Origin of the sequence: uncultured Jatrophihabitans sp. (genome assembly GCF_964251945.1) — a bacterium.
In the GTDB taxonomy this organism is placed as follows: domain Bacteria; phylum Actinomycetota; class Actinomycetes; order Mycobacteriales; family Jatrophihabitantaceae; genus Jatrophihabitans.
Window position 1 is genome coordinate 936,448 of record NZ_CAXULP010000001.1, and the last position, 55,893, is coordinate 992,340.

A 55,893-nucleotide genomic window follows, 5' to 3' on the forward strand; every position below is an offset into this window, starting at 1 on the left:
GGGCAGCCTTCGAAGTGGCCTTCGTCCGGGTGGCGCCCCCGCGGCCGCGTAGCGCGACACCGGATTCGGAGAGGACGCGGTGCACGAAGCCGTAGGAGCGCCCGTGCGTGTCGGCCAACTCGCGGATGCTCTTGCCCTTGTCGTAGGCCTTCTTCAGCTCGCCGGCGAGCTTCGAGCGATCCGGGCCGGTGATCCGGGCGCCCTTCTTGAGCGTTGCCATGGTTCCCCCTCGTGATGCCGCCGTGGTCGCTGGGCGGCGGTTCTCCCGTCAGCGGTCGCCGGGGCTTGTTGCCCTGCGATATCGATGTTGATATCAGCCCGCCGAGCGCGGTCGCAAGATCGACTCATCGAGCCGCTGGCACGGATTGACCTGATCGGGCCGGGCGCGGTCGGCCGCGGGCTCGGGTCAGGCGAGGGTGATCAGGTCGGCGAGGTCGGCGCTCCAGGTGTCCTCGATGCCGTCGGGCAAGAGGATCACCTTCTCCGGCTGCAGCGCGTCCACGGCGCCCTCGTCGTGGGTGACGAGCACGATCGCGCCCTCGAAGGTGCGCAGCGCGTCGAGCACCTGCCCGCGGCTGACCGGGTCGAGGTTGTTGGTCGGCTCGTCCAGCAGCAACACGTTCGCCGCGCTCGTGACGAGCATGGCGAGCGCGAGGCGGGTCTTCTCCCCGCCCGACAGCACGCCGGCGGGCTTGGCGACGTCGTCGCCGGAAAACAGGAACGCGCCGAGGATCTTGCGCAGCTCGGTGTCGGTCAGATCGGACCGGCCGACGCTGGACGCGGACGTCCGCATGTTCTCGAGAATCGTCCGGTCGTGGTCGAGCGTCTCGTGCTCCTGGGCGTAGTAGCCCAACCGCAGGCCGTGACCCGGCACGACCTCGCCGGTGTCCGGCGGCTCCATCCCGGACAGCAACCGCAGCAGCGTGGTCTTGCCGGCGCCGTTCAAGCCGAGCACGACGACCCGCGAGCCGCGGTCCACCGCGAGGTCGACGCCGGCGAACACCTCAAGCGAGCCGTAGCTCTTGGACAGGCCGGCCGCGGTGAGCGGGGTCTTGCCGCATGGCGCCGGCGCCGGGAAGCGCAGCCTGGCCACCTTGTCCGACACGCGAACCTCGGCCAGGCCGGCGGCGAGGGCGGCCGCCCGCCGGTCCATCTGGTGCGCCGCGCGGGCCTTCGTCGCTTTCGCGCGCATCTTGTCCGCCTGGGTCTTCAACGACTCGATCTTCCGCTCGGCATTCGCGCGCTCGCGCACCCGCCGCTTCTCATCCGCCTCGCGCTGCTTGAGGTAGGTCTGCCAGCCGACGTTGTAGACGTCGACGGCCGCGCGGTTGGCGTCGAGGTACCAGACCTTGTTGACGACGGCGTCGAGCAGCCCGACGTCGTGGCTGATCAGCACCAGGCCGCCGGTGTGCTGGCGCAAGAAGTCCCGCAGCCAGGTGATCGAGTCGGCGTCGAGGTGGTTGGTCGGTTCGTCCAGCAGCAGCGTCGTGGGCTCGGCGCCGGAATCGGCGAACAGGATCCGAGCCAGCTCGATCCGTCGCCGCTGGCCGCCGGACAACGTCTCGAGCGCCTGGCCGAGCACCCGATCGGGCAGCCCGAGGTTCGCGCAGATCCGAGCCGCGTCGCTCTCGGCGGCGTATCCGCCGAGTGCTGCGAACCGCTCCTCGAGGTTGCCGTAGCGCCGCAGCAGGCCGTCGTCGTCCGGACGTTCGGCGAGCTGCACCTGCACCTTTGCGATGTCGGTGAGCAGCACGTCCAACCCGCGGGCCGACAGCACCCGGTCGCGCGCGAGCACGGCGAGGTCGCCGGTTCGCGGGTCCTGCGGCAGGTAGCCGACCGGGCCGGTCCGGTCGATCCGGCCACCGTGCGGCAGAGTCTCGCCGGCGAAGGTGCGCAAGCTGGTGGTCTTGCCGGCGCCGTTGCGGCCCACCAGGCCGATCCGGTCGCCCGGCTGAACCCGCAGCGTCACGGGCTCGAGCAGGATCCGCGCGCCCGCGCGCAGCTCGAGGTCGTGGGCGGTGATCATGGAAAGCTCCTGCGAGTAGGCGGGCCGGTGGTGTCGTGACTGGCCGGCTCACGAATCGGCGCGGATCGCTCCCACATCGCCCAGGGTACCGGGCGATGGCCGCTGAGGTGGCCGACCGCCCCGGCCCGCACTTCTGAGACTGTCTTGAGGCAATCGCTCAAGCCGGGGCCTGCGCCGCCGATAGCTCGGGGTAGCCCCAGCATCCGGGCGGCCGCGATCGAGGGGGTTCACGATGATTCTGCACCGCAGGGTGTGGTTCGTCGGCTCGTTGGCCGCGGCGCTGGTCGCGCTTGTCGTAGCCGCGTCGGTGATCATCGTCAACCGAGTGAGCGAGCGCGCCGACCTGCTGAGCGCGCACACCGCGGCCACGACCTACCTCACCCGTTCTGAGCTCTATTTCTCCCAGGCCGAGCATCAAGTCGCGGTAGCCCGCGCCAGCCAAAACACCGCCGCGTCATCTGGCGCGGTGCTCAACGCGTTCGCCTCGCAGACTCGCGCGGTCCGGATGTGGACTCGCTACAAGCAGGCAACGGCGAAGCTGGGCCCGCTGCCGGCCGGCGCCGGCGCCCTCGACAAGGCGCTCACGGCGGTCACCAAAGCGAGCGAGCGAAGCTCCGCCGACAGCGTGGCCTCCCCGACGCGGGCGACCTCAACGACCCTCACGACGTTCCTCGCCATGAGCGCGCTCGTCCAGCAAGCGCAGGTGGACTTCGCCGTGGTGCGGACGGCCGACGACTCCTGGTGGGCCGGGCAGTTCGCCGCCCTGCAGCACTCCATCTCTGGCGACATCACCACGCTGATCGTGCTCGCCGTGCTGGCGTTGTTGATCGCCATCGGCAGCCATGCGCTGCTCGGGCGTGTCGCACGGCGACGTGACGTCGAGCTCGCCGAACGCGACAACGACCTGGCCGGCGTGGCGCGCGCGAATGAGTTCGAGGCTCGGCTGCAGCGCGCGCTCGAGCTGTCGCCGAGTGAGGAACGGGTGTTCGCCGTCGTCGAACAGGCCCTCGGGGAGACCGTGCCGGAGCTGAGCGTCGAGATGTTGCTCGCCGACTCCAGCCGGGCGCACTTCCAGCAGACGGTGACCACTGGCGACGCAAAGCAGACCGGCTGCTCGGTCGAGTCGCCCGGGCACTGCCCGGCGGCGCAGCGCGGAGAGGTGCTGGTGTTCGAGTCGAGCCGCGCGCTCGACGCCTGCCCGTATTTGAAGGATGCGCCGACCCCCTGCTCGGCGGTGTGCGTCCCGGTGAGCGTCAGCGGGACGACGGTCGGGGTCGTGCATGCCGCCGGCCCGGTCGACGCTCCGCCGCCCGTCGAGGGACGCACGGCGCTGGAGTTGGTGTCGCGGCGTGCCTCGGATCGAATCGGCATGATGCGCGCGTTCACCCGCTCCGAAATCGCGGCCAGCACCGACGCGCTCACCGGCCTGCCGAACCGGCGCTCACTGGAGAATTCGGTCCGCGAGCTGGTCTCCGAACGCAGGGCCTATGCGGTCGCGTTCGCCGACCTCGACCACTTCAAGATCGTCAACGACAAGTACGGGCACGGCGCGGGCGACCAGGCGCTGCGCGTCTTCGCCCGGGTGCTGCGCGAATGCCTGCGTCCGGACGACCTGTGCGGGCGTTACGGCGGCGAGGAGTTCGTGGTGGTGCTGCCGGACTGCGACCAGCGCGAAGCGGTGCGCATCCTGGAGCGGATCCGCGAGCGCCTGGCGCTGACGCTGGTGACCGCGGACTGCCCGACGTACACGTCCAGCTTCGGGCTGGCGATGGCCGAGGCCGGACAGCCGCTCGCCGATGTCGTCGGCTCCGCCGACGCCGCGCTGCTGGAGGCGAAACGGCAGGGCCGCAACCGCGTGGTGATCGCGGAGGACGCGCTCCCCGAGGTCTCCCCCGCCGAAAGCGCGACACGCCAGGACCACAGCGTCGGCGCGCTTACGTGAACGCGCCCAGGCCGGTGATCGACCGGCCGACGATCAGCGAGTTGATCTCGCGGGTGCCCTCGAAGGAGTACAGCGCCTCCGCGTCGTTGAAGTACTTCGCGACGCCGTAGTCCAGCAGGATTCCGTTGCCGCCGAGCAGCTCGCGCGCCCAGCCGACGGTCTCCCGCAGCCGGCTCGTGCAATAGGACTTCGCCAGGGCGCCCTGCTCGTCGCGGAAGATGCCGTCGTCCTGCAACTGGGCCACCCGCACCGCCAACCCGAGCGAGGCGGTGATGTTGGCGAGCATCCGGGCGAGCAGGTCCTGCACCAGCTGGAAGCCGCCGATCGGCCGGCCGAACTGGACGCGGTCCGTCGCGTATTGCACCGCGACCTCGTAGACGGCGATCATCGCCCCGACCGAGCTCCACGCCACCCCGCCGCGGGTGTGCCGCAGCACCGTGTTGGTGTCCTTGAAGCTGTTCGCCCGCTGCAAGCGGTTGGCGTCAGGCACCCGCACGCCGTCGAGCACGAGATCGGCGTTCTGCGTGCTGCGCAACGCCAGCTTGCCCTCCATCTTCGTGGCCGTGAAGCCCGGCGTGCCCTTCTCGACCACGAAGCCCAACACCCTGTCATCGGCGACGTCGCGGGCCCAGATGACGATCAGGTCGGCGAAGGTCGCGTTGCCGATCCAGCGCTTCGCGCCGTCAAGCACCCATCCGTCGCCGTTCCTGGTCGCCGTGGTCTCCAGCCCGCCGGCGACGTCCGAGCCGCCGTGCGGTTCGGTCAGGCCGAACGCGCCGATCTTGGCCAAGCTCCGCATCTCCGGCAGCCAGCGCTCGCGCTGCTCGTCGGAGCCGCAGTAGTAGATCGAGCCCATCGCCAGGCCGCTGTGCACGCCGTAGAACGAGGCAAAGGACGAGTCGACGCGGGAGATCTCCAGGCTGACGAAGCCGGCCAGCAGCCGGCCCTCGGTCGGCGTGCCGGGCAGGTCGTAGGGCAGGCCGACGACGTTGAGTTCAGCGAAGCCGGGCAGCAGCTGGTGCGGGAATTCCGCGCGGGCCCAGTGGTCGTCGGCGACCGGCGCGAGGTTGTCCAGCAGCCACGCCCGCAAGCGGTCGAGCAGCGCGCGTTCGTGGTCGTCGAGCAGCCCGCGGTAGTCGAACACGTCGGCGTCGACGTCCGCGCGCGCCCCAGGAACCGGCGCCCCAGGAACCGGCGCCCCAGGAACCGGCGCAGTCACGCCGGCTCGTCGCCGGACTCGATCGCCGGCCGGGCACCTGCGTCGTCGCGGCCGTGCTTGTCGGCGCCGACGTTCGAGCGCAGCGAGTCGAAGATCGCCAGACCCTGTCCGACGAGTCCGGACACCACCTCGGACAGCCCGTCCGAGCCGTTGAGCAGCGTGACGTTGGCATTGGCCAGGCCGCCCGCCGCCTTCTCGACGATCAGCGGCAGCTGCTCGATCAACAGCTGGTCGAGCGCGACCCGGTTGCTCGAGGCCGCGGCGGCCGCCTGGATCTGGGTGCGCTCCGCGTCGGCCTTCGCGAGGATGCGGACGCGCTCGGCCTCCGCCTCAGCGGGCCTGATCACCTCGGAGACGAGCTGCTGCTGGCGTAGCTCGGCCTGACGTTGGGCCAGCCGGGTCTGCTCGTCGATGACCTCTTGCTGGGCCTGCGCCTGGGCGAGCGGCCCGGCCTGGCTGGCCCGCTGCTGCGCGGCCTGGGTCTCGGCGGCGTAGCCGGCCCGGGTCACCGCGGTCTCGCGCTCGTACTCGGCCTGCTTGCGCAACGACTGCTGCTGCGCCTCGGCGGACGCCTGGTCGGCGGCCGCCTGGGCGATCTGCGCCGCCTGCTGGATACGGGCGTTGTGCGGCGCCGCCATGGCCTTGATGTAGCCGAGCCCGCCGTCGTCGATCGACTGGATCTGCAGCGCGTCGACGATCAGCCCGATCTTCGCCATCTCGTCCTTGGAGCCGTCGAGCACCTCGGTGGCGAGCTTCTGCCGCTCGGTGATGATCTCCTCGACGGTCATCGAGCCGATGATCGAGCGCAGGTGGCCGGAGAAGATGCGGCCGGTGAGCGTCGCCATCTGGTCCTGGTCGGACAGGAACCGCTGCGCGGCGTTGACGATCGACTCCTGGTCGTTGCCGATCTTGGCCGCGATCACCGCCTTGACGGTCAACGCGATGCCCTGGCGGGTCACGCACGGCTCGTCGACCTCGGCTTCGAACATGGCAAGCGTCAAGAACTGGTACTTGCGCACGAACGGCAGGACGAACGCGCCGTGCCCGGTGACGACCCGGAACGGCGTGCCGCCTTCGGACCTGCCGCCGGAGACGAGCATCGCCTGGTCTGGCGCCGGCACGTGGTAACCGAACACGGGCGGTCACCTCCTTGATTCGACGCTACTCAAAGCTCGAGAAGAGACTCCACCGGGTCGGCCCATGGCAGCACGATCACGGTCCGCGGCCCGAGGGTCTGGGCGATGATCACCGCCTGGTTCTTGGCGAGCGGCTCGGCCGAGCGGGCGATGAACGTCTCCGTGCCGCCGCGAATGCGCACCTCGACCTCGCCGGGGCCGTCCGCGCCGCGGGTGGCCGTGGTGATGCGGCCCGCCAAGCCGATCGGCGAGCTGTCCGGGCCGCTGCTGTTGGGTGTCGTCACCGCTGGTCCGCCTGCGTGCAGTGCGCCGGGTCAGACGTTGAAGCCGAGGGCGCGCAGCTGCTCGCGGCCGTCGTCGGTGATCTTGTCCGGGCCCCACGGCGGCAGCCAGACCCAATTGATCTTGATGTCGGTCGCGAGCGGCGTCGGCCCGCCGGTCAACGCCGAGTGCGCCTGGTCCTCGATGACGTCGGTCAGCGGACAGGCCGCCGAGGTGAGCGTCATGTCGATGGTGATGACCCGACCGCCCTCGGCGTCCTCGACGCTGACGTCGTAGACGAGGCCGAGGTCGACCACGTTGATCCCGAGTTCGGGGTCGACGACATCGCGCATCGCCTCGTCGATCTCGTCGCGGGACGGCAGTGTTGCCGAGCTCATGAGCTCTCCTTTTTCGGGTCGTGGCCGCTCGTGCCCCAGCCGGCTTCGGCCACGGCGCTCTTCATCGCCATCCAGCCCAGCAGCGCGCACTTGACGCGCGCCGGGTACTTCGACACGCCCTCGAACGCGACGGCGTCCTCGAGCTCGTCCTCGTCGGCCTCGGTCAGCTCGGCGGCGCCGCGCGACTGCATGAGCTCGAGGAACTTCTGCTGCAGCGCCATCGCTTCGTCGACCTGCTTGCCGACGACCAGCTCGCTCATCACCGACGTGGACGCCTGGCTGATCGAACAGCCCTCGCCCTCCCAGCCGAGGTCGGCGACCGCGCCGTCGGCGAGCCGCACCCGCAGGGTGACCTCGTCGCCGCAGGTCGGGTTCACGTGGTGCACCTCGGCGTCGAACGGGTCGGGCAGTCCGCGGTGCTGCGGGTTCTTGTAGTGGTCCAGGATGATCTGCTGATACATCGAGTCCATGGAGACGCTCACCGCGCAAACACCTCCTGGACCCGCCGGACGCCGGCGACGAGAGCGTCGATCTCGGCAGTGGTCGTGTAAATGCCGAACGAGGCACGGGTGGTGGCCGGCACGCCGTAGCGCACGCACACCGGGCGCGCGCAATGGTGTCCGGCGCGCACTGCGATGCCATCCTCGTCCAGTAGCTGGGCGACGTCGTGCGGGTGCACGCCCTTGATCGCGAACGAGATCGTCGCGCCGCGATCGACCGGCGTCGACGGGCCGATGATCGACAGGTCCGGCACCGTCTGCAGCGCGTCCAGGGCGTAAGCGGTGAGCGCCTGCTCGTGCTCGCGGATGTCGTGCATGCCGAGGCCGGTGACGTAGTCGACGGCGGCGCCGAGCGCGACCGCCTGGGCGATCATCGGCGTGCCCGCCTCGAAGCGGTGCGGCGGCTCGGCGTAGGTGGTGCCCTGCATGGACACCGTCTCGATCATCTCGCCGCCGCCGAGGAACGGCGGCATGGCGGCGAGCAGCTCGTAGCGGCCCCACAGCACGCCGACGCCGCTCGGGCCGTACAGCTTGTGGCCGGTGAACGCGACGAAGTCGGCGCCGAGCGCCTGCACGTCGAGCGGCAGGTGCGGCGCCGCCTGCGCCGCGTCGACGATCGTGTACGCGCCGACTGCCTTCGCCCGGGCGATGATCCGCTCGACCGGGTTGATCGTGCCGAGCGCGTTGGACTGGTAGACAAAGGAGACGATCTTGGTGCGCTCGGTGATCACCTCGTCGATGGCGGACTCGACCAACCGACCGCTGTTCGGACCGTCGCCGTGGATCGGGATCCAGCGGAACGTCGCGCCGGTGCGCTGGCACAGCAGCTGCCACGGCACGAGGTTGCTGTGGTGCTCCATCTCGGTGACGACGACCTCGTCGCCCGGGCCCAGCCGGAACTGATCGGCGCCGGGGAAGGTGCTCGCGTTCGAGAACGAGTAGGCGAGCAGGTTCAGCGCTGCGGTGATGTTGGCGGTAAAGATGATCTCGTCGCGGGATGGCGCGTTCAGGAAGGCCGCCACCTTGTCCCGGGCGCCCTCGAACGCGTTGGTCGCCTCGCTGCCGAGGGTGTGCACGGCGCGCGCGACGTTGGCGTAGTGCTGGGCGTAGAAGTCGGCCTCGGCGTCGATGACCGCCTGCGGCTTCTGCGCGCTGTTGGCCGAGTCGAGGTACACGAGCGGCTTGCCGTGCACCTCGCGGCTGAGGATCGGGAAGTCCTTGCGGACCGCCTCGACGTCGAGAGTCATGTCACGCGCTCGCGATCTCCGGCACCCCGAACCGCGCGTAGCCCTCGTTCTCGAGGACGTCGGCGAGTTCCGGGCCGCCCGACTCGACGATGCGCCCGCCGAAGAAGACGTGCACGAAGTCCGGGGCGATGTAGTTGAGGATGCGCGTGTAGTGCGTGATCAGCAGGGTGCCGATGCCGTCCTGGCGGACGCGGTTCACGCCCTCGCTGACCACCCGCAGCGCGTCGACGTCGAGGCCGGAGTCGGTCTCGTCCAGGATCGCGATCTTGGGCTTGAGCAGCTCGAGCTGCAGGATCTCGTGCCGCTTCTTCTCTCCGCCGGAGAAGCCTTCGTTGACGCTGCGCTCGGCGAACGCCTTGTCGATCTCCAGCGCGGTCATCGCGGAGTTGACCTCTTTGACCCAGGTGCGCAGCTTGGGCGCCTCGCCGCGGACCGCGGTCGCCGCGCTGCGCAGGAAGTTCGACACCGACACGCCCGGCACCTCGACCGGGTACTGCATGGCGAGGAACAGCCCTGCGCGGGCGCGCTCGTCGACGGTCATCGCGAGGACGTCCGCGCCGTCGAGGGTCACCGAGCCGCCGGTGACCGTGTACTTCGGATGGCCGGCGATCGAGTAGGCGAGAGTGGACTTGCCCGAGCCGTTCGGGCCCATGATCGCGTGCGTCTGGCCGGAGGAGACGGTCAGGTCGACGCCCTTGAGGATCTCGGTGGTGTCGTCGCCGGCGCCGACCGTGACGTGCAGGTCGCGTATTTCCAGGGTGCTCATTCGGTCTCCAGGTCGGTGTCTTCGGCCGCGAAACCGAGGCGGGCCTCGATCGCGGTCATGATGCGCGCCTCAAGCTCCGGCAGCCCGATTCGCTCGACGACGTCGGCGAAGAAGCCGCGGACCACCAGCCGGCGCGCCTCGTCCTCGGGAATGCCGCGCGACTGCAGGTAGAACAGCTGCAGATCGTCGAATCGTCCCGTCGCGCTGGCGTGCCCGGCGCCGGCGATGTCGCCGGTCTCGATCTCGAGGTTCGGGACCGAGTCGGCGCGCGCGCCGTCCGAGAGCAGCAGGTTGCGGTTGAGTTCGTAGGTGCGGGTGCCGACGGCGGACGGCCGGATGCGCACGTCGCCGACCCACACCGTGCGGGCCGATTCGCCGCGCAGCGCGTTCTTGTACAGGACGTCGGAGGTGCACTGCGGCGCGCTGTGGTCGATGTACAGCCGGGACTCGAAGTGCTGATGCTCGCCGGCGAAGGCGACGCCGAGCAGCTCGGCACGGCCGCCGGGGCCGGTGAACGCGACGGTCGGCGAGGTGCGGACGACGCCGCCGCCCAAGGAGATGGAGGTGTAGCGGTAGGCCGCGTCGCGGCCCACCCGGGCGCCGACGTGGTCGGTGTGCAGGGTGTCGTCTGCCCACTCGTGCACCTGCACGAGGGACAGCCGGGCGCCGTCGCGCACGAGCACCGACGTCTCGGCCGCGTAATGGGCGCTGCCCTCGTAGGCGAGCACGACGGTGGCCTGCGCGTGATCGCCGATGTCGACGACGACGTGGGACCAGACGGCGTCCGACGTTCCGGTGCCGCGCAGCCGAACGATGACCGGTTCGTCGAGCTCGGCGCCCTTCGCGATCCGCAGCGCCAGCGCGCCGCCGGAGCGGGCGAGCGCGAGCGCGCTGAGCCGGTCTACCGGCGCGGGCAACTCGCCGAACGACGGGTCGTCACTGGCCAGCTCGACCAGCTCGACGCCGGCCGGCAGCTCGACGTTCCATTCGAGGCAAGCTCCGCTTGGCGCGCCCTCGATCAGCGGGCGAAGCCGGGCCAGCGGGCTGAAGCGCCAGGCCTCATCGCGACCGCTGACCGCGGGAAACGCGTCGGGGTCGAGCGAGGTGAAGCGTTCAGCCGGCGATCCGGTCGGTGTTTTGAGCAGGGCCGTCATCTAGCCAACGGCTCCTTCCATCTGCAGTTCGATCAGCCGGTTGAGCTCGAGGGCGTACTCCATCGGCAGCTCGCGGGCAATCGGCTCGACGAAGCCGCGCACGACCATCGCCATCGCCTCGTCCTCGGACAGGCCGCGGCTCATCAGGTAGAAGAGCTGGTCCTCGCTGACCTTCGACACGGTCGCCTCGTGGCCCATCGACACGTCGTCCTCGCGGACGTCGACGTAGGGATAGGTGTCCGAGCGGCTGATGTCGTCGACGAGCAGCGCGTCGCACTTCACCGTCGAGGCGCTGCCGTAGGCGCCCTTGTTCACCTGGACGAGCCCGCGGTAGGACGTCCGGCCGCCGCCGCGCGCCACCGACTTGCTGACGATGGTCGAGGACGTGTGCGGCGCGAGGTGCAGCATCTTGGCGCCGGCGTCCTGGTGCTGGCCCTCGCCGGCGAACGCGATGGACAGGACCTCGCCCTTGGCGTGCTCGCCGGTCAGCCATACCGCGGGGTACTTCATGGTGACCTTGGAGCCGATGTTGCCGTCGATCCACTCCATGGTCGCGCCGGCCTCGGCCTTCGCCCGCTTGGTGACCAGGTTGTAGACGTTGTTCGACCAGTTCTGGATCGTCGTGTAGCGGCAGCGGCCGCCCTTCTTGACGATGATCTCGACCACGGCCGAGTGCAGCGAGTCCGAGCTGTAGATGGGCGCGGTGCACCCTTCGACGTAGTGCACGTAGGCGTCCTCGTCGACGATGATCAGCGTGCGCTCGAACTGGCCCATGTTCTCGGTGTTGATCCGGAAGTAGGCCTGCAGCGGGATCTCGACGTGCACGCCCTTCGGCACGTAGATGAACGACCCGCCGGACCACACCGCGGTGTTGAGCGCGGAGAACTTGTTGTCCCCGGACGGGATGACCGAGCCGAAGTACTCCTCGAACAGTTCCGGGTGCTCCTTGAGCGCGGTGTCGGTGTCCAGGAAGATCACGCCCTGGCGCTCGAGCTCCTCATTAATCTTGTGATAGACGACCTCAGACTCGTACTGGGCTGCGACGCCGGAGATCAGCCGTTGCTTCTCCGCCTCGGGGATGCCGAGCTTGTCGTAGGTGTTCTTGATGTCGGCGGGCAGGTCGTCCCAGCTCGCCGCTTGCTTCTCCGTCGACCGAACGAAGTACTTGATGTTGTCGAAGTCGATGCCGGACAGGTCGGAGCCCCACGTCGGCATCGGCTTCTTGTCGAAGATCGACAACGCCTTCAGCCGGCGGTCCAGCATCCACTGCGGCTCGCGCTTCTTGTCCGAGATGTCGCGCACGACGAGGTCGGACAGGCCGCGCTGCGCGGCCGCTCCGGCGACGTCGGAGTCGGCCCAGCCGAAGCCGTACCGCCCCAGCGCGTCGATCTGCTCGTCCTGGGTGAGGCGTTCGGGCGTGGTGGTCATATCTGGTTCCTCCCGGAGTGGGCGGGTTGGTCGACGGACAGCGGCACGTGCGTCGTGCACACGCCGTCGCCGTGCGCGATCGTGGCGAGCCGTTGGACGTAGGTGCCGAGAACCTGCTCGAAGGCGCGGGTCTCGGCTTCGCACAGCTCGGGGAACTCGGCCGCGACGTGCGCGACCGGGCAGTGGTGCTGGCACAGCTGAACGCCGACGCCGGCGCGCTGCGTCGTCGAAGCGTAGCCGCCGCGCGACAGCGCCCCGGCCATCGCCTCGGTGCGCTCGGCCAGCGGCGACGCGGCGTCGATGTTCGCCGCGACCTGCTGCATGAGCGTGGCGGCGCGGTGCTCGGCGAAGGCGACGACGGCTTCGGGTCCGCCCGTCGCGCGCAGGTAGCGCAATGCGGTGTTCGCGAGGTCGTCGTAGGCGTGCGGGAATGCGCCGCGGCCGGCGTCGGTCAGCGCGTAAAGGCGAGCGGGGCGGCCACGGCCACGGGAGGCGGACGGACGCGGCTCACGCTCCACCAGCGTGCCGTCTGCCACGAGCGCGTCCAGATGACGGCGGATCCCGGCGGCGGACAGGCCGAGCCGGTCGGCGAGGTCGGCGGCGCTCTGCGGGCCGTTCTCGAGGACCGCGCGACCCACCGCGTCCCGGGTCCGGTCGCCAGCGGTGGCTGCCGCTGCGGCACGTCCGGGGATTTTCACAACACCAGTATGACGTATTTCCCCGAGCAGGTTCGGACCTGGGGCGTGTGATCTTTCGGCGTCCGCGTCATGGGTTCGTTTCCGCGGCGCTCCGCTAGGTTCGAGGCGTGCTGTATAGGGCCATGGAGCTGACGGTGGGGACGGCACTGCGCGCGGTCTTCCGCCCAAAGGTCGTCGGCGCCGACAACGTGCCGGCCAGCGGTCCGGTGATCCTCGCGGCGAATCACGTCTCGTTCTGCGACGAGGTTTTCAGCGCGATCACCTCGGGTCGTCAGGTCTTCTTCTTCGCCAAGGCCGAGTATTTCAACGCGCCGGGGCTCAAGGGCGCGGCGATGGCCGCGTTGTGCCGCGGCCTCGGGCAGGTTCCGGTCGAGCGGAAGGACACCCGCTCGGCGGCGGCGTCCATCGACGTCGGCGTGGACCTGCTCGCCGAAGGTCGAGTGCTCGGCATCTTCCCAGAGGGCACCCGCTCGCCGGACGGCCGGTTGCACAAGTTCCGCACCGGCGTGGCGCGGCTCGCGTTACGCAGCGAGGCGCCGGTCGTCCCGGTCGGCCTGATCGGCACCCGCGAGGTGCAGCCACCGGGCACCCGCGGTTGGCACCGGGCGCCCCTCGAGGTGCACTTCGGCACGCCGCTGGTGTTTGCCGGCATGCAGGAGCGCGAACGCAGCGCACGGGTGCTGCGCGAGATCACCGAGACGGTCCGCGCCGATGTGCAGCGGCTGTCGCGGCAGGATTACGTGGACGACTTCGCCGTGAGCGCGAAGCTCGCAGGCTGAGCGCAGCGCGGCGGCTGAGCGCAGCGGGTCACTTCACTGAGCGCAGCGCGGCGGCTGGTCTCGCGGATTCCTAGACTGGCGGCGTGCCCGCCGAGCCCGCTGCCGTCGAGGTCGCCGATCTCGTCAAGGCCTACGGCGCCTTGCGTGCCGTCGACGGCGTCTCGCTGACCGCCCCGCGCGGCGCCGTCCTCGCGCTGCTCGGGCCGAACGGCGCCGGCAAGACGACCACCGTCGAGATCTGCGAAGGCTTCCGCCGGGCCGACGCCGGATCGGTGCGGGTGCTCGGGCTCGACCCGATCCGCGACGCCGTGGCGCTGCGTCCGCGCGTCGGCGTCATGCTGCAGGACGGCGTCGGCGGCTACACCGGCGCCACGGCGCTCGAGCTGCTGCGGCTGTTCGCCTCGTATGCCGCGCACCCGCAGGATCCCGGCGCGTTGCTGGAAGTCGTCGGCTTGTCGGCGGTGTCCGGCACCGCAGTGAAGCGGCTGTCCGGCGGCCAGCAGCAGCGGCTGTCGTTGGCGCTCGCCTTGGTCGCGCGGCCTGAGCTCGTGTTCCTCGACGAGCCGACGTCGGGCATGGACCCGCAGGCGCGCCGCGGCACGTGGGACCTGCTGCGCTCGCTGCGCTCCGACGGCGTGAGCGTCGTGCTCACCACCCATTTTCTCGACGAGGCGGAGCAGCTGGCCGACACCGTCGTGGTCGTCGACGCAGGCCGGGTCGTCGCACAGGGCAGTCCGGCGGAGCTCACGCGGGCCGGCGCCGAGGGTCAAATCCGCTTCCGCGCCGTCCCGAAGCTGCGCCTTGACACGCTGCTGACCGCGTTGCCGAGCGGCTCGCAGGCTGCCGAGACGGAGCCTGGCCGCTATCTCGTGACCGGCGATGTCACGCCCCAGCTGCTCGCGACTTTGACGGCTTGGTGCGCCTCGCAGCATGTGCTCGCCGAGGATCTCGCGGTCGAGCGGCGCACGCTCGAGGACGTCTTTCTCGACCTCACCGGCCGGGGGCTGCGGGCGTGAGCAGCACCCCACGAAATCGCTCCGCACAGAACGCTTCACGATTCCGCGGGGACCCCGCATGAGCACCCCCATGAGCTTTTCGCCTGAGACTGGTCCGCTGTCTTTCGCGCCGGCGCCGGCGCCGGCGTCGCGCGGCCGGATGCTCGCCGCGCAGACCCGGATGGAGTTCCGGCTGCTGTTGCGCAACGGCGAGCAGGTCGGGCTCACGCTGCTGATCCCGCTGTTGTTGTTGTTCTTCTTCAACCTGCCGCTTCTCTACTCCCTCGACACGCCCCGGCGGATCGACTTCGTCGTGCCGAGCATCATCGCGCTGGCCGTCATGTCCGCGGCGTTCACCGGGCTCGCGATCGGCACCGGCTTCGAGCGCAAGTACGCGGTGCTGAAACGGCTCGGCGCCACCGCCCTGCCGCGCTCGGTGCTGATCCTCGGCAAGACGCTTGCCGTGCTGCTGCTCGAGTTGCTGCAGCTGGTGCTGGTGTGCGGATTCGGGTTCGCGCTCGCCTGGCATCCGCACGGCGATCCGCTCGCGGCGTTGCTGCTCGTGGTGTTGGGGACGGCGGCGTTCGGCGGTCTCGGACTGCTCGTCGCCGGCACGCTGCGCGCGGAGGTGACGCTAGCCGCGGCGAACCTGGTGTGGCTGATCCTGCTGTTCGCCGGCGGCATCGCGATTCCGCTGGACCGATTCGGCGGCGCCGCGCGAGACGTACTGCAGTACCTGCCGTCGGCCGCCCTGTCCGACGGGCTGCATTCAGTGCTGCAGCACGGCGCCGGGTTGCCGGGCCGCGACACGGTGACATTGCTCGTGTGGGCGGCCATCGCTGTCCCCGCCGCCGCCCGCTGGTTCCGCTGGGAGTGAGGGCACCGCGTCGCCGCCCGGCGTGGCCGTCAGCCACTCGCTGACGCCGCGTTCGAGTCCATCGATTGACCGACGGATCGGTCGTCAGCCACTCGCCGAGACGGGTCGCTGAGACCGCCCGCGCTAGGCATAATCTGCGGTGTGATGGCTGTCAGGGACTTCAATCGGAGATCGGCCGCGTGGTTCGTCCGGCACCCGTGGGCCTATCTGGTCTTGATTCCTGGCTCGATGCTCCTCGGCGGTTTCGTCGGTGCCACCGCCGCGTACGCCACTTCGGATTCTCATGCGTTCCCCTGGCTCCCTTTTGTCTGGATCGCGCCCTTGGCTGGGTTGCCTGCCGCAATCGTGCGCTTTCGCAAGGCTCGCCGCTCTCTCGTGAGCTGACGCAGGACGGCTACTGGGCCCTCGGCCTCGCCGCAGTCGCTTGCCGAGCTATCGAGCGCGGAACGGCTCGGCGGCGCGCGTCCCCATGCCACGAATCCAGCCAGCAATCCGCACCTACGGACGGTCGGGCAGGAACAGACGAAGTCGACCGGTGTCGACGTCTCGGCCGCGCGCTTCGGCGGCGACCGCGATGGCGTGTTGGTCGTCGCCGTACGCGTTGATCAGTCGGCGGGCCAGATCGACATGGTCGCCACTCAGCTCGGTGATGCTGTGTTCGCCGATGTGCAGCACAACCGGGCTGGTCGGGTCGCCGCCTTGAGGTGATGACAGCCAGACCTCCAAGGGACGGACCTGATCCGACTCCGCCCCGCTATTCCGAGTGCGCGGCGCCTCGGCGAACAGGCGGGCCAACACATGGCGGGCGGGCGCCAGCTCCCGGGTCGGCACGTCGATCGTGATCTGCAGCTGGTCCGGACGCCAGGCCGCCACGCCCTGCAGACCCTCCGGCGGCTCGGTCGAGCTCAGCCACGCGTCCTCCCTGGCGACGTCGCGAAGGAAGCCGACGACCCCGGCGAGGTCTCTGACCTGCCGTGCGATCAGACCCGCCGCGGTGCGGCGCGGAGAGCCGACGAGTCGTACCAAGAAATCAAGCTCTGCAGGATCAACCTCGGTGACGCCGCGCACCGACATCTCCCACATCACCAACGCGCGGACCTCGGCCGGGTCAGACACGTGCTCGGCTTTCGCCGCCGCGACAGCGGCACGGACCGCCTGTGTTCGCGGGTCCTCAGCCCGACGAGCACGGCGAGCCTCGCGTTCTCGCCAGCGGTCAGACCAGGACTCATCTGGCACCGACGCATCATGGCACCACGCTCCGCCGATCTCGCCCTAGTCGCCGCACGGCTCGGACAGCTCCAACAACTGACGCGTGGGTCCGCTCCATAGGTGCCTGCAGCGTTTATCGGGCACGCGTGAGTTTCCGTAAGTCTTAGCGCGGTTTGCGCGTCACGCGGTCGAGGTCGGGCCGCACCTGGACAGTCCGCCGCGACATCAGGGTCACCGGCGCACGGCGGCGCCGAGGCCGGCTTGTCGAGCCAGCTCGATCGCCTCGGCGCGATCGGCGGCGCCCAGCTTGGTGAGGATCGTCGACACCTGGTTGCGGACGGTCTTGTCGCTCAGGCACAGCTCGCGGGCGATGGCGATGTTGCCCAGCCCGCGGGAGACGAGGTCGAGCACCTCGACCTCGCGGGTCGTCAACTGCGGAAAGGGCCGGTCTAGGGTGCGCCGTCCGGTCAGCGCGTCGAGCACCGGAGCGGCCGCGGCGCCGGCGAGCACGACCTCGCCGGCCGCGACCGAGGCCAGCGCCCGCTCGATGGCCGCCTCGTCCGCGCCCTTGAGCAGGTAGCCCCGGGCGCCGGCCCGCAGCGCGGCGCCGATGGAGTCCGGGTCGTCGCTCATCGTCAGCACCAGCACGGCGACGTCCGGAAGCTCGCCGACGACGGCCCGGCAGGCGGTCAGGCCGTCGACACCCGGCATGGCGAGGTCCATGAGCACGACGTCGGGCCGGTGCTGCCGTGCCGACGCGATCGCGGCCGCGCCGTCGCCGACCGCGTCGACCACCTCCACCCCGACGATGTCGTCGAGGGTCGCGCACAGCCCGCGGCGGAACACCGGGTGGTCGTCGGCGACGACGACCCGGATCACCGCGGTCACAGCGCCGGCAGCCACGCGCGCACCTGCATTCCCGAGCCGTCCGAGCTGACCGTCACCCGACCGCCGAGCTCGCTGACCCGCTCGCGCATCGACGCCATCCCCACACCGTCGATCGCGTCGGCGCCTGCTCCGACGCCGTCGTCGCTGATCGTGACCTCGAGACCGGCGTCGACAGCCGCCAACCGCACGGTGCAGATGGTCGCGCCGGCATGGCGCACGACGTTGGTCATCGCCTCGGTCGCGACCCGGTAGGCGGCGACCTCGACCGCGGCGGGCAGTCCCGCGAGCGGCGCGGTCGCCTCCACCGTGAACGCGACGTGGTCGGACAGCGCGGCTGCGCGTTGCCGCACCGCCGCGACCAGTCCAAGCTCGTCGAGCGATGCGGGCCCGAGGCCGTTCACCAGGCGGCGGATGTCGTTGATCGCGTCCTGCACGTCCAGGCGGGTGGTCGACAGCGCGTTGCGGCGCTCGTCGTCCGCGCCCAACTGGCGCTCGACGCGCTGCACGGCGAGGGCGGTGCTGGCCAGCACCGGGCCGATGCCGTCGTGCAGCTCGCGGCGGATGCGGCGGCGCTCCTCCTCGCTGGCCTGCACGAGCGTGGTCCGCGACCGGCGCAGCTGCTCGGTCAGGTGGACCGCCTCGACGGCGCCGGCGATGCGGGCCGCGAAGTCGGCGAGCAGCCGTTCGTCGGCCCCGGTCAACCGCTCATTCGGCGAGCGCGGCGCCAGCCGCAGCGTGCCGCTGCGGCGTCCCCGGTGGACGAGCGCGACCTCGATCGGCGTGGCCGTCGGCGTTCCGTGCGCGGCGACCGTCCGGGCCTCGCGCTCGACGTCCACGACGAGTTCGACGTACGGCAGCCGGAACGTCTCGGCGACGGTGCGCACGGCCGCCTCAAGGGCCTCGTCGGGCGAGAGGCTGACGTCGATGCGCCGGCCGAGCGTGGTCAGCGCGCCGTACGGCGACATCCGCCGGCCGAGCAGCAGGTAGCCGACGGCCCGTTCGGCGGCAAGCTTCAGCGGGCCGAACACGACCGCGATCACGCCCGTCACCAGCAGCGAGATGCCGAACGCCGACCGCGAGTCGAACAGCGTGCCGAGGATCGTGACCGCGACGGCGTAGCCGGCGACGACGACCACCGTCACCGCGAGGTAGGTGAGGTTGCGGTTGAGCACGACCTCGGCGTCGAACAGCTGCCGGCGCATCGTCGTGGTGAGCGAGGCCAGGGGAAGGCTGCAGATCGCGAGGCCCTCGGCCGCGCTGCCCAGCAGCGACGGGCTGTCGTGCCCCGCCAGCGCGAGCGTCAGCTCGGTGAGTCCGCTCGCCACCAGCCAGAGGGCGGCGGTCGCGAAGAGCGCGATCGCCGTGCGCTCGGCGCCGGTGCCCCGCCGCCACCGCGCGATGAGGGCGACGAGGCTGACGACCAGGACGATCACGAGCCCGACAAAGACGACGGTCTGCGCGGCGTGCACGCCCGCGTGCAGCGCCGGCACGCCCAGCGGATTGGTGCGGCCGGCGCCGTCGTCGAGTCGGCCGGACTTGACCAGATCGCCGACCAGCAGCACGGCGGTGCACGCGGCGGCGGCGATCGCGACCGCCCGCCACCGCCGGCTCGGCGAGGGCAGCCGGCCGTCCGGGAACACGAGGACGCCGAAGCCCAGCAGGAGCGCCTGCGGCAGGTCGGCCAGCACGCTGCGGGCGAGCAGCAGGGCTTCGGCCAGACCGTCCGCCTCACCCCGGCGGAGCAGGGCCGGTCCGAGCACGCCCGCGACGGCTGCGGTCTGCGCCCCGAGCCCGATGGTCAGCATCAGCCAGCCGTAGCGCCGCCCGGCCGCGGACCGCGCGAGCACGCCCCCGGCGATCGCGCAGACCAGCCACGCCCCGAACCACACGACGTCGTCGGCGGCGAACGAGAAGGCGGACCGGTCGACGAGTGAGGCGACCACCGTCGCGGCGTAGAGGACGCACGCGGCGAGCGCAGCGAGGACGGGCGGCGTCGCGGGGCTGATCGTCGGTCCTCGCCGGGCGAGCGCGAACGTCACGACGTCGTCCGCCATGTGCTCACCCGCCTTCGAGGTAGCGACATGCTAACCGGCGGCGTGCACGATCCGGACGACCTCGATCGCGATCGTCACGACGACGCACGCGGCCGCGATCGCCCAGCACGGCCGGTCCCAGCGCGAGACCGAGCCGTCGGCCCGGGCGCGGACGATCAGCTGGGCCGACGCCGCGGCCAGGCAGAACGGGATCGGGGTGTACCAGAGCAGCGCGGTGGCGATGACGCTGAACGGCGCGAGCCCCAGCGCCACCCGTCGCGATGTGCGCGCAGTCGGCACGGCACGATGCGGGCCGATGTAGGCGATGCCATAGGCGACGATCCACCCCAGCACGCCGGAGATCGCGTAGACGGGCAATTCCCGCCAGCCGCTGGCCTGCTTGGGCGCGAAGTGATGATGCAGCTGGCTTCCGGCGACATCCCAGGCGAGGCCGGCCACGAGGACGGCGAGGCCCACGAGGCGGTCGCGCCGGACGGGGACGCGCGCGTGGTCCGTGCGCTGGTCCGCGTGCGGACCAGCGCCCTGCGCTGCGGCGACGGACGGATCGAACGCGGGGTCGGCGACGGACACGAGGTACCTCCGGGTGACGGGCCGACGGTGCGTCGGCGACGTCCCCGACGATCTCCGCCCGAGCGTCCCGTCCACGAGGGACGACCGTCACGTCCTCTCCCGATGCACCGGCCTTCGGCGATCCACCGGCTTCCCCGTGGCAGGCTCGGCGGATGACGACGCTGGGTGAGGCCGCCGCTCTCGGACGCGACGAGCAGGGGCTCGCCGTCGTCTCGACGCTGCGCGCCGACCACACCATCCAGAGCTCGCTGGTCAACGCCGGCGTGGTGCGCGATCCGGCGGCCGGCGCCGACGTGCTCGCCTTCGTCACCTACGGACGGGTCAAACTGGCGAACCTCCGGGCGCGTCCGCAGGTCGCCGTGACCTTCCGCTCGGGCTGGAAGTGGGCCACAGTCGAAGGTCGGGCGACGCTGCTCGGCCCGGCCGACGGCGATCTCGACGCGGAGGCCTTGCGGCAATTGCTGCGGGAGATCTTCGCCGCGGCCGGCGGCACGCACGACGACTGGGACGCCTACGACCGGACGATGGTGGAGCAGGGTCGCACCGCGGTGCTCATCAACACGACTCGCGTCTACAGCAACTGAGCGTCGCCGCGTTCACGGGTTCGAAGAGTCAGGTTGTCACCCCATTCGACCGGTCCCAAGGATCCACTAGCCGGTCTAACGGGGTGACAAGCCCGGGGATCGTGCACGGTGACGCCCCACCGGTTGCCCAGCACAGCTGGTCAGCCGCGTCGCCGCTTCTTCGCTCGGAACGCCCCGGCGAACAGGGAGGGGTCGATGCCTGGGACGGGACGTCCGGTGGCCCAGCGATAGATCAACGCGCGGGCGTAGGTGGCGATGGCGCCGAACACGATGCTCATGGCAATCAGGATCAGCGCCCCGATTGCCGCCAGGACGACGCCGCCGGCCACACCGCCCGAGCCGGTGGCGGCATCGCTCGTGGCGACTATGACGCCGCTGACCAGCAGCACGGACGGAATGATCGTCAACACGATCGTAATAGCGCCGAACCGGAGCGTCGTCCGCACGCTCGTGCCCCAGATGCCCTTGATGACGTTCGAGGACCGCTTGACCGCCTCGATCGGGCCGACGCCCTCGGCGATGATCACCGGGATGGCGAAGAAGCTCGCGACGGCCCAGGCGATGCCGCCGAGGAAGCCGAGGATCCTGCCGACCAGGCCGAGGCGCTGCTCGACGGCCCGGATGATCGTGCCGACGATGGTCGTGAACACCGCCCACTGCAGAATCTGCCGGCGCATCTGCCACGCCGCCGCGAGCACGCCCTGAAGGGTCGGATCCTGCCCGTCGGCGCGCTGGTAGGCGCCGATCACCAGTGCGGACTGGAAGAAGATTCCGATCACGCTGGCGACGAAGCCACCGAGGATCGCGAACAGGTACAGCGGAAACCGATTCTCATGACCCGATCCGAGGCCGAGGATCAGCCCCGGCACGAACAGCACACCGAACGCGACGACGCTGGCGACCGTCCCGATCACGGGCACCGCGATCAATTCGCGGTCCCGCTTCAGCATGGCCCAGGAAGCGGTCAAGATCTGCTTGCCGGTCGGGCTGGTGCGTCCCACCGGCGCAACGGGCTCGGGCGCCCCGTACCGATAGGGATCGAACTCCCCCGGGCTGGACGGCTTGGACAGGTCAGCCATAACTAGAGTCCCACCTCACGGCTAGTTAACGCGATGACGAAAGTGTCGCACGCGACGTCCCATGGCAGCAGACCCCGGCCGACGCTGGATGAACAACCGCGGCGCCGACGCGGCCGGATCGCCCGCGTCCAGCTCGCTCTCGTTCCCGGCCATGAAGTCGTCGTAGAAAGAGGTACCGACAATTCCGGTGCCCTCTCTGAGGCGCGCAGACGAAAAGTTGGGCGAGAATTCCGAGCGCAACCGGCACGGGGACGTCCTCGACGGGTCGACGGTGATGATGCCGTCGATATCGGCGCGCTTTCCGACCGGGTCCGTCGGTCTGCGTGAGTCCGAGCGTCGCCCTGACGTCATGGCCGTTGGTCTCGGGTGGCGCTCAGCTCGAGTTGCAGCTGCGGCGAGGAACGCTACGTTCAAAAACAACACGCCCTCGGGAGGGGTCTGCATGGCGCGGAATGGCAAAAGGCTGGGGTTCTTACCAGGCTGGCGCATCTTCAGCTACGTCATCGTCATTTTCAACCTCATCATGTTGATCTGGGTGATCGCCGGATCCGTGGCGGCACAACACGATGACAGCTCCTGCGGCTCGCTCGACGCGAAGACCTGTCAGGACGCCAAGGACGTCGGCACGGCCATCGGCGTCACCGCGCTCATCGTCATCTGGGTCATCGTCGACATCATCCTCGGCATCCTCTGGCTCGTCACCAACCGCAAGACGAGGGATTGCCCGGTGTGCGGCCACGGCGTGAAGAGAGGTGCGTTTCAGTGCCGGAACTGCGGGTTCGACTTCCGTCAGCAATACCCGCAGCGGCAATACCCCGAAGGGCAGCACGCCGAGCCGCAGTATGCCCAGCCGCAGTACCCGCCGCCCCAGTACGCCCAGCCGCAGCCCCAGCCGCAGTACGCCCAGCCGCAGCCCCAGCCGCAGCCGCAGTACGCCCAGCCGCAGCCCCAGCCGCAGCTGCCGGCGTCGTCGTCGTACTACACGCCGGCGAGGCAGTCCCAAGCGCAGCCCCCCGCCCCCAACGCCCCTGAGCCGCGTCGTCGCCCCGGCCCCGGACCTCGCCCCTGAGTCGTTTCGTCCTGCCTGCTGTGCCGGCCGCAATCGACAGTGGCTCAGTGCGTCAGGAAGAACTTGAGCGCCACCGCGATGGCGGCGACCAGCGCGATGAGCACGCCGAACCAAAGGGCGCTTTGCACCGTGGTCCCGCGCCGGAGCCGGCGGTACACCAGGCCGATCGCCGCGATCCGCAAGATCAGGATCCCGCACGCCAGGGCCTCCGCCCACACGGGCGTGGGCCAGCCACGCGCGGCGGTGCCGAGCAGCGCGAACGAGGGCAGGCCCGCGCTCAGCACCGGCACCGAATCCCGCGCCTCGGCCAGCAGCGCCGCAGCCGAAGCGCGGCCGGCGAACACCGCGCCCACGACATCGGCCAGCACGTGTGCGACATAGGTCGACAGCACTGCCCCGAGGACGACCAGCAACGCCTCCCCGGAGCGGACCGCCCCGTCCGAGACACCAGCCGTGGCCGCGAGGACCAGGACGTCGCCGTAGACATAGGCGGACATGCGGCTCTCGGCCCGCAGCTCGGCGAGGTCCTCGCGGCGGGTGACGAGCGCTTGGACCGGGTGGCGGATCGGCGAACTGGCGGTCACGAGACCCAAGTTTGCCGGTCGGCGCCGCGGCCCGCGCCTACGTGGGCCGCTGCCTGGCGAACCGCCGTGCCGCGGTCACAGGCCGAGCGCTGACCGCAGGCCTCGATAACCGGGTATGACCAGTCGCCTCGTTCCCGTCAGCGATACGGTCCATCGGTGGTCGAGACGACGACGCAGCTGCTGCACCGCCTGACGAGCTATGAACCCGGCCGCGAGTGGACCGACCCCGCCCCCGACGAGCGGATCGTCCAGGACCTCGTCGTGAACGACGCCGATCGGTTTCCCAAGTTCTACAAGCAGTACCCCGCCGACCTCCCGCGGATGTCGCTGCCCCGCGAGCTGCTGCCGGCGAGGACGGCCGCCACGGCCGTCCTCGCCGGCGCCGAGGTCGACCCGACCGACCTCGATCTCGCCGGGCTGGCCCGGCTGCTCTACCTGTCCGCCGGCGTCACGCGGACCACCGAGCGCAACGGCCGGCGCTGGCTGTTCCGCGCAGCCGGGTCGGCGGGCGCGCGGTTCCCACTGGAGCTCTACGCAGCCGTCCCCGACGGCGGCGCGCTCCCGGCGGGCGTCCACTGGTACGACCCGCTCGCGCACGAGCTGGTGCAAGTCGCCGCGGCACCACTCGGCGACGCGCCTTCCGTCGTCGTCACCGGCGTCCCGTGGCGCACCGGCTGGCGCTACCGCGAGCGCGGCTACCGGCACATCTACTGGGACGCCGGGACGATGCTCGCGCAGCTGCTCGCCGTCGCCGACTCGGCGGGGGTTGCCGCGCGGCTGTTCGCCGCATTCCCGGACGCGGCCGTCGCCGACCTGGTCGGCGCCGACGGCGCGCAGGAGTTCCCGGTCGCCGTGGTCGGACTCGGCTCGGGCGAGCCGGCGCTCAAGCCGCGGGCGTCGGCGGTCGCCGGCGAGTTCGACCCGGACGCGGTCGTGTTCCCGCTCGTCGTGGCGGCCCAGCGCGCTGGCCACCAAGACCGGCTCGGGCCGGAGACGCCGCGCGGCGCGCGGGTGCGGCCGGCCGCCGACGAGCAGGGCGAGCCGCTGGACGAGGTCGTGCTGCGCCGGGGCTCGACCCGCCGGCTCGACCCGACGGGCGCGCTGGCGCGAGACGTGGTCGTCGACATGCTGGCCGCCGCGATGCGCGGGATCGACGTCCCGCACTGGCTGGTCGTGCACTCGGTCGACGGCGTCGCGCCCGGCCTGTACCGCTGGCCCGACCTCGACACTGCCGTGCGCGCCGTCGATCTGCGCGAGGAGGCGTTCCGGGTGGCCTTGGAACAGGGCCTCGCCCGCGACGCCGCGTTCGTCGCCGTCTCAGCGATCGACCTCGCCGGCCTCGACGACCACGGCTACCGAGAGGCGCATTTGGCCGCCGGCATCGTCGAGGGACGGCTGCATCTGTTGGCCTACGCGCTTGGCGCCGGCGCGTCCGGCATGACCTTTCAGGACGCCGACATACCCGCGTTCCTCGGCGCCGACGTCGCGTGTCTGCTGTGGACGTGCGTCGGCGTGCCCGAATACCCGAGCAAGGCCGGCGGGGCCCCGGGCACGCCGACGTCGGTGCGGATGGTCAACCCGCGCTGAGGCCGCGGCCCCGCGGCCCCGCGGCGCCCGAGCGAGTCGAGCGACGCACGGCACGAACTACCCTTCTCGCCATGCGGCCCGTTGACGACCCGGTGCGCTCGACGGCGCCCGAGCGCGCGGCCGCGACGGCCGCCATCGAACCGCGTCGGACGTTCAGCCGGCTGCCCGGCTGGCTGCAGACCGCGACCGCGCTGCGGCGCCTCGCGCTCGCCTCGGTGATCGCGAACGTCGCGATCGTCGTCACCGGCGGCGCCGTCCGGCTCAGCGACTCCGGCCTTGGCTGCCCCACCTGGCCGTCGTGCACGAACGGGTCGCTCACCCCGACACATCAGTACGCGATCCACGGAGTCATCGAGTTCACCAACCGGCAGCTGACCTTCGTCCTGACGATCATCGCGGTGGCCACCTGGCTCGCGGCAATGGCGCTGCGCCGGGAACGCCCGCTCGCCACGGCCGCCGCGCTGGGCGTTCCCGCGCAAGCCGTGCTCGGCGGCCTGACTGTGCTGACGCACCTCAACCCGTGGCTGGTGGCGCTGCACTTCCTGCTGTCGATGTCGATCATCGCGGTCACGTTCGTGCTGTGGCGGCGGGTCGCCGGAGCGGCTGAGCTGATGCCGGCGCCGGTGCGAGTGCAAGTGCCGACGGGTGCCGTCCTGCTCGCCCGGCTCACCGTCCTCGTCACCGCCACCGCCCTCGCAATCGGCACCGTCGTCACCGGCAGCGGCCCGCACGCCGGCGACAGGGCCGACGACGGAACGGTGCACCGCACCGGGCTGAACGTCGCCTCGATGGCGCAGCTGCACGCGGACTCGGTGATGGTGTTGATCGGCCTGACGGTCGGGCTGCTCGCGTTGGTGACCGCGCTGCGAGCCGACTCCTCGATTCGCCAGGCGGCCGCCGTGCTGCTCGGCGTCGAGCTCGGACAGGCCGTCATCGGTTACACGCAGTACTTCCTGCACGTGCCGCCGCTGCTCGTCGGGCTGCACATGCTCGGCGCGAGCCTGGTGTGGATCGCCGCGCTGAACGTGCTGTTCCGCGTCCAGCGGTCCGCGTTGAGCGCGCCGCCGGCCGTCAGAACAGCCGGCTGATCGCGTAGATCGCCAAGCCGGCCAGCGCGCCCACCACGGTGCCGTTGATCCGGATGAACTGCAGGTCGCGGCCCACTTGCAGCTCGAGACGCCGGCTCGTCTCGGCGGTGTCCCAGCGCTGCACGGTGGTCGAGATGACGGCCGTCAGATCCTCGGCGTAGTTCGTGACGATGTGCCCGGTCACCCGCTGGAGCGCCTCGTCGACCTTCGCGGCGATGCCCTGGTCGTCGTCGCGCAACACCTCGCCGGCGCGCATCACCAGCGATTCCATCGAGCGACGCAGTTCGGAATCCGGGTCCTGCGCGCCGTCGAGGACGAGCTGCTTCACTGTCCCCCAGATGCTGGCGAGCCACTCGCGCACTCGGGGATGGTCGAGCAGCGTGAGCTTGGCGGCCTCGACCTTGGCGATCTGCTCGGGGTCGGTGCGCAACCGCTCGGCCAGATCGCGCAGCTGGTCGTCGAAGCCGCGGCGCAGCTCGTGGTTCTCGTCGTCGATGACCTCGCCGAGGAAGTTGTGCGCCCAGGTGAACCCGGCGTTGAACAACGGGCCGTCGATGAAGGTCGGCAGCCAGGACTGCTCGTCCACCCGCTTGCGGAACTCGCCGCGGTTGCGATCGAGGAACTTGCGGGTGCCGCGCAGGACGGTGGTCAGCACGGCCTGGTGCTGGCCGGCGTCGCGGATGGCGTCGATCAGCCGCGCCAGCAGCGGCGAGATGTCGGCCTCGCGCAGCCGCTTGTCGGCGAACGTGGCCACCGAGTCGCGCAGTTCGTCGTCGCGCAGCACGCTCGCCAACCCGCCGATGGCGAGGCTCACCTCGTCGCCCAGCCGGCGGGCGTGGTCGGGATCGGCCAGCCACTCCCCCATCCGCTGCGGAACTTTGGCCGCCGCGACGCGCTCGCTGACGATCTCGGTGGTCAGGAAGTACTGCTGGACGAAGCCAGCCAGCGCCTCGCCGATCTGGTCCTTCTTGCTCGGGATGATCGCGGTGTGCGGGATCGGCAGCCGCAGCGGATGCCGGAACAGCGCGGTGACGGCGAACCAGTCGGCCAGTCCGCCGACCATCGACGCCTCGGCAGCCGCCTGCAGGTAGCCCCACGCGCCGTCGCCGTGCCCGACCGCGCGGCAGACGATGTAGACGGCGGCGGCGGTCAGCAGCAGCGACCCGGCGACGGCCTTCATCCGGCGCAGCGCGCGGACTCGGTCTTCGGCGACCGTCGGCAGCGCCGGGATGCCGGGCGAGGTGCCTGCGGGCGCCGTCACCGGCGTGCCGCGATCGCGGCGGCGAGCAGGTCGGCAGGACTCAGCGCATCAGGCCCGCCGTCCGCGGCGTAGCTGAGGAACAACGACGGCTCGACCAGCTCCAGCTCGATCACGACTGGTCCGGCCGGCGACGGCAGCAGGTCGACCCGCGCGTACAGCGGGACGGCGTCGAACCGGTCGCGCACGTGCGCCAGCGCGGCCGCCGCTACCTCGAGCTCGGCCGGCGCCGGCGCGCGGGCGTCGATCCTTTCCTCGACGTACAGCTCGTGGCCCTGCACCGGGTGGGCCACCCCGGCGGGCAGCATCGGACCCTTGCGGATCGCGTGCGTGAACCTGCCGTCGACGTGGATCAGCGCCGTCTCGCCCGCGTCGTCGACGTCGGCGAGATACGGCTGGACGAGCACCGTGCGACCAGCCGCATGCAGGGCGGCGGCGTGCTCGGCGGCCGCGGAACGACGGTCGGCGGTGAACCGGCCGGCGCCGCGCGAGCCGGCGCCGACGGACGGCTTCACGACGACCTCGCCGTCCACCGGGAACGCCACCGGCTCGCCCGGCGCGGCGAACGCGGTCTCGACGATCGGGACGCCGGCCGCGGCGAGGTCGCGCAGGTAGACCTTGTCGGTGTTCCAGACGACGACGTCCGCGGGGTTCGCCACCTGCGGCAGGGCGCGCACCCAGTCGAGGAAGCGCTCCCGCTTGGCGGTGTAGTCCCAGGTGGAGCGCAGCACGGTCAGGCCCGCGGACCAGTCCACGGCCGGGTCGGTCCAGGCCGCCCAGTGCGGGTCGACTCCGGCGCGGCGCAGAGCCGCGGTCAGCAGCTCGGCGTCCTCGTCGCCGTGCGGGAGGTCGGCACAGGTCGCCAGCAGCACGTCGGGCACTTGAGCGATCCTACGGGCGAACCGCTCGTGCTCAGCGGACGAAGGTGTCGACCGCGACCGCGACGAAGACGAACGCGAGGTAGCTGTTCGACAGATGGAACAGGCTCATCGCGGCCTTCGCGTCGGCGCCGCGCTTCGTGCGCGCGAGCAACCGGTGCGCAGCGCCGACGAGCGCGCAACCGGCGATCGCCGCGAGCACGCCGTAGACCCACCCCGTCGCCAGCGGCCACAACGCCAACGACGCGGCGACAGTCAGCCACGAATAGCCGACGATCTCGCGGGCGACCCGCTGCGGCGAGGCGACCACGGGCAGCATCGGCACGCCGGCCCGCGCGTAGTCCTCGCGGTAGCGGATAGCGAGCGCCCAGAAGTGCGGCGGCGTCCAGAAGAAGACGATCGCGAACAGCGCTATCGGGGCCCAGGCGAGCGAACCGGTGACTGCGGCCCAGCCGATCAGGACCGGCATGCAGCCGGCAGCCCCACCCCAGACGATGTTCTGCGAGGTGCGCCGCTTGAGCAGCATCGTGTAAACGACGACGTAGAACGCGATCGCGGCGGCGGTCAGGCCGGCGGCCAGCAGATTCGTCGCCGCCGCCATCAGCGCGATGCTGACCACGCCGAGCGCGACGCCGAAGATCAGCGCGCTGCGCGGGGAGACGTCCTGCCGGGCCAGCGGCCGATGCCCGGTGCGGCGCATGACCGCGTCGATGTCGCGGTCGAGGTAGCAGTTGAGCGCGTTCGCGCTGCCGGCCGCGAGGGTGCCGCCGACCATCGTCGCGACCACCGTCAGCCAGGGCGGCAGTCCGCCTGCCGCCAGGATCATCGCAGGCAGCGTGGTGACGAGCAGCAGCTCGATGATCCGCGGCTTCGTCAAGGCGACAAACGCGGCGAGCCGAGTGCGTGAGGCGCCCTGGCCGCGACGCTGCCGTGCCGGCAGAGCGGGTGCGGCAATGCCCTTCGGGCCCCGGCGGGCCGGCGCGACCCGGGGGGTCGCGACGGGGGTCTGCGTCACGGGAGCAGCCTAACTGCCGCCCCGGGCGGCGTCGCAGCCAGCCTCAGCCGGCGACCCGCTACGAGCTCGCCGCCGACCGCACCGCGGCGCGCCGTTGAGCACACCGCTGAGGCCGGGCGGGCAATCCGCGCAGCCCCCGCGTCGCAAGGACCGGTGTGGCTACGCTTGCAGTGGGTATGACCACAACTGAAACCGCTTCCGACGTCTTGTCCAGACGCCAGACGACCTGCGCTACGGAAAGGACACATCGTCCGTGACCGACACTGACTCAAAGCCTGCGGACGGCGTCAAGACCACCCACCCTGACTGGTGGACCGACCTCGACACGAAGGCGGTCGACACCGCCCGGCTGCTCGCCGCGGACGCTGTGCAGAAGGCCGGCAGCGGGCACCCCGGCACCCCGATGAGCCTCGCCCCGTTGGCCTACCTGCTCTACCAGCGCATCCTGCGCCACGACCCGACCGAGCCGACCTGGATCGGCCGTGACCGGTTCGTGCTGTCCAACGGGCACGCCTCGCTCACCCAGTACTGCCAGCTTTTCCTGTCCGGCTACGGCCTGGACCTCGGCGACATCGAGTCGCTGCGCACCTGGGGCTCGCGCACCCCGGGCCACCCCGAGTTCGGCCACACGCTCGGCGTCGAAGTCACCACCGGCCCGCTCGGCCAGGGCGTCGCGAACGCCGTCGGCATGGCAATGTCCGCGCGCCGCGAGCGCGGCCTGTTCGATCCCGACCCGGCGCCCGGCGAGTCGCTGTTCGACCACCACATCTATGTCGTCGCCGGCGACGGCTGTCTCGAGGAAGGCGTCTCCTCCGAGGCGTCCTCGCTCGCCGGGCACCAGCAGCTCGGCAACCTGATCCTGTTCTACGACGACAACCACATCTCGATCGAGGACGACACCGCCGTCGCGTTCAGCGAAGACGTCCTGAAGCGCTACGAGGCGTACGGCTGGCACGTGCAGCGCGTCGACTCCGGCGAGGACGTCACTGCGCTGGAGAAGGCGATCGGCAAGGCGAAGGCCGTCGTCGACAAGCCGTCGATCATCGCGGTCCGCACGATCATCGGCTGGCCCGCGCCCACCAAGCAGAACACCGGCAAGGCGCACGGCAGCGCGTTGGGCGATGAGGAGATCCGCAAGACGAAGGAGATCCTCGGCTTCGACCCGGACGTCACCTTCGCTGTCGCCGGCGACGTCCTCGAGCACGCCCGCAAGGTCGTCAACCGGGGTCGCGAGGCGCACGCCGCTTGGCAGGAGCAGTTCGACGCGTGGGCGAAGGACAACCCTGAGCGCTATCAGCTGCAGCAGCGGTTGGCGACCCGCACCCTGCCCGACGGTTGGCACGCCGCGCTGCTGTCCTTCCCGACCGAGAAGGACGGCAAGCCGAACTCGGTGTCGACCCGCAAGGCGTCGGGCAACGTGCTGGTCGGCCTGGCCGACACGCTGCCGGAGCTGTGGGGCGGCTCGGCCGACCTCGCCGAGAGCAACAACACGACGATGGACGGCCAGCCGAGCTTCATCCCCTCCGCCCACCAGACCAAGGAGTGGCCGGGCGGCCCGTACGGCCGCACGCTGCACTTCGGCATCCGCGAGCACGCGATGGGCGCGATCATCAACGGCATCACGCTGCACGGCGGCACCCGCGTCTACGGCGGCACGTTCCTCGTGTTCAGCGACTACATGCGCCCGCCGGTTCGGCTGGCCGCGCTGATGAAGATCCCGTCGATCTTCGTGTGGACGCACGACTCGATCGGCCTGGGCGGCGACGGCCCGACGCACCAGCCGGTGGAGCACCTCGCCGCCCTGCGCGCGATCCCCGGCCTGGACGTCGTCCGGCCCGCGGACGCCAACGAGACCGCTGTGGCGTGGCGCAAGATCCTGGAGAAGACCGACGGGCCGGTCGGCCTGGCGCTGTCCCGGCAGAACCTGACGGTGCTGGACCCGGAGAAGACGAAGGACGCCGGCCGCGGAGGCTACATCCTCGAAGAGGCGTCCGAAGGCCTGCCGAAGATCATCTTGATCGCGACGGGCTCCGAGGTGGAGCTCGCCATCACGGCGCGCGAGCAGCTCGAGGCCGAGGGCACGCCCACCCGGGTGGTGTCCATGCCGTGCTTCGAGTGGTTCCACGACCAGCCGGCGTCCTACCAGCAGACCGTGCTGCCGCCGGACATCAAGGCCCGGGTCGGCATCGAGGCCGGCGTCCCGCAGGGCTGGCACGAGATCATCGGCGACAGCGGCGAGCTGATCGCGATCGACCACTTCGGCGCCAGCGCCGAGGGCGAGGTGCTGTTCGAGCAGTTCGGGTTCACCCCCGATCGCGTCCTGGCCGCCGCGCATTCGGCGATGAACCGCGCCGGCCTCATCCGCGACACCACCACCGGCAACTGAGCACCAGAACATTTCGCGAGGAGCGACCAATGAGCGACGCACTGTTCAAGCTGTCCGGCGCGGGCGTGTCCGTCTGGCTGGACGACATCAGCCGGGAACGGCTGCGCACGGGAAACCTGGCGCATCTGGTCGCGGACAAGCACGTGGTCGGCGTGACGAGCAACCCGACGATCTTCCAGAAGGCGCTGGACAAGGGTGACGCCTACGAGGACCAGGCGCGCGAGCTCGCGGTGCGGCAGATCCCGATCGACGACGCGGTCCGCTACCTGATGGGCTACGACATCCGGTGGGCCTGCGACGTGCTGCGGCCGCTCTACGACCAGACCGGCGGGCAGGACGGCCGGGTGTCGATCGAGGTCGACCCGCGGCTGGCGCACGACACCGAGCGCACCACGGCCGAGGCCAAGGGCCTGTGGTGGCTGGTCGACCGGCCGAACGTCCTGATCAAGATCCCGGCCACCCTCGAGGGCCTGCCGTCGATCACCGCCGCGACCGCCGAGGGCATCAGCGTGAACGTGACGCTGATCTTCGGTCTCGATCGCTACGACGCGGTGATGGACGCCTACCTCGCCGGCCTGGAGCAGGCCCAGGAGAAGGGCGTCGACCTGTCGACGATCCGCTCCGTCGCCTCGTTCTTCGTGTCCCGGGTGGACAGCGAGGTCGACAAGCGGCTGGACAAGATCGGCACCGACGAGGCGAAGGCGTTGCGCGGCAAGGCCGCCATCGCCAACGCCCGGCTGGCCTATGAGCGCTATGAAAAGGTCATCGCCTCCGAGCGGTGGCAGAAGCTGGCCGAGGCCGGGGCGAATGTGCAGCGGCCGCTGTGGGCGTCGACCGGCGTCAAGGACCCGGCCTACGACGACACCATGTATGTCGTCGAACTCGTCGCGCCGAACACGGTCAACACCATGCCGGAGGCCACCCTGGACGCGGTCGACGACCACGGCGAGGTGCGCGGCAACACGATCGCCGGCACCTACGCCGACGCCCGCAAGGTGATCGACGACCTCAAGTCCCTCGGCATCGACTACGACGAGTTCATCGAGCTGCTCGAGGTCGAGGGCGTGCAGAAGTTCGAGGACTCCTACGCCCAGCTCGCCGAGAGCGTGCAGAGCCAGCTGGACGCCGTCAAGTAGATGAGCGAGACCGACGCGACGACGGACGCGACGACCGACTCGACAACCGACTCGACGACGGACAAAGCCGGCCGGCCGGCCACTCCGGCCGCGGTCGGGCAGCGGCTCGGCGATTTCGGCGCCGACGGGACGAACCCGCTGCGCGACCCGGCCGACCGCCGGCTGCCGCGAGTCCCTGAGCCGTGCGCGCTCGTCATCTTCGGCATCGGCGGCGACCTGTCGCGCAAGAAGCTGATCCCGGCGATCTACGACCTCGCCAACCGCGGCCTGCTGCCGACGGACTTCGTGATGATCGGCTATTCCCGCGCAGACTGGCCGGGCGGCGGCTCGTTCGAGGCGCTGGCCCGCAAGAGCGCGCGCGACGGCGCGCGCACCGACTGGCGCGAGGACGTCTGGAAGCGGCTGGCTAGCAACACCAAGTTCGTCGAGGGCGCTTTCGACGACGACCAGGCCTTCGATCAGCTCGTCGAGGTGATGGCCGAGCTGCGCGAGTCGCACGGCATCCAGGGCAACGCCGCGTTCTACCTGTCCGTCCCGCCGTCGCTGTTCCCGCCGGTGCTGAAGCAGATGGAGCGCACGAAGCTGGCCGACGCCGAGCACGCCGGGGGGTGGCGCCGGGTCGTCGTGGAGAAGCCGTTTGGTCACGACCTGCCCTCGGCGCTCGAGCTCAACGGCCTCGTGGACTCGGTGTTCCCGCCGCGCGACGTGTACCGGATCGATCATTACCTCGGCAAGGAGACGGTCCAGAACCTGCTGGCCCTGCGGTTCGCGAACCTGTGGTTCGAGCCGCTGTGGAACGCGAACTACGTCGACTCGGTGCAGATCACCATGGCCGAAGACGTCGGCATCGGCGGCCGCGCCGCCTTCTACCAGGCCACCGGCGCGGCGCGCGACGTGCTGCAGAACCACCTGCTTCAGCTGCTCGCGCTCACCGCGATGGAAGAACCGGTCGAGTTCTCCCCCGAACCCGTGCGCATCGAGAAGTTGAAGACGCTGCGAGCGATCTCGCTGCCGCCGGATCTCGGCGAGTACGCGATCCGCGGCCAGTACGACCAGGGCTGGCTCGCCGGCGAGCGCGCTCGCGCCTTTCGCGACGAGGACGGCATCCCCGGCGACTCGACGACCGAGACCTATGCGGCGGTGCGCCTCGGCGTGGAGACCCGCCGCTGGGCCGGCGTGCCGTTCTACCTGCGCACCGGCAAGCGGCTGCCGAAACGGGTCACCGAGATCGGCGTCTCGTTCAAGAAGGCGCCGCATCTGCCGTTCAGCAAGACCGACACCCAGGAGCTCGGCCACAACCAGCTCGTCATCCGCGTCCAGCCCGACGAAGGCGTCACCCTCAAGTTCGGCTCCAAGGTGCCGGGCAGCTCGATGGAGGTCCGCGACGTCTCGATGGACTTCCTCTACGGCGAGGCGTTCACCGAGTCCTCCCCGGAGGCCTACGAGCGGCTGATCCTCGACGTTCTCGTCGGCGACGCGACGCTCTTCCCGCGCAGCGAGGAGGTCGAGGCGTCCTGGCGGGTCATCGACCCGCTCGAGGAGTTCTGGGCCGACCATCCGCCGTTTTTGTACCGCGCCGGCGAGTGGGGGCCGAAGGAAGCCGACGACATGCTCGCCCGCGACGGCCGGCAATGGAGGCGCCCGTGACCACGCTCTGGGACACCACCGGCACCGCGGTGGTCAAGGCGCTGGCCGCCGAGCGGCGGACCGGCGGCGCGGTCACCAGCGGCAACGCGCTGACCCTCGTCGTGGTGGTCGACCATCCAGACGTCGAGGAAGCCGAAGAGGCGGCGACCATCGCGGCCAGCCACCACCCCATGCGGCTGCTCATGGTCATCCGTCGGCATCTCGACGCCGCGGTGCCGCGGCTTGACGCCGAGGTCACCATCGGCGGTCGGCTGGGCCCCGGCGAATCGGTCGTGCTGCGGATGTACGGCCGACTCGGCCTGCATGCCGAGTCGGTGACTTTGCCGCTGCTCGCCCCAGACGCGCCGGTGGTGACGTGGTGGCACAGCGCCGTCCCGGAAAAGATCGCGCACGACCCATTGGGGGTGTTCGCCGAGCGCCGGATCACTGATGTGCTGCGCATGCCCGACCCGAACGAGGCGTTGCAGCAGCGGGCCGAGGACTTCGCGCCCGGCGACACCGACCTGGCCTGGACACGGCTCACGCCGTGGCGCGCCGCGCTGGCCTCGGCCTTCGACGGCGCGCAGCACACGGCGACGTCGGCGACCGTCAACGGTGGGACGAACGAGCCGTCCGCGCGCCTGCTCGCCGGTTGGCTCACTGCGCGGCTCGGCCTCGACGTCGCCGTCGAGGGCGCCGACGACGAGCCGATCAGCGGCGTGGAGTTCGCCTTCGACGACGACCGCACCACCACCGCACGGCTCGAAGGCGGCAACTTGGTGCTGCGCCGGGAAGGGCAGCAGGACTCGTTCCAGCCGTTCGGTCAGCGCGGCCCGGGCGAGCTGCTGGCCGAGGAGCTGCGTCGGCTCGACCACGACCATGTGTACGCCGAGGCGCTGTCCGCAGTCACCGGCGTGCAGGGGCTCGAGGAACGCTCGCCGTCGCGCAAGCACATCTGGTACGACCCGGTCGAGGCGGCGAAGTCGGAGCACGCGTCGTGAGCGCCGAGCCGGAGGTGCTCGTCGAGGCCGGGGCCGACCAACTCGCCGCCGCGGTCGCCCGCCGCACGCTCGACACGCTGGAGACAGCACTCGCCGGCGGCGCCGACGCGCATCTCGTCGTCACCGGGGGCGGCATTCTGGAAGCAGCGCTCACCCAACTCGCCACCCCGGCCGGAATCGAGGCGCTCGACTGGCGCCGGGTGCACGTCTGGTGGGGCGATGAGCGCTACGTGCCCGCCGACTCCGACGACCGCAACGACCTGCCCGCGCTGGCCAAGGCGTTCGACGCCCTGCCCCTCGAGCCCGCGAAGCTGCACCGGATGCCGTCGTCCGACGCCGGCTTCCCTGACGCCGAGGCCGCCGCGCAGTCCTACGCCAGCGAGCTCGCCGCGGTCGGCGGCAGCGGTCTGGTGCCCGCGTTCGACGTCGTCCTGTTGGGCGTGGGCCCGGACGGCCACTGCTGCTCGCTGTTCCCGCACCACCCCGGCACCCGGGTGCTCGACACGTCCGTCATCGCCGTGCACGAGTCGCCCAAGCCGCCGCCGGACCGGCTGTCGCTGACCTTCACCGCCCTCGACGCGGCGAAACAGATCTGGTTCGTCGCCTCCGGCGAGGGCAAGGCCGAGGCGGTCGCGAAGGCGCTGAGCGGCGCGGAGCGCACCGAGGTGCCCTCGGCCGGTCCGCGCGGTCTCGAGCGCACGTTGTGGCTAGTCGATCCGGACGCGGCGGCGCAGCTTCCGACGCGCGTGCCGACGACCCAATCGTGAGCAGCCCGAACCCGACGCAGCGGGCGGACATGTTCCTCGACCCGCGAGACGATCCCCGCGAGGGCGGCTCGAGCCTGGGCGACGAGCGGGCCACCCTGGTCGAGTTCCTGCGCTGCCAGCGGCTGACCCTGCAGATCAAGTGCGACGGCCTGGATCCCGAGCAGTTGGCCCGGCGATCGGTCGAGCCGTCGACGCTGTCGCTGCTGGGGCTCGTGCGACACCTGGCCGACGTCGAGCGGTCCTGGTTCCGACGTCGGCTCGCCGGGCAACCGGACGTGCCGCCGCTGTTCTACTCCGACGACGACCGCGACGGCGACTTCACCGGGGCGATCCCCGATCCGGACGTGGTGGCCGAGGCGTGGGCCGCGTGGCGGGCCGAAGTCGCGTTCGCCGAGCAGTTCGCCGCCGACACCGACCTCGCCTTTCACGTCGAGTACCGCGACGGCGAGGTGATCTCGCTGCGCGAGGTTCTGGTGCACATGATCGAGGAGTACGCGCGGCACAACGGCCACGCTGACCTGCTGCGCGAACGCATCGACGGCCGCCTCGGCGAGTGACTGTCCTCCTCGGCGCCGCCGGGACGTGACGCCGATCTTGTTGCGAATTCAGGCCTGCGGAACTGAGAACGCAACAAGATTGCGATGTGACCGGGCGGGCTCAGCTATTCGCCGCGGCGGGCGCGCAGCCGGGCCAGCGCCTCTTCGAGGATCGCGGCGCCGTCCTCGTCGGTGCGCCGCTCCTTCACGTAGGCCAGGTGCGTCTTGTACGGCTCGTTGCGCGGCGCGTTCGGCGGCGCCTCGGACTGCCGACCCGCCGGGTACCCGCAGCGCGGGCAGTCCCAGGTGTCGGGCAGCGCGGCGTCGACGGCGAACGCCGGCCGGGTCTCGTGCCCGTTGGCGCAGAAGTAGGAGGTGAAGACCCGAGGAGCGGTCTCGCCGCGCTCGTTCTCCCCCATCGGCCCGGCGCCGACGCGGCTGCCCCGGATCGCGCTGCCACCAGCCACGTACGTGTCCCTTCGATCGACGTGCACGCCCAGAACGTGCACAACGGCGCGGCCGGAGCCGCAATGCAGTGCGGCCTAGGCCGCGTTCTTGTACAGCAGAGCCAGCCCGATGATGCTGATCGACCAGACGGCGCCGGCGATCACCGTCAGCCGGTCGAGATTGCGTTCCACGACGGAGGACCCGGACAGGCTGGAGTAGAACGAGCCGCCGAGCATCGACGACAGGCCGCCGCCCTTGCCGCGGTGCAACAGCACCAGCACGATGAGCAGCAGGCTCGCAATGATCATCACGATCTGCAGCGTCAAAATCATGTCAAGCCCTCGTGTCGATGATGCGCGTGCGGACCAAGCTCGCCTAGATTACCTGGCCGCGGGCTGATCGGCGCCAGCAGCCGGGATCCCGGCGGCGACGCAGATCGCGCTGAACTCCTTCGGATCCAAGCTCGCGCCGCCCACGAGGGCGCCGTCGATGTCGGGTTGGCCGAGGATCTCCGGCGCGTTGGCGGCCTTCACCGACCCGCCGTACAGGACGCGGACGCCGTCGGCCAGCTCGGCGGAATACAGCTTCGCGAGTTCCGCCCGGACGGCCGCGCACACCTCCTGCGCGTCCTCCGGCGTGGCGACCTCGCCGGTGCCAATCGCCCAGATCGGCTCGTACGCGACGACGATCGAGGCGACCTGGTCCGCGGCGATGCCCTGCAGCGCGGCGCCGAGCTGGTCGCGGCAGCGCGCCAGCTGCTCGCCGGCCTCGCGGACGGCCAATGACTCCCCCACGCAGAGGATCGGCGTCAGCCCGTTGCGGAACGCCGCCACCAGCTTGTCGTGCACGATCTCGTCGGTCTCGTGGTGGTACTCGCGCCGCTCGGAATGCCCGACGATCACGAAGCCGCAGCCGAGCTTGGCGAGCATCGGCCCGCTGACGTCGCCGGTGTACGCGCCGGAGTCGTGCGGCGACAGGTCCTGGGCGCCGTAACGCAGCGGCACGCCGTCGCCGTCGATCAGCGTCTGGACGCTGCGGATGCTGATGAACGGCGGCAGGATGACGACGTCGACGGCCGCGCACTGCTCGGGCGTGAGGCTGAACGCCAGTTTCTGCGTCAGGCCGATCGCCTCGAGGTGGGTGTAGTTCATCTTCCAGTTGCCGGCGATGAGCGGCCGGCGACCGGACGGTGGCAGCGGAGCTGCGGGCTTGACCGCCACCTCAGACCTCTTCCAGAACGGCAACGCCCGGCAACTCCTTGCCTTCGAGGTATTCCAGCGACGCGCCGCCGCCGGTCGAGATGTGGCCGAACGCCGACTCGGCCAGCCCGAGCGCGCGCACCGCGGCCGCCGAGTCGCCGCCGCCGACGACGGACAGTCCCGGGCTGTCGGCCACCGCCTGCGCGACGCCGCGGGTGCCGGCCGCGAACGGCGACAGCTCGAAGACGCCCATCGGCCCGTTCCAGAAGACGGTCTGCGCGTCGGCCAGCGCGGCGGCGAACGCGCGGGTGGAGTCCGGTCCGATGTCCAGGCCCTTCGCGCCGTCGGGGATCGCGTCCGCTGCGACGATCTGCGTCTGCGCGTCTTCGGCGATGTCCTCGGCGACCACGACGTCGGTGGGCAGCACGATCTTCGCGCCGGCGTCGGCGAGGAACCGCGCGCAGTTGTCGACCTGGTCCTGTTCCAGCAGCGATCCGCCGACGCCGTGCCCCTGCGCCGCGAGGAAGGTGAAGCACATGCCCCCGCCGACGAGCAGCCGGTCGACGCGCGGCAGCAGCGACTCGATCACCGCCAGCTTGTCGCTCACCTTCGACCCGCCCAGCACGACGACGTAGGGCCGCTTCGGGTCGCCGGTCAGCTGGGTGAGGACCGTCAGCTCGTCGCGGACGAGGTCGCCGCAGTAGTGCGGGAGGAGCCGCGCGACGTCATACACCGACGCGTGCTTGCGGTGGACCGCGCCGAACGCGTCTTCGACGAACGCGCCGCCGTCCTCCTCACCACCGGTGAGCGTAGCGAGCGCGCGGGCGAACTCGGCCCGCTCCGCGTCGTCCTTGCTCGTCTCGCCGGGGTTGAAGCGGACGTTCTCCAGCAGCAGAAGCTGCCCGTCGGCCAGCTCGCCGGACAGCGTCCGGGCGCTCTCGCCGACGGTGTCGAGCGCGAACGCGACCGACCGGCCGAGCAACTGGGCGAGCCGGTCGGCCACCGGCGACAACGAGTATCGCGGCTCGGGCGCGCCCTTGGGCCGGCCGAGGTGCGCGGCGACGATGACTTGGGCGCCGGCGTCGAGCAGTTTCACCAACACCGGCAGCGACGCGCGGATGCGGCCGTCGTCGCCGACTTCTTTGCCAGCCGCGCCGTCCTTCAGTGGGACGTTCAGGTCGGAGCGGACCAGCACCCGGCGGCCGGCGACGCCATGCGAGAGCAGGTCGTCGAGCGTCTTCACCTCGGTTAGAGCGACGAGCCGACGAGCGCGGCGAGGTCGACCAGCCGGTTGGAGTAGCCCCACTCGTTGTCATACCAGCCGACGACCTTGATCTGGTTGCCGATGACCTTGGTCAGCCCCGAGTCGAAGATGCAGGACGCCGGGTCGGTGACGATGTCGCTGCTGACAATCGGCGCGTCGGTGTAGGTCAGGATGCCCTTGAACGGGCCGTCAGCCGCCGCGCGGTAGGCCGCCTTGACCTCGTCGACGCTCGCCTCGCGCGACACCGTCACGGTGAGGTCGGTGGCGCTGCCGGTCGGCACCGGCACGCGCAGCGCGTAGCCGTCGAGCTTGCCCTTGAGCTCGGGCAGGACCAGGCCGATCGCCTTCGCCGCGCCGGTGGAGGTCGGCACGATGTTCAGCGCGGCGGCCCGAGCCCGGCGCAGGTCCTTGTGCGGCCCGTCCTGCAGGTTCTGGTCCTGGGTGTAGGCGTGGATCGTGGTCATCAGGCCGCGCTCGATGCCGAACGCGTCGTGCAGCACCTTGGCCAGCGGGCCGAGGCAGTTGGTGGTGCAGCTGGCGTTCGAGATGACGGTGTGGTTCGCCGGGTCGTAGTCGCCGTCGTTGACGCCCATCACGATGGTGACGTCCTCGTTGCTGGCCGGCGCGGAGATGATGACCTTCTTCGCGCCGCCGGCGATGTGCACCTTGGCCTTCTCGGCGTCGGTGAAGATGCCCGTCGACTCGATGACGATGTCCGCGCCGATCTCGCCCCAGGGCAGCTGCGCGGGGTCGCGGTGCGCGAAGGCCTTGAACGCCTTCCCGTCGACCGCGATCTCGTCCTCGGTGGAGGTGACCTCGCCGGGGAATCGGCCGAGGATCGAGTCGTACTTCAGCAGGTGCGCGAGCGTCGCGTTGTCGGTGAGGTCGTTGACGCCGACCACCTCGACGTCAGCGCCCGAGGCGGCTGCCGCGCGGAAGAAGTTGCGGCCGATGCGGCCGAAGCCGTTGATGCCCACACGTACGGTCACTGCGCTCGCGCTCCCTGGTGTCTCGGAAGGATTAGCTGTGCTGCCCGGCTAGCTGAGAGAACCCTATCGCCCGCTGCCGGGCCCAGGCCGGGGGCGGCGGCGGGCGGCCGGCTCCCCGTCGCCCTTGCGCGGCTCGTCCTCGCCGAGCGCCTCGGTGAATTCCTTGACCGACTCGCGGGCGCGCCGCTGCAGCGAGCCGAGCAGCTTGCCCGCCGACGCGGCCGCCTTCTCGACCTTCGGGCCGGCGGCGTCGACCGCTTTCGACACCTTGGGGCCGGCGGCGTCGACCGCGCGGGCGAGCTTCGGCGCGGCCGCGGCGCGGGCCCGGGCCACGGCGTCGCGGGGGCTGGGCCGGTCTTCGGACATTGCTGCCTCCTGACGTCGGTGCGTGCTCGTCAGTGCCAGCGTAGGCCCGCTCGTCGCGCGTCAGGGCGCGAGCATGTCCGGGGTGACCGCGGACTCGGTGTCCGGCAGGCCGAGGTCGGCGGCGTGCTTGTCCGCCATCGCGAGCAGCCGCCGGATCCGACCGGCAACGGCGTCCTTCGTCATCACCGGCTCGGACAGCGCGCCCAGCTCCTCCAGCGACGCCTGCTTGTGGGCGAGCCGCAGACGACCGGCCTGCAGCAGATGATCCGGCGCGTCCTCCCCCAGGATCTCCAGCGCCCGCTCGACCCGGGCGCCCGCGGCGACCGCGGCCCGGGCCGAACGCCGCAGGTTCGCGTCGTCGAAGTTCGCGAGCCGATTCGCGGTGGCCCGGACCTCGCGGCGCATCCGCCGCTCCTCCCAGGCCAGGACGGACTCGTGCGCGCCGATCCGGGTGAGCAGCGCGCCGATGGCGTCGCCGTCGCGGACGATCACCCGGTCGCCGCCGCGCACCTCGCGGGCCTTGGACGCGATGCCGAGCCGGCGGCCCACCCCGACCAGCGCCAGCGCGGCTTCCGCGGACGGGCAGGTGATCTCGAGCGAGCTGGCCCGGCCCGGCTCGGTCAGCGAGCCGTGCGCGAGGAAGGCGCCGCGCCACGCCGCCTCGGCGTCCGCGACGCCGCCGGACACCACGTGATGCGGCAGGCCCTTCACCGGCCGGCCGCGCAGGTCGACGAGGCCGGCCTGGCGGGCCAGCCGTTCGCCGTCCTTCGCCACCCGGACCAGGTAGCGGCTGCCCTTGCGCAGGCCGCCGCCGGCGACGATCTGCACCTCCGAGCCGTGACCGAAGATGTCGGCGATCTCCTTGCGCAGCCGGCGGGCGACCGAGCCGGTGTCGAGCTCGGCTTCGATGACAATGTGGCCGCCGATCAGGTGCAGGGCGCCGGCGAAGCGCAGCATCGTGGCGAGCTCGGCCTTGCGCGCCGAGATCTTGTCGACCGGCACGCGGCTCAGTTCGTCCTTGACGGCTGCTGTCATCGCCATAGATTCGACCCTCCGCCAGCCTGCTCGAGCGCGGCGCGGATCGTCTCGCTCAGCCGAGCCGGATCGTGCCGCTCGGCGCTGTCGTCCGCCGCGAGCCTTGAGACTACGAGACGCGCGCCGATCGTGCGCACGTAGCGCTCCAGCTCCTGGGGGTCGAGCAGCGACTCGCGGTCGGCGAGCACGGTGTCGATGCGCAACGGCCCGCACGGCTCGGCGTGCCGGCGCAGCAGCTCGACCAGCTCGGGCGGCTCGTAGTCGTCGGTCTCCCCCGCCTGCGGGACGAGGTTGAGCACCACCATCAGGTGCGCGCGGGTGGTGACCAGCGCGGTGCAGAGCTCGCGCAGCATCAGGTGCGGCAGCACGCTGGTGAACCACGACCCTGGCCCGAGCAGGACGACGTCGGCCTCGCGCACCGCGTCGACGGCCTCGGCGCTGGCCGGGGCGCCGTTCGGCAGCAACCGCACCGACAGCACCCGCCCGGGGGTCGCGGCGATGGAGGACTGGCCGCGGATGCGCCGCCGGCGCGTCGGGTGTTCCGGGTCGAACCGGTCGGCCTCGCCGATGAGGTCGAGCGGCACCGGGCTCATCGGCAGCACCCGGCCGACGGCGCCGACGAGCTCGCCCAGTCGGACGAGGGCCGTCGACGGGTCAGGCTCGCGCTCCAGTAGCGCGGTGAGCACGAGGTTGCCGACGGGGTGGCCCGCCAACACGCCCGAGCCGCCGATGCGGTGTTGCAGGACGTCGGCCCAGAAGCGGTGCTGCGGTCCGTCGCCGGCGAGCGCGGCGAGCGCCATCCGAAGGTCGCCCGGCGGCAGCACGTTCAGTTCGCGGCGGATCCGGCCGGACGAGCCGCCGTCGTCGGCCACGGTGACGATCGCGGTGAGGTCGTCGGTGAGCAGCCGCAGCGCGCTGAGCGCGGCGTGCAGCCCGTGCCCGCCGCCGAGCGCGACCGCGCGCAGCGGACGGCGCTCACTCCCGGGCTCACTCACGGCCGAGGTCCCGGTGGATGACGGTGGTCTGCACCCCCGAGGCGCTGAGCCGCTCGGCCAGCTGCTGGGACATCACCACCGAGCGGTGCTTGCCGCCGGTGCAGCCGACCGCGAGCGTCAGGTACCGCTTGCGCTCGCGTCGGTAGCCCGTGCCGATGATCGCCAGGATGTCGGTGTACCGGTCGAGGAAGTCCGCCGCGCCGTCCTGGCTGAGCACGTAGTCGCGCACGGCGTCGTCGCGGCCGGTCAGGTCGCGCAGCACGGGGATCCAGAACGGGTTGGGCAGGAACCGGACGTCGACGACGAGGTCTGCGTCGACCGGCAGCCCGTACTTGTAGCCGAAGGACAGGACGGTGGCGCGCAGCTCGGTCTCGACCGGGACGCCGTCGCCGAGGAACGCCGACTCGATCGCCCCGCGCAGCTCGGCCACCGAACGCGAGCTGGTGTCGATCACGAGATCGGCCTCGTCGCGCAACCCGGCAAGGAGCGCGCGCTCGGCGCCGATGCCGTCGGTGAGCCGTCCGCCGGCCTGCAGCGGGTGCTCGCGGCGGACGTTCTCGAACCGGCGCACCAGGACGTCGTCGGACGCCTCGAGGAACAGCACCCGTGGGCGCATCTGCCGGTCGGCGAGATCGCGGATGACGCTGCGCAGGTCGCTGGAGAACGCCCGGCTGCGGACGTCCATCACGACCGCGAGCCGGGTGACGGCGCCCTGGCTGCGGCTGCCGAGGTCGACCAGCGTGCCGATCAGCTCAGGCGGCAGGTTGTCGACGACGAAGAAGCCGAGGTCTTCGAAGCACTTGGCTGCCGCGCTGCGGCCGGCGCCGGACAGCCCGGTGATGATCACCGTCTGGAGGCCGCCGGTCGGCTGCGAAGCAGCGGCGGGCTCTTCGCGCGAGCGCTCATCGCGTTCGTGGTCATTCGTACTCACGAAATCACCTCGCCGGTCATGACGTTGACTGCGGCTGCCGGCGGCACGTCGGCGGCGAGCGCCTCGACGATCGCCTCCGCGGTGCGCCGGCCGATGCCGGGCACCTCGAGCAGGTCTTCGACGCTCGCCGCGCGCAGCCGGCGCAGCGAGCCGAACCGCCGCAGCAGCGCTTTGCGCCGCGTCTCGCCGAGCCCGGCGATGTCGTCCAGCGCCGAGGTCGTCATCGCTTTGGACCGCTTCTGCCGGTGGTAGGTGATCGCGAAGCGGTGCGCCTCGTCGCGCACCCGCTGCAGCAGGTACAGCCCTTCGGACGTGCGGGGCAGGATCGCCGGGTAGACCTGGCCCGGCAGCCACACCTCCTCGAGGCGCTTGGCCAAGCCGACGAGCGCGACGTCCTCGATGCGGAGGTCGTCGAGCACGGCCTGCGCCGCCGCGACCTGCGGGGCGCCGCCGTCGACCACCAGCAGGTTCGGCGCGTAGGCGAACTTCTTCGGCCGTCCGGTGGACGGGTCGATGCCGGGCGGGACGCCGACGCTCGCCAGCTCGGCGGCGGGGTCGGAGTCGGCGTCCGCGCCGGACTCGACCTGCTCGTCGAGGTAGCGGGCGAACCGGCGGCGCACGACCTCGGCGATCCAGTCCGGGTCGCCGGTGCCGGCGGACGTGTCGCGCAGCGCGAAGCGCCGGTACTCGCTCCTGCGGGCCAGGCCGTCCTCGAACACGACCATGCTCGCCACCACGTTGGTGCCCTGGACGTGGCTGATGTCGAAGCACTCGATGCGCAGCGGCGACGTGGGCAGCTCGAGCGACTCCTGCAGCTCGCCCATCGCCCGCGAACGGGCGGTCAGGTCGGAGGCGCGTTTGAGCTTGTGCTGGTTGAGCGACTGCGCGGCGTTGCGCGCGACCGTCTCGGCCAGCGCCCGCTTGTCGCCGCGCTGCGGCACCCGGATCAGCACCCGCGAGCCGCGCCGCTCACCGAGCCACTCGGCCAGCGCGCCGTTGTCGTCGGGCACCTCCGGCACCAGCACCTCGCGCGGGATCTCGGATCCGTCGTCCTCAAAGATGCCGTAGAACTGCGTGATGAACTGCTCGACGAGATCGCCGGTGGTCATCTCGTCCAGCTTGTCGACCACCCAGCCGCGCTGGCCGCGCACCCGGCCGCCGCGGACGTGGAACACCTGCACCGCGGCTTCCAGGTCGTCTTCGGCGAAGGCGACGACGTCGGCGTCGGTGCCGTCGCCGAACACGACGGCCTGCTTCTCCAGCGCCCGGTTCAGCGCGCCGAGGTCGTCGCGCAGCCGGGCGGCGCGCTCGAATTCCAGATTGTGGCTGGCCTGTTGCATCTGCCGCTGCAGCCGCTTGACCATGATGTCGGTCTTGCCGGCCATGAAATCGCAGAAGTCCTCGACGATCTCGCGATGCTGCTCGGCGCTGACCCGGCCGACGCACGGTGCGCTGCACTTGTCGATGTAGCCGAGCAGGCAGGGTCGGCCCACCTGGCCGGCCCGCTTGAAGACGCCCGCCGAGCAGGTGCGGGCCGGGAACACCCGCAGCAGCAGGTCGAGCGTCTCGCGGATGGCCCAGGCGTGCGAGTACGGGCCGAAGTAGCGCACGCCCTTGCGCTTGGGGCCGCGCATGACCTGCAGCCGGGGGTACTCCTCATACAGCGTCACGGCCAGCGAAGGGTAGGACTTGTCGTCGCGGTACTTGACGTTGAACCGCGGGTCGAACTCCTTGATCCAGGTGTATTCGAGCTGCAGCGCCTCGACTTCGGTGCGCACGACCGTCCACTCGACGGACCCGGCGCTCGTCACCATCTGCCGGGTGCGCGGGTGCAGCGCGGACACGTCGGCGAAGTAGGAGTTCAGCCGCTGCCGCAGGCTCTTCGCCTTGCCGACGTAGATGACCCGGCCGCGCTCGTCGCGAAACCGGTAGACGCCCGGCTCCAGCGGGATCGTGCCGGTCGCCGGTCGGTACGTGGACGGGTCGGGCACCTGATTGAGGTTAGTCGCCGGCGCCGACCACGACGCGGGTCACGGCAGCGCGATCCGTCAGGGCAGCGCGACTGCGCCGCTGACGCCGATGGTGGTGGCGCCGCTGACCCAGACCTCGCCGTCGACCTGCTCGACGTGCACGCGGCCGCGCCGGCCGATCCGGGTGCCCTGGCTGGCGACGTAAGACTGCGGAGCTCGGCCCGACTCGATCAGCCACTGGCCGAGAGCGGCGTTGAGGCTGCCGGTCACCGGGTCCTCGAAGGGGCTGTCGCCGCCGACGAACGCGCGCACCTCGAACGCGGTCTCCGCGCCGTCTGGGTGCGGCCCGACGACCCCGATGTTGCTGAAGCGGCCGAAGGCGCGCGGGTCCGGCTTCAGCGCCAGGACGCGGTCGGCGTCGGCCAGCAGCACGGCGACCCAGCCCGGGCCGTTGTCGACCCATTGCGCGGCGACGATCTCCGCGACGTCCACGCCGAGGCCGCCGGCCAGCTCCGGCAGTCCGGCCGGGTCGACGGGGCCGCCGCGGATCAACTGGGGCGCGGCGAAGCCGAACCGGGCGCCGTCACGGCGCAGCCGGACGAGGCCGATGCCGCATTCCTGGATCACCTCGCCCGGCGAGCGCGGCGTTCCGCCGGCCGTCAGCCAGGCTCGCGCCGAGCCCAGCGTCGGATGCCCGGCGAACGGCAGCTCGCGGGCCGGGGTGAAGATCCGCAAGCGGTAGTCGGCCGCGGGGTCGCTCGGCCGGCAGAGGAAGGTCGTCTCGCTGAGGTTGGTCCAGCGCGCGAAGGCGGCCATCTGCTCGGTGTCGAGGGGGTCGGCGTCATGCACGACCGCCACGGCGTTGCCGAAGGTCAGCTCGTCGGCGAAGACGTCCACCTGGGTGAAGCGCAGCATCCGACCACTGTGGCGCCAGGACGTCCCGGAGGCGAGAGGTCAGTCGCCTAGCGGGCGTAGTCGTCGATCTCGGCGAGCAGCGCCGTCTTGCCGGCCGAGCCGAGAAAAGACTGGTGGACGCCGGCGCGGGCGAGGTCCGCGACGCCGGCGCGGTCAAGGCCGAGCAGCGCGGCTGCGACCGCGTACTCGCGGTTGAGCGTCGTGGAGAACATCGGCGGGTCGTCGGAGTTGATCGACACCGGCACCCCGGCGGCGACGATCGCGGCCAACGGGTGTTCGGCCAACGACGGGACAGATCGGGTGCGGACGTTCGACGTCGGGCAGACCTCGAGCGGGATGCCGCTGGTCGCGAGGTGCTCGAGCAACCGCGGGTCTCGGACGGCGGCGATGCCGTGCCCGATCCGCTCGGCTTTGAGATGCTTCAAGGCGTCCCAAATCGTCTCGGGACCGGTGGATTCGCCGGCGTGCGGGACGCTGTGCAGGCCCTCGGCGATCGCGGCGGCGAAGTGCGGCGCGAACTGCTCGCGCGAGACGCCGAGTTCCGGGCCGCCCAGGCCGAAGCTGATCAGCCCGTCCGGGCGCTGCCGGCGGGCGATGTCCAGCGTGACGTCGGCGGCGGGCAAGCCGGCCTCTCCGGGGATGTCGAAGGACCACACGAGCTGCACGCCGAAGTCCGCGGCGGCCCGGCGGCGGGCGTCCTCGACGGCGTCGCAGAACGCCTCGGCGGGGATGCCGCGGGCGACCGAGGAGTACGGCGTCAACGTCAACTCGGCGTACCGGACGGTCTGCGCGGCCAGCTCGCGGGCGATTTCGTAGGTGAGGGTCCAGATGTCCTCGGCGTCGCGCAGCAGGTCGACGACGGACAGGTAGACCGTGACGAAGTGCGCGAAGTCGGTGAACGTGAAGTAATCGGCGAGCAGCGCCTCATCGGCGGGCACCGGCGTGCTGCCGGCGTGCCGGGCGGCGAGTTCGGCGACGATCCGCGGCGACGCCGAGCCGACGTGGTGCACGTGCAACTCGGCCTTGGGCAGTCCGGCGATGAAGGTCTCGAGGTCAGATTCAGTCACGAGGTGACCCTGGCACGCTCACCGGTCCGCCCAGGGACGGGGCCGCCGACACCGCCGCCGCGCGAGGTGAACGCCGCGCCGGCGGCGGCTGCGGCGAGGCCGACGCAACCGGCGACCACGAATCCGCCATGCCAGCCGAAGCGGTCGATCGCGAAGCCGGCGATCGGCGCGCCGAGCGCGCCACCCGCGGTCATCGCCGAGCCGTGCCAGCCGAGCGCCTCGCCGCGCACCCGCTCGGGCACTGCCCGGGACAGGGCGTCGACCGTCGCGGTCAGCGTGGGGGCGCAGAAGAACCCCGCGACGATCAGCAGGGCGCCGAACAGCAGCGGCTCGGTCGCCACCACGACCGGGATCGTGGCGGCGGCCAGCAATGCCAGCAGCAGCGCGACCGGCAGCGTGTGGCGGATGGCGCCGTAGAGCAGGCCGCCGAGCGCCGAGCCGAGGCCCCACAGCGTGAGCTCCCAGCCGATCCAGGGCTGGTGGTGCATGGCACGCAGCGCCGCGACGATGCCGACGTCGGTGGCGGTCAACACCAACACCGCGGCCGCGCTCATGGCGAGCAGCACGAGCACCCGCGCCCGCAGCCAACTGCGGACCGGCACCCGTTCCTCGGCGTGCGCCGACGCGACGTCCTGCGCGGCCCGCAGCGGCGGATTGCCGAGCCAGAGCACGAGGCCGCCGGCCAACGACAGGTACTCGCAGGTGAACAACGCCGCCGGCGTCGTCCAATAGGTCGCAAGCAGTACGCCGAGCGCCGGGCCGACCATGAACGAGAGCTCGACGACCACGGAGTCGACAGATAGCGCGGACTTGCGGTGCTCGTCGGGCACCGCGTGCATCAACGCCTGGCGGACGATCGAGAACGACGGCAGCAGGAACAGCATCGCCAGCGAGGCGAGCGCCATCAGCGGCCAGTAGCCGACGAAGGGCGCGACCGCCCAGCACGCGAACCCGACGATCAGCGATGGGGCGACCGCTCGGCGCAGGCCGAGCCGGTCGAGCCGGCGCCCGCGCCACGGGTTGCTGATGCTGGCCGCGCAGGTGCCGACGCCGACCAGCAGGCCGGCGGCGCCGTAGGACCGGTGCAGATGCGTGACGACGTGCAGCGTGAGGACGACGTTGCCCGCCCACATGGGCACCCGGACGAGCAGTCCGAGCAGGAGCACCCGCCGCACATCGGGGATGGCGAGGATCGCCTGGTACGTCCGCATGCCCACGTTCGACAGCCTGTCACGCGAGCACGACAGATTTGGACCGCGGATCAGCGTCAGACAGCCGTCCGGACTAGACGAAGTTCGCGATCGGTCAGTGTCCGCAGCCGGTCGAGCAACACCGGGTATGTCACCCACAATTCGTCGGCGGCACGGCGCAGGTCATAGGTCATGACCGCCTCGACGAGCGAGACGAGGTCTGGGAGCAAGTAGTGCGCAGTTGCTCGCACAACCTGCCGTTCGATGTGTGGGAGCAACGTTTTGCACGGCTGTCCGCGGTCGAGGTGCTCGCACTCGTGGGCGACGGCACACCGAGCTTGAACTTGCGTCAGGTCGCGGTTGAGCAGCACCGCGGTCGGGCGCCCTCGTTTCCAGCGTGTCTCGGCGTGCAGGAATGGCGAGTCGAAACGGCTTCGGACGACATGTACGGCGGGCCAGTCGGTTCCGATCCGGGCCCACGGATTCGGCGAACGCATCGCGGCAACCTACGAGACGCCCCTGACAACAGTCAGACGTTGTCCACAGGCTCTCCGCATCGTCCGGCCGAGGTCGGTCAGGACGGCTTGTCTGCTGCTGGTCCCGTGTCGTCTGGCGGTGGTCCGGCAGGTTCGGTGGAACGCAGTGCCGCGCGTTCGGTGTAGGTCGCCGACTCCGACGCCAGCTGCTGCTCCAGCTGGGCGACGATCTTCGACAGCGGCACGCCGAGCGCCAGCGCGACTTGACGAAGTTCGAGCAGGTCGAGTCGTCGCTCGCCGATCTCGTACTTGCTCACGAAGGACTGCGGCACACCGAGCCGCTCGGCGACATCCACCTGTCGAAGGCCAATCTGCTCGCGAGTCTCGCGAAGCAGACGGGACAGGGCCACCTGCTCGGTCGAGTAGATCGCCTTGTCCACATAGCAACCTCAGGGGCCGCTAGGCGCGTATCCCAAAATCGGATACAGTCCTCTCCGCCTCGGCCACGCGCCGGATGGCGACGCGGCGGACGGCCACGCGTCAAGTTTGTGACCCACCAGAGGGTCCACCCGGGGGGGCATTGGCGATGCGGAAACCGATGACACCGGCTACTGGATCCCGCGTGCCGAAGACGCCATTTTTCACGATCAAGCGGTCAGCGCTTCACGATGGGTTGCGCGCGTTCCGGGAAGCGATTCCCGGTGTCGAAGTTTACTTTGCCGTCAAGGCAAACCCCGAACCTGTCGTCCTTTCGACGCTTGCCGCCGCTGGTGCGTGCTTCGAGGTGGCGTCGGTCTACGAGATGAACGTCCTCGATGGGCTCGGCATCACCACAGCGCACATGGCGTACGGCACCGCCGTGAAGCCGTCGGCGCACATTCGGGATGCCCATTCAGCTGGTATTCGAGTGATGTCGGCCGACTCCATCGCCGAGGTGGATAAGATTGCCGACCTCGCGCCCAACGCATCGGTGTTCATTCGTGTCCGAGTGGATGACTCGCGGTCAACATTTGCCTTTGGGGAGAAGTTCGGGGCAGAAGTTGCTGACGCTTACGCGCTTGCTTCCTATGTCCGTTCGCGCGGTCTGCAATGCCGAGGACTTAGCTTCCATGTCGGCTCTCAATCGGTACGACCCTCAGCATGGGCAGCTGCAATCGACCTCGTCCGTCCGATTTATGACAAGTTCGAAGCCGAAGGGCACCCGCTGCCCTGGCTCAACATCGGTGGTGGCTTTCCTTGCCAGTATGAGGGCCCCGCCGTGCCAACCATCGAAGAGATCGGCGCGGAGATAACCCGAGCTCTTGATGAGCTCCGACCGGTTCGTCTCCTTGCCGAACCGGGACGCTTCCTTGCCGCGCCCGCTGCGACCCTCACTGCAAGCGTCGTCGGCCGCTCTGAACGAGGCGGCTCTCACTGGCTCTTCCTCGACGCCGGTTGCTACAACGGTCTCTTCGAAGCAATGTCGTACCAAGGTCGCACCCAGTACCCGGTTGCCTCGCTGGACCCTGCGAGCTCCAACCAGACACTGCTGTTCAACGTGGCTGGACCGACTGGCGACTCCGCCGACGTGATTGCTCGCGACGTGCGCTTGCCCGCAAACATCCAAGAAGGCGGGCGCCTCTTGTTCTCGAAGGTGGGCGCATACACCATGTCTCTGTCTGTTCCGTTCAACGGGTTCCCGCGACCTGAGCTCGTCGTTGAATGAGTCCATACCTCACCGCAGTGCTAGGTGGACTGCTCGGAATGTTCGGCTGGGGCTTCGCAGATTTCTGCGCCAAGGTCGCCGTCAACGCGATGGAAGAACTCACTGCCCTTGTGTGGGGCCACCTGCTTGCCACCGCCGTACTTCTCGTCGCAGCCGCGTTTGCGTGGAACACAACCGCTGGCAGTGGTCGAACTGGCGGAACCAGCGGCCTTGCTGCCTTGGTCGGGCTAGGAGTGCTGCAGGGCATCATTTACATGTTGCTCTACCGGGGATTCGGCCAAGGTGACGTAGCCCCGTTGAGCCCAGTCTTCGCATCCTTCTCGGGCGTCGTCGCCGTTGTCTCGATTCTCTTCCTGGGCGAGCACACCACCCCGCTCCGCACGGCCGTCCTGATTCTGCTGTTCGCGGGGGTCCTGCTGCTCGGCGCGTCCGACGGCGTTCCCCTCATTCGGGGAGTCGGCAGGGCCGCTGGCTTCCGGCCCGTCGCGCTCGCCGCCGTCCTCGCCGCCGCATGGACGCTGTGCTGGTCGCATGTGGTCGACGGGCACAACACGCTCGTTTGCGCTGCCGTGATGTACGCCGCGATGACCTCGTTCTTCGTCGGCGTCGCGGCCATCAAGGACGTTCCGCTACGAGTTCCGCCTCATTCAGGACTCCCCTTGGCTGGCATCGCTCTTGGTGAAGCGGCTGCGTACGCGGGCATCTCCTGGGGATACGGCGCAGGCACAAGCGTCAGCATCGTGGCGTTGCTCAGCGGAGCTTTCTCGCTGCCGACCATTGCGCTTGCTGCTGCCTTCCTGAGGGAGCGGTTGGGTCACCGTGCGTTGTTGGGCGCAGTCCTCGTCGTCGCATGCAGTGCCGCGCTAGCAATCCAGTAGTTCGGCCTCGATTGTCTTATCCGCCTAACGCAAGCGAAACGATCCTCCGTGCCTCGGCAGGTGACGGCGGCAAGAACACACCCGCGGCGGAATCGCGGCGCGGTCCGACGGTCATCCATATGCTCAGACATTCCTGATGCCGATCCCCGAGCGCGGTGAGGTTCGCACCCTCGCCGATCGCCCACGCGTGCTCCTCGATGGTCCAGGCCATCCACTCGGCGAAGGCCTGGGCTATCGCGGCCTGCTGGTGTGTGTAGAAGAGCTGGTCCAAGGCCTTTGCCATCTCGAAGACGATCACCTTGCGCCAGCCGTCAGGTGTCGTTCCGGAGAAGCCGTCGACGACGCTGACGCCAGCGACGAGATCGCCGAGGCATGCCTGCGGTGAGAAGCCGGCGTTGTAGAGGCCAGCGTGCGTGGTGAAATACGTTCGCGCCAGATCGGCGTCTCGGGCGTCGAGTTGGCTGATCAGCAGTGGCCGGGTCGACTGGCCGTCCTGGGTGACGGGCTGGCGCCCGTAAATGGCGTCGACGTCGGGGTCGTCGTAGATGTCGGCCATGTCGGATCGCCTAGTACCAGCGTCGGCGCACGACGGTGGCTGCGCTATAGGCGCTGACTGCCAGGCTCGCCATGGCGATCAGGCAGCCGCCGCTGCTGGCGCTGGCCGCGCCGGCGGCAGGCGCGCCGTTGGGTCGTCGGGCGAAGTCGTTGCGAAGTGCGGACAGCACGTCACCGCCGGGGTCGGCGACGATCCGGTCCAGCGCCTGCTCGGTTTGGCTGCGAACGAGGCCGAGGGCTTTGACGACGCGGGGGTCGTCCATGCTGTCCGGCGTCGGGTCGGGTATGGCCAGGGCGATCAGGTTAACGAAGCTGTCGATCTTCTCGCGGATGTGGACGTTGTCTGCGTTGTACATCCGGGTGAACAGGTCGATCGCGCCGTAGCGTTCGGCCGTCGGGCCGAGGAAGCTGCGGCTCAGCAGCCGGGCCAGCAGCTGCGAGGTGTCGTCGATCGCCTCGTCGGACGTCTGGCAGTCGATGCTGATCAGCAGCTTGCGGGCGGCGGCCCGCAGCAGATCCTCGGCGTCCCAGTCGTTGGTCGTCATGCGCTCCCCGAAGGCGATGCGGAAGGTTGGTTGATTCGTCGGCCGGCTAGGCGGAGCTGCCTGGTCAGTGGTGCCGTCGTTTGCGCACGGTCACCCGGATCGTGCGGGAGTGGGCCGCGGTCAGGGTCTGGGTGGCTTTGACGGAGAGCCGGAAGCGGTATTTGCCGTGTTTGGCGAGCTTCCGGGAGATGATGAAGCCGTAGGTTCGCGTGCCGTTGGGCAGCCGCTGCTTCTTGATCACGCCGTGGGATGTGGTGCGGTGCCAGTGGCCGTGGCTGTAGCGCTGGAGGTAGACGGTCTGGCCTTTGCGCGCTGGGTTCAGGGTGCCGTAGAAGCGGACGGCGTGTTTGGCCCGAATCCTGTTGTGGTTGGCCTTGGCGAGGGTGAAGACCGGCGCGACGGTGACCGTCATGGTGTTGCTGGTGGCACTGCGGTGGCTGCTGTCGCCGGCGTAGGTCCAGTAGTAGGCGGTGGTTCGGGTCATGCGGGGGTCGTACTCGGCGAAGCCGTTGCTGTTGGTGCTCAGCGTGACGAGCTTGGCGAAAGGGGCGCTGTGGCCGGCTCGGGCGTAGAGATTGATCCGGTCGTCGCTGAGCTTTTCGCCGGTGCGGCTGTCGGTGAGGACGCCGAGCACCTCGGTGCGGGTGCCGTAGGCGGCGGTGTCAGGTCCGTCGGCGAACAGCGTCGAGTCGTCGGGCTGGCCCGGCGGCTGGTCATCGCAATCCGGGATGTTGCTGCTGCCGGTGGCCTTGACGTCGTAGGACGGACTGGGGCCGTTGACCTGGACGGTGGCGAAGCCGAGGCTGTCGGGTGTGGTGATCGGGTTGCCGGTGTAGTCGCCGTTGGTGTCGACAGTGCCGTCGTTGTTGTCGCGGTAGGCGGTGTTGCCGGCCTCGATCACGGCGGTGCCGACAGTGCTGCCGGGGGTCATGCCGCTGCCGGAGACGGTGATGACGACGTCGTCGTTGGGGGTGCAGCTGATGGTGGCGGTGGCCTGTCCGGTTGGCGGCGTGGTCTGGCAGGCGGTGAAGCTGCCGTCGCCGACGTTCTCGTGCGGGTCGCTGACGACGGGGCCTTGGATGTAGCCGGTCATGGTGGTCTGGCCGGCGGTGATCGGGACATCGGTGACGGTGTAGTCGTAGCTGCCGTCGGAGCCGGTGTCGCTGGCGGGGCTGCCCTTGGGGTTGTTGGGGTTGCCGTCGCCGACGGCATGGCCGTTTCGCAGGCTGCTGGGATGTGAGGAGACGCCGCTGATCTCGACAGTGGCAGTCAGGTCGGGGCAGTCGGTGGTGACGGTGACCGTGCTCGGGGTGTCGGCGTCGGCGGCTGATGGCAGCGCCAGTCCGCTGATGACAATCGCCGCCGCGATCAGACCGATGGTGGCGCGGCGGCGTACGGCTGAGCGCGGCGCGGAGTGGTGGCGCATGAAGTCCCCTCCCAGGGCGTGCGTGTGCTGGGCCTCTGCGGCGTCGTTGTCAGCCGCTGGCGTTAGCGTGCGTGGTCACACGGACGGTCGGCGTTCGGCAACTCTGAGCCGCCGATGCCGGCGATGCCGGCAGCCTGAATCGCCACGCGGTCTGCTGTAGACGCCCGGACTCATCGTGATCCACCCATCCCCCGCTGGCGTCGTCTGTCGGGTCGCAACCTTGACGCGCGACGGTCGGCGCTTCTAGACGACGCCGAGGCACTGTATCCGATTTTGGGATACACGCCTAGCGGCCTTTGAGGTTTGCCATGTGGACAAGGCGATCTACTCGACCGAGCAGGTGGCCCTATCCCGTCTGCTTCGCCAGTTGCGCGAGCAGACCGGACTCAGGCAGGTCGACGTGGCCGAGCGCCTGGGCGTGCCGCAGTCCTTCGTGAGCAAGTACGAGAGCGGCGAGCGACGCCTAGACCTGCTCGAGCTACGCCAAGTCGCCTTGGCCCTCGAAGTGCCCGTGTCCGACGTGGTCGCCATGCTGGAGAAGCAGCTGGCCTCCGAATCGCACACCTACACCGAACGCGCGGCACTGCGTTCCACCGAACCAGCCGGACCACCGCCAGACGACACAGGACCAGCAGCAGACAAGCCGTCCTGACCAACCCCAGCGATACACAACGACCCCGCCACCCGCGCCACCCACACCCTGGCCAGCCTGCCGCCACACGACGCGAACCGCGCCCACCAGGATCGCGGGCGTCAGGCGCTTCGGGCGACGCGCGGTTTGCCGCGCCGCGCGGCGCGGGCGGCGCGGCGCGGCGCCGGCTCGAGCAGCGGGGCCAGGTAGCGGCCGGTGTGCGAGCCGGCCACCTGCACGACGTCCTCGGGCGTGCCGGTCGCGACGACGTCGCCGCCGCCGGACCCGCCCTCCGGACCCATGTCGATCAGCCAGTCCGCCGTCTTGATCACGTCGAGGTTGTGCTCGATCACGATCACCGAATTCCCCTTGTCCACCAGCGAATGCAATACGCCGAGCAGCTTGCGGACGTCCTCGAAGTGCAGGCCGGTGGTCGGCTCGTCGAGGACGTACACCGTCCGGCCCGTCGAGCGCTTCTGCAGCTCTGCCGCCAACTTGACCCGCTGCGCCTCCCCGCCGGACAGCGTTGGCGCGGGTTGGCCGAGGCGCACGTAGCCCAGGCCGACGT

Annotated in this window: 57 protein-coding genes (1 of these 57 only partly in view); 17 read left to right on the forward strand and 40 right to left on the reverse strand. The window is 70.6% G+C overall.

Annotation, left to right across the window (positions count from 1 at the left end; genetic code table 11):
• Both ACFFBG_RS04345 and ACFFBG_RS04350 read right to left on the reverse strand, forming a co-directional pair.
• A partial coding sequence (locus ACFFBG_RS04345; protein ID WP_375475936.1) for a helix-turn-helix domain-containing protein occupies positions 1 to 220 on the reverse strand: 220 nt, incomplete at its 3' end.
• A gap of 186 nt (positions 221 to 406) precedes the next feature.
• A complete protein-coding gene (locus ACFFBG_RS04350; protein WP_375475938.1) occupies positions 407 to 2,026 on the reverse strand; it encodes an ABC-F family ATP-binding cassette domain-containing protein in 1,620 nt (539 codons plus the stop codon).
• A 232-nt stretch (positions 2,027 to 2,258) separates the two neighbouring features.
• Here ACFFBG_RS04350 and ACFFBG_RS04355 point away from each other — a divergent pair, with 232 nt between their 5' ends.
• Positions 2,259 to 3,968: a diguanylate cyclase domain-containing protein gene (locus ACFFBG_RS04355; RefSeq protein WP_375475940.1), complete on the forward strand. Its 1,710-nt coding sequence runs from the start codon at positions 2,259 to 2,261 to the stop codon at positions 3,966 to 3,968.
• Here ACFFBG_RS04355 and ACFFBG_RS04360 read toward each other — a convergent pair.
• The 10 genes from ACFFBG_RS04360 to ACFFBG_RS04405 are packed head-to-tail and all read right to left on the reverse strand — an operon-like array spanning position 3,961 to position 12,775.
• The gene (locus ACFFBG_RS04360) at positions 3,961 to 5,187 is read right to left on the reverse strand and encodes an acyl-CoA dehydrogenase family protein (RefSeq protein WP_375475942.1); all 1,227 of its coding nucleotides are present in this window, start codon (positions 5,185 to 5,187) and stop codon (positions 3,961 to 3,963) included. The genes ACFFBG_RS04355 and ACFFBG_RS04360 overlap by 8 nt on opposite strands.
• On the reverse strand, positions 5,184 to 6,323 hold the full coding sequence (locus tag ACFFBG_RS04365) for an SPFH domain-containing protein (RefSeq protein WP_375475944.1): 1,140 nt from the start codon (positions 6,321 to 6,323) through the stop codon (positions 5,184 to 5,186). Before ACFFBG_RS04365 ends, ACFFBG_RS04360 begins: the two co-directional genes overlap by 4 nt.
• A gap of 29 nt (positions 6,324 to 6,352) precedes the next feature.
• Positions 6,353 to 6,607, reverse strand: a complete 255-nt coding sequence (locus ACFFBG_RS04370; RefSeq protein WP_375475946.1) for a hypothetical protein — start codon at positions 6,605 to 6,607, stop codon at positions 6,353 to 6,355.
• 30 nt (positions 6,608 to 6,637) lie between these two features.
• Positions 6,638 to 6,982 (reverse strand): metal-sulfur cluster assembly factor, encoded by a 345-nt coding sequence (locus tag ACFFBG_RS04375; RefSeq protein ID WP_375475948.1) that lies wholly within the window; start codon positions 6,980 to 6,982, stop codon positions 6,638 to 6,640.
• Entirely contained in the window at positions 6,979 to 7,452 is a 474-nt protein-coding gene (sufU, locus tag ACFFBG_RS04380) for a Fe-S cluster assembly sulfur transfer protein SufU (RefSeq protein ID WP_375476261.1), read from the reverse strand. The genes ACFFBG_RS04375 and sufU overlap by 4 nt, the downstream gene beginning before the upstream one ends.
• Before the next feature lie 8 nt (positions 7,453 to 7,460).
• Positions 7,461 to 8,729, reverse strand: a complete 1,269-nt coding sequence (locus ACFFBG_RS04385) for a cysteine desulfurase (protein ID WP_375475950.1) — start codon at positions 8,727 to 8,729, stop codon at positions 7,461 to 7,463.
• Position 8,730: 1 nt separating this feature from the next.
• Positions 8,731 to 9,495 carry a Fe-S cluster assembly ATPase SufC gene (gene sufC / locus ACFFBG_RS04390; protein ID WP_375475952.1) on the reverse strand — a complete coding sequence of 255 codons (765 nt, stop codon included), beginning with the start codon at positions 9,493 to 9,495 and terminating at the stop codon, positions 8,731 to 8,733.
• The gene (sufD, locus tag ACFFBG_RS04395) at positions 9,492 to 10,649 is read right to left on the reverse strand and encodes a Fe-S cluster assembly protein SufD (RefSeq protein WP_375475954.1); all 1,158 of its coding nucleotides are present in this window, start codon (positions 10,647 to 10,649) and stop codon (positions 9,492 to 9,494) included. Before sufD ends, sufC begins: the two co-directional genes overlap by 4 nt.
• On the reverse strand, positions 10,650 to 12,077 hold the full coding sequence (gene sufB / locus ACFFBG_RS04400) for a Fe-S cluster assembly protein SufB (RefSeq protein WP_375475956.1): 1,428 nt from the start codon (positions 12,075 to 12,077) through the stop codon (positions 10,650 to 10,652).
• The gene (locus ACFFBG_RS04405; protein ID WP_375475958.1) at positions 12,074 to 12,775 is read right to left on the reverse strand and encodes a helix-turn-helix transcriptional regulator; all 702 of its coding nucleotides are present in this window, start codon (positions 12,773 to 12,775) and stop codon (positions 12,074 to 12,076) included. The genes sufB and ACFFBG_RS04405 overlap by 4 nt, the downstream gene beginning before the upstream one ends.
• 107 nt (positions 12,776 to 12,882) lie before the next feature.
• Here ACFFBG_RS04405 and ACFFBG_RS04410 point away from each other — a divergent pair, with 107 nt between their 5' ends.
• The 3 genes from ACFFBG_RS04410 to ACFFBG_RS04420 all read left to right on the forward strand — a co-directional run bounded on the left by ACFFBG_RS04410 (position 12,883) and on the right by ACFFBG_RS04420 (position 15,426).
• A complete protein-coding gene (locus tag ACFFBG_RS04410) occupies positions 12,883 to 13,554 on the forward strand; it encodes a lysophospholipid acyltransferase family protein (protein ID WP_375475960.1) in 672 nt (223 codons plus the stop codon).
• 83 nt (positions 13,555 to 13,637) lie between these two features.
• A complete protein-coding gene (locus ACFFBG_RS04415; protein ID WP_375475962.1) occupies positions 13,638 to 14,570 on the forward strand; it encodes an ABC transporter ATP-binding protein in 933 nt (310 codons plus the stop codon).
• A 58-nt stretch (positions 14,571 to 14,628) separates the two neighbouring features.
• A complete protein-coding gene (locus ACFFBG_RS04420) occupies positions 14,629 to 15,426 on the forward strand; it encodes an ABC transporter permease (RefSeq protein ID WP_375475964.1) in 798 nt (265 codons plus the stop codon).
• 498 nt (positions 15,427 to 15,924) lie between these two features.
• Here the strand turns inward: ACFFBG_RS04420 and ACFFBG_RS04425 are convergent, their stop codons facing one another.
• From ACFFBG_RS04425 to ACFFBG_RS04440, 4 genes are all read right to left on the reverse strand, one after another.
• Entirely contained in the window at positions 15,925 to 16,542 is a 618-nt protein-coding gene (locus ACFFBG_RS04425) for a hypothetical protein (protein ID WP_375475966.1), read from the reverse strand.
• A 324-nt stretch (positions 16,543 to 16,866) separates the two neighbouring features.
• On the reverse strand, positions 16,867 to 17,538 hold the full coding sequence (locus tag ACFFBG_RS04430; RefSeq protein WP_375475968.1) for a response regulator: 672 nt from the start codon (positions 17,536 to 17,538) through the stop codon (positions 16,867 to 16,869).
• Positions 17,520 to 19,577 (reverse strand): sensor histidine kinase, encoded by a 2,058-nt coding sequence (locus tag ACFFBG_RS04435; protein WP_375475970.1) that lies wholly within the window; start codon positions 19,575 to 19,577, stop codon positions 17,520 to 17,522. Before ACFFBG_RS04435 ends, ACFFBG_RS04430 begins: the two co-directional genes overlap by 19 nt.
• A gap of 30 nt (positions 19,578 to 19,607) precedes the next feature.
• A complete protein-coding gene (locus tag ACFFBG_RS04440; protein WP_375475972.1) occupies positions 19,608 to 20,147 on the reverse strand; it encodes a hypothetical protein in 540 nt (179 codons plus the stop codon).
• A gap of 152 nt (positions 20,148 to 20,299) precedes the next feature.
• Here ACFFBG_RS04440 and ACFFBG_RS04445 point away from each other — a divergent pair, with 152 nt between their 5' ends.
• The gene (locus ACFFBG_RS04445) at positions 20,300 to 20,731 is read left to right on the forward strand and encodes a TIGR03618 family F420-dependent PPOX class oxidoreductase (protein WP_375475974.1); all 432 of its coding nucleotides are present in this window, start codon (positions 20,300 to 20,302) and stop codon (positions 20,729 to 20,731) included.
• Positions 20,732 to 20,871: 140 nt separating this feature from the next.
• Here ACFFBG_RS04445 and ACFFBG_RS04450 read toward each other — a convergent pair whose 3' ends face one another.
• Positions 20,872 to 21,810, reverse strand: coding sequence for a DUF6159 family protein (locus ACFFBG_RS04450; RefSeq protein ID WP_375475976.1), 939 nt, complete (start codon positions 21,808 to 21,810; stop codon positions 20,872 to 20,874).
• A 442-nt stretch (positions 21,811 to 22,252) separates the two neighbouring features.
• On the opposite strand from ACFFBG_RS04450, the gene ACFFBG_RS04455 reads away from it, so the two are divergent.
• Entirely contained in the window at positions 22,253 to 22,879 is a 627-nt protein-coding gene (locus ACFFBG_RS04455; RefSeq protein ID WP_375475978.1) for a hypothetical protein, read from the forward strand.
• 44 nt (positions 22,880 to 22,923) lie between these two features.
• On the opposite strand, the gene ACFFBG_RS04460 is transcribed toward ACFFBG_RS04455, so the two are convergent.
• Positions 22,924 to 23,463: a hypothetical protein gene (locus ACFFBG_RS04460; protein ID WP_375475980.1), complete on the reverse strand. Its 540-nt coding sequence runs from the start codon at positions 23,461 to 23,463 to the stop codon at positions 22,924 to 22,926.
• A gap of 156 nt (positions 23,464 to 23,619) precedes the next feature.
• On the opposite strand from ACFFBG_RS04460, the gene ACFFBG_RS04465 reads away from it, so the two are divergent.
• Together ACFFBG_RS04465 and ACFFBG_RS04470 are read left to right on the forward strand one after the other, a co-directional pair.
• Positions 23,620 to 25,050, forward strand: coding sequence for a nitroreductase family protein (locus ACFFBG_RS04465; RefSeq protein WP_375475982.1), 1,431 nt, complete (start codon positions 23,620 to 23,622; stop codon positions 25,048 to 25,050).
• Between the two features lie 71 nt (positions 25,051 to 25,121).
• On the forward strand, positions 25,122 to 26,138 hold the full coding sequence (locus ACFFBG_RS04470) for a heme A synthase (RefSeq protein ID WP_375475984.1): 1,017 nt from the start codon (positions 25,122 to 25,124) through the stop codon (positions 26,136 to 26,138).
• Here the strand turns inward: ACFFBG_RS04470 and ACFFBG_RS04475 are convergent.
• Genes ACFFBG_RS04475 through ACFFBG_RS04485 form a run of 3 tightly spaced genes read right to left on the reverse strand, consistent with a single transcriptional unit; the run spans position 26,122 to position 29,289 of the window.
• Positions 26,122 to 27,399, reverse strand: coding sequence for a DUF445 domain-containing protein (locus tag ACFFBG_RS04475; protein ID WP_375475986.1), 1,278 nt, complete (start codon positions 27,397 to 27,399; stop codon positions 26,122 to 26,124). The two genes, ACFFBG_RS04470 and ACFFBG_RS04475, sit on opposite strands and share 17 nt — an antisense overlap.
• A complete protein-coding gene (locus ACFFBG_RS04480; RefSeq protein WP_375475988.1) occupies positions 27,396 to 28,277 on the reverse strand; it encodes a RimK family alpha-L-glutamate ligase in 882 nt (293 codons plus the stop codon). Before ACFFBG_RS04480 ends, ACFFBG_RS04475 begins: the two co-directional genes overlap by 4 nt.
• Positions 28,278 to 28,308: 31 nt before the next feature.
• Complete coding sequence (locus ACFFBG_RS04485) at positions 28,309 to 29,289, reverse strand: heme o synthase (protein ID WP_375475989.1); 981 nt, start codon at positions 29,287 to 29,289, stop codon at positions 28,309 to 28,311.
• A 253-nt stretch (positions 29,290 to 29,542) separates the two neighbouring features.
• On the opposite strand from ACFFBG_RS04485, the gene tkt reads away from it, so the two are divergent.
• Genes tkt through ACFFBG_RS04515 form a run of 6 tightly spaced genes read left to right on the forward strand, consistent with a single transcriptional unit; the run spans position 29,543 to position 36,762 of the window.
• The gene (gene tkt, locus ACFFBG_RS04490) at positions 29,543 to 31,675 is read left to right on the forward strand and encodes a transketolase (protein WP_375475991.1); all 2,133 of its coding nucleotides are present in this window, start codon (positions 29,543 to 29,545) and stop codon (positions 31,673 to 31,675) included.
• 29 nt (positions 31,676 to 31,704) lie between these two features.
• The gene (tal, locus tag ACFFBG_RS04495) at positions 31,705 to 32,811 is read left to right on the forward strand and encodes a transaldolase (RefSeq protein WP_375475993.1); all 1,107 of its coding nucleotides are present in this window, start codon (positions 31,705 to 31,707) and stop codon (positions 32,809 to 32,811) included.
• Positions 32,812 to 34,458: a glucose-6-phosphate dehydrogenase gene (gene zwf / locus ACFFBG_RS04500; RefSeq protein WP_375475995.1), complete on the forward strand. Its 1,647-nt coding sequence runs from the start codon at positions 32,812 to 32,814 to the stop codon at positions 34,456 to 34,458.
• Positions 34,455 to 35,438, forward strand: a complete 984-nt coding sequence (locus ACFFBG_RS04505) for a glucose-6-phosphate dehydrogenase assembly protein OpcA (RefSeq protein WP_375475997.1) — start codon at positions 34,455 to 34,457, stop codon at positions 35,436 to 35,438. The genes zwf and ACFFBG_RS04505 overlap by 4 nt, the downstream gene beginning before the upstream one ends.
• The gene (gene pgl / locus ACFFBG_RS04510; RefSeq protein WP_375475999.1) at positions 35,435 to 36,205 is read left to right on the forward strand and encodes a 6-phosphogluconolactonase; all 771 of its coding nucleotides are present in this window, start codon (positions 35,435 to 35,437) and stop codon (positions 36,203 to 36,205) included. Before ACFFBG_RS04505 ends, pgl begins: the two co-directional genes overlap by 4 nt.
• Positions 36,206 to 36,234: 29 nt before the next feature.
• Complete coding sequence (locus ACFFBG_RS04515; protein ID WP_375476263.1) at positions 36,235 to 36,762, forward strand: DinB family protein; 528 nt, start codon at positions 36,235 to 36,237, stop codon at positions 36,760 to 36,762.
• A gap of 104 nt (positions 36,763 to 36,866) precedes the next feature.
• On the opposite strand, the gene ACFFBG_RS04520 is transcribed toward ACFFBG_RS04515, so the two are convergent.
• From ACFFBG_RS04520 to ACFFBG_RS04590, 15 genes are all read right to left on the reverse strand, one after another.
• Positions 36,867 to 37,208 carry an RNA polymerase-binding protein RbpA gene (locus tag ACFFBG_RS04520; RefSeq protein WP_375476001.1) on the reverse strand — a complete coding sequence of 114 codons (342 nt, stop codon included), beginning with the start codon at positions 37,206 to 37,208 and terminating at the stop codon, positions 36,867 to 36,869.
• Positions 37,209 to 37,283: 75 nt separating this feature from the next.
• Entirely contained in the window at positions 37,284 to 37,520 is a 237-nt protein-coding gene (gene secG, locus ACFFBG_RS04525) for a preprotein translocase subunit SecG (protein WP_375476003.1), read from the reverse strand.
• 48 nt (positions 37,521 to 37,568) lie between these two features.
• On the reverse strand, positions 37,569 to 38,408 hold the full coding sequence (gene tpiA, locus ACFFBG_RS04530; protein WP_375476005.1) for a triose-phosphate isomerase: 840 nt from the start codon (positions 38,406 to 38,408) through the stop codon (positions 37,569 to 37,571).
• A 1-nt stretch (position 38,409) separates the two neighbouring features.
• Positions 38,410 to 39,630, reverse strand: coding sequence for a phosphoglycerate kinase (locus tag ACFFBG_RS04535; protein ID WP_375476007.1), 1,221 nt, complete (start codon positions 39,628 to 39,630; stop codon positions 38,410 to 38,412).
• Between the two features lie 5 nt (positions 39,631 to 39,635).
• The gene (gene gap, locus ACFFBG_RS04540) at positions 39,636 to 40,640 is read right to left on the reverse strand and encodes a type I glyceraldehyde-3-phosphate dehydrogenase (RefSeq protein WP_375476009.1); all 1,005 of its coding nucleotides are present in this window, start codon (positions 40,638 to 40,640) and stop codon (positions 39,636 to 39,638) included.
• A 63-nt stretch (positions 40,641 to 40,703) separates the two neighbouring features.
• Positions 40,704 to 41,006 (reverse strand): hypothetical protein, encoded by a 303-nt coding sequence (locus ACFFBG_RS04545; protein ID WP_375476011.1) that lies wholly within the window; start codon positions 41,004 to 41,006, stop codon positions 40,704 to 40,706.
• A 60-nt stretch (positions 41,007 to 41,066) separates the two neighbouring features.
• Positions 41,067 to 42,047, reverse strand: coding sequence for a DNA-binding protein WhiA (gene whiA / locus ACFFBG_RS04550; RefSeq protein ID WP_375476013.1), 981 nt, complete (start codon positions 42,045 to 42,047; stop codon positions 41,067 to 41,069).
• A complete protein-coding gene (yvcK, locus tag ACFFBG_RS04555; protein ID WP_375476015.1) occupies positions 42,038 to 43,036 on the reverse strand; it encodes a uridine diphosphate-N-acetylglucosamine-binding protein YvcK in 999 nt (332 codons plus the stop codon). The genes whiA and yvcK overlap by 10 nt, the downstream gene beginning before the upstream one ends.
• Positions 43,029 to 43,883 (reverse strand): RNase adapter RapZ, encoded by an 855-nt coding sequence (rapZ, locus tag ACFFBG_RS04560; protein WP_375476265.1) that lies wholly within the window; start codon positions 43,881 to 43,883, stop codon positions 43,029 to 43,031. Before rapZ ends, yvcK begins: the two co-directional genes overlap by 8 nt.
• Before the next feature lie 80 nt (positions 43,884 to 43,963).
• Positions 43,964 to 45,958 carry an excinuclease ABC subunit UvrC gene (gene uvrC / locus ACFFBG_RS04565; protein ID WP_375476017.1) on the reverse strand — a complete coding sequence of 665 codons (1,995 nt, stop codon included), beginning with the start codon at positions 45,956 to 45,958 and terminating at the stop codon, positions 43,964 to 43,966.
• Between the two features lie 57 nt (positions 45,959 to 46,015).
• Entirely contained in the window at positions 46,016 to 46,852 is an 837-nt protein-coding gene (locus tag ACFFBG_RS04570) for a PhzF family phenazine biosynthesis protein (RefSeq protein WP_375476019.1), read from the reverse strand.
• 47 nt (positions 46,853 to 46,899) lie between these two features.
• Positions 46,900 to 47,919, reverse strand: a complete 1,020-nt coding sequence (locus ACFFBG_RS04575; protein ID WP_375476021.1) for an adenosine deaminase — start codon at positions 47,917 to 47,919, stop codon at positions 46,900 to 46,902.
• The gene (locus ACFFBG_RS04580; RefSeq protein ID WP_375476267.1) at positions 47,916 to 49,130 is read right to left on the reverse strand and encodes an MFS transporter; all 1,215 of its coding nucleotides are present in this window, start codon (positions 49,128 to 49,130) and stop codon (positions 47,916 to 47,918) included. Before ACFFBG_RS04580 ends, ACFFBG_RS04575 begins: the two co-directional genes overlap by 4 nt.
• Before the next feature lie 56 nt (positions 49,131 to 49,186).
• Complete coding sequence (locus ACFFBG_RS04585; RefSeq protein ID WP_375476023.1) at positions 49,187 to 49,360, reverse strand: hypothetical protein; 174 nt, start codon at positions 49,358 to 49,360, stop codon at positions 49,187 to 49,189.
• Between the two features lie 323 nt (positions 49,361 to 49,683).
• Positions 49,684 to 50,025 carry a helix-turn-helix domain-containing protein gene (locus ACFFBG_RS04590; RefSeq protein WP_375476025.1) on the reverse strand — a complete coding sequence of 114 codons (342 nt, stop codon included), beginning with the start codon at positions 50,023 to 50,025 and terminating at the stop codon, positions 49,684 to 49,686.
• Positions 50,026 to 50,207: 182 nt separating this feature from the next.
• Between ACFFBG_RS04590 and ACFFBG_RS04595 the strand changes: the two genes are divergently transcribed.
• Together ACFFBG_RS04595 and ACFFBG_RS04600 are read left to right on the forward strand one after the other, a co-directional pair.
• A complete protein-coding gene (locus ACFFBG_RS04595; protein WP_375476027.1) occupies positions 50,208 to 51,290 on the forward strand; it encodes a type III PLP-dependent enzyme in 1,083 nt (360 codons plus the stop codon).
• Positions 51,287 to 52,168: an EamA family transporter gene (locus ACFFBG_RS04600; protein WP_375476029.1), complete on the forward strand. Its 882-nt coding sequence runs from the start codon at positions 51,287 to 51,289 to the stop codon at positions 52,166 to 52,168. The genes ACFFBG_RS04595 and ACFFBG_RS04600 overlap by 4 nt, the downstream gene beginning before the upstream one ends.
• Positions 52,169 to 52,184: 16 nt before the next feature.
• On the opposite strand, the gene ACFFBG_RS04605 is transcribed toward ACFFBG_RS04600, so the two are convergent.
• The 3 genes from ACFFBG_RS04605 to ACFFBG_RS04615 all read right to left on the reverse strand — a co-directional run bounded on the left by ACFFBG_RS04605 (position 52,185) and on the right by ACFFBG_RS04615 (position 54,694).
• Positions 52,185 to 52,724 (reverse strand): hypothetical protein, encoded by a 540-nt coding sequence (locus tag ACFFBG_RS04605; protein WP_375476031.1) that lies wholly within the window; start codon positions 52,722 to 52,724, stop codon positions 52,185 to 52,187.
• Between the two features lie 10 nt (positions 52,725 to 52,734).
• Positions 52,735 to 53,268, reverse strand: coding sequence for a hypothetical protein (locus ACFFBG_RS04610; protein WP_375476033.1), 534 nt, complete (start codon positions 53,266 to 53,268; stop codon positions 52,735 to 52,737).
• 64 nt (positions 53,269 to 53,332) lie between these two features.
• Positions 53,333 to 54,694: a hypothetical protein gene (locus ACFFBG_RS04615; protein ID WP_375476035.1), complete on the reverse strand. Its 1,362-nt coding sequence runs from the start codon at positions 54,692 to 54,694 to the stop codon at positions 53,333 to 53,335.
• A gap of 310 nt (positions 54,695 to 55,004) precedes the next feature.
• Between ACFFBG_RS04615 and ACFFBG_RS04620 the strand changes: the two genes are divergently transcribed.
• Positions 55,005 to 55,346 (forward strand): helix-turn-helix domain-containing protein, encoded by a 342-nt coding sequence (locus ACFFBG_RS04620; protein ID WP_375476037.1) that lies wholly within the window; start codon positions 55,005 to 55,007, stop codon positions 55,344 to 55,346.
• 101 nt (positions 55,347 to 55,447) lie between these two features.
• Here ACFFBG_RS04620 and uvrA read toward each other — a convergent pair whose 3' ends face one another.
• A protein-coding gene (gene uvrA / locus ACFFBG_RS04625) for an excinuclease ABC subunit UvrA (protein WP_375476039.1) crosses the window boundary here: on the reverse strand, positions 55,448 to 55,893 show its 3' portion. It continues 2,458 nt past the right edge of the window; the window shows 446 of its 2,904 coding nt (coding positions 2,459-2,904); its start codon lies off the right edge, out of view; the stop codon is at positions 55,448 to 55,450.

Excerpts from the sequence above, each read along its gene's own strand:
- ACFFBG_RS04350 (WP_375475938.1), bottom strand. The coding sequence starts at position 2,026 with ATGATCACCGCCCACGACCTCGAGCTGCGCGCGGGCGCGCGGATCCTG.
- ACFFBG_RS04355 (WP_375475940.1), top strand. The coding sequence starts at position 2,259 with ATGATTCTGCACCGCAGGGTGTGGTTCGTCGGCTCGTTGGCCGCGGCG.
- ACFFBG_RS04375 (WP_375475948.1), bottom strand. The coding sequence starts at position 6,982 with ATGAGCTCGGCAACACTGCCGTCCCGCGACGAGATCGACGAGGCGATG.
- sufU (WP_375476261.1), bottom strand. The coding sequence starts at position 7,452 with ATGGACTCGATGTATCAGCAGATCATCCTGGACCACTACAAGAACCCG.
- ACFFBG_RS04385 (WP_375475950.1), bottom strand. The coding sequence starts at position 8,729 with ATGACTCTCGACGTCGAGGCGGTCCGCAAGGACTTCCCGATCCTCAGC.
- sufC (WP_375475952.1), bottom strand. The coding sequence starts at position 9,495 with ATGAGCACCCTGGAAATACGCGACCTGCACGTCACGGTCGGCGCCGGC.
- sufD (WP_375475954.1), bottom strand. The coding sequence starts at position 10,649 with ATGACGGCCCTGCTCAAAACACCGACCGGATCGCCGGCTGAACGCTTC.
- sufB (WP_375475956.1), bottom strand. The coding sequence starts at position 12,077 with ATGACCACCACGCCCGAACGCCTCACCCAGGACGAGCAGATCGACGCG.
- ACFFBG_RS04420 (WP_375475964.1), top strand. The coding sequence starts at position 14,629 with ATGAGCACCCCCATGAGCTTTTCGCCTGAGACTGGTCCGCTGTCTTTC.
- ACFFBG_RS04435 (WP_375475970.1), bottom strand. The coding sequence starts at position 19,577 with ATGGCGGACGACGTCGTGACGTTCGCGCTCGCCCGGCGAGGACCGACG.
- ACFFBG_RS04445 (WP_375475974.1), top strand. The coding sequence starts at position 20,300 with ATGACGACGCTGGGTGAGGCCGCCGCTCTCGGACGCGACGAGCAGGGG.
- ACFFBG_RS04450 (WP_375475976.1), bottom strand. The coding sequence starts at position 21,810 with ATGGCTGACCTGTCCAAGCCGTCCAGCCCGGGGGAGTTCGATCCCTAT.
- ACFFBG_RS04455 (WP_375475978.1), top strand. The coding sequence starts at position 22,253 with ATGGCGCGGAATGGCAAAAGGCTGGGGTTCTTACCAGGCTGGCGCATC.
- ACFFBG_RS04470 (WP_375475984.1), top strand. The coding sequence starts at position 25,122 with ATGCGGCCCGTTGACGACCCGGTGCGCTCGACGGCGCCCGAGCGCGCG.
- tal (WP_375475993.1), top strand. The coding sequence starts at position 31,705 with ATGAGCGACGCACTGTTCAAGCTGTCCGGCGCGGGCGTGTCCGTCTGG.
- zwf (WP_375475995.1), top strand. The coding sequence starts at position 32,812 with ATGAGCGAGACCGACGCGACGACGGACGCGACGACCGACTCGACAACC.
- ACFFBG_RS04515 (WP_375476263.1), top strand. The coding sequence starts at position 36,235 with ATGTTCCTCGACCCGCGAGACGATCCCCGCGAGGGCGGCTCGAGCCTG.
- secG (WP_375476003.1), bottom strand. The coding sequence starts at position 37,520 with ATGATTTTGACGCTGCAGATCGTGATGATCATTGCGAGCCTGCTGCTC.
- ACFFBG_RS04545 (WP_375476011.1), bottom strand. The coding sequence starts at position 41,006 with ATGTCCGAAGACCGGCCCAGCCCCCGCGACGCCGTGGCCCGGGCCCGC.
- whiA (WP_375476013.1), bottom strand. The coding sequence starts at position 42,047 with ATGGCGATGACAGCAGCCGTCAAGGACGAACTGAGCCGCGTGCCGGTC.
- ACFFBG_RS04570 (WP_375476019.1), bottom strand. The coding sequence starts at position 46,852 with ATGCTGCGCTTCACCCAGGTGGACGTCTTCGCCGACGAGCTGACCTTC.
- ACFFBG_RS04580 (WP_375476267.1), bottom strand. The coding sequence starts at position 49,130 with ATGCGGACGTACCAGGCGATCCTCGCCATCCCCGATGTGCGGCGGGTG.
- ACFFBG_RS04600 (WP_375476029.1), top strand. The coding sequence starts at position 51,287 with ATGAGTCCATACCTCACCGCAGTGCTAGGTGGACTGCTCGGAATGTTC.
- ACFFBG_RS04605 (WP_375476031.1), bottom strand. The coding sequence starts at position 52,724 with ATGGCCGACATCTACGACGACCCCGACGTCGACGCCATTTACGGGCGC.
- ACFFBG_RS04610 (WP_375476033.1), bottom strand. The coding sequence starts at position 53,268 with ATGACGACCAACGACTGGGACGCCGAGGATCTGCTGCGGGCCGCCGCC.
- ACFFBG_RS04615 (WP_375476035.1), bottom strand. The coding sequence starts at position 54,694 with ATGCGCCACCACTCCGCGCCGCGCTCAGCCGTACGCCGCCGCGCCACC.